The sequence below is a fragment of the Gibbsiella greigii genome (genome assembly GCF_039540155.1).
GTDB lineage: Bacteria > Pseudomonadota > Gammaproteobacteria > Enterobacterales > Enterobacteriaceae > Gibbsiella > Gibbsiella quercinecans.
Map to the genome: position 1 here is coordinate 288,358 of NZ_BAABEM010000007.1, position 56,754 is coordinate 345,111.

The 56,754-nt window shown below is 54.5% G+C and carries 59 protein-coding genes and 4 tRNA genes (2 of these 63 cut by a window edge); 26 read left to right on the top strand and 37 right to left on the bottom strand.

The features are described 5' to 3' along the window. From AC559G_RS07885 to rpoS, 3 genes are all read left to right on the top strand, one after another. A protein-coding gene (locus tag AC559G_RS07885) for a protein-L-isoaspartate O-methyltransferase (protein ID WP_498912116.1) crosses the window boundary here: on the top strand, positions 1-536 show its 3' portion. 91 nt of this gene lie to the left of the window's left edge; only the last 536 of its 627 coding nucleotides appear in the window; its start codon lies beyond the left edge, outside the window; the stop codon is at positions 534-536. Positions 537-849: 313 nt separating this feature from the next. After that, positions 850-1,845: a murein hydrolase activator NlpD gene (nlpD, locus tag AC559G_RS07890; RefSeq protein ID WP_438599180.1), complete on the top strand. Its 996-nt coding sequence runs from the start codon at positions 850-852 to the stop codon at positions 1,843-1,845. A gap of 53 nt (positions 1,846-1,898) precedes the next feature. Continuing rightward, positions 1,899-2,897 carry an RNA polymerase sigma factor RpoS gene (gene rpoS / locus AC559G_RS07895; RefSeq protein ID WP_279024859.1) on the top strand — a complete coding sequence of 333 codons (999 nt, stop codon included), beginning with the start codon at positions 1,899-1,901 and terminating at the stop codon, positions 2,895-2,897. A 73-nt stretch (positions 2,898-2,970) separates the two neighbouring features. On the opposite strand, the gene mutS is transcribed toward rpoS, so the two are convergent. The 6 genes from mutS to AC559G_RS07925 all read right to left on the bottom strand — a co-directional run bounded on the left by mutS (position 2,971) and on the right by AC559G_RS07925 (position 11,596). Beyond that, complete coding sequence (mutS, locus tag AC559G_RS07900) at positions 2,971-5,532, bottom strand: DNA mismatch repair protein MutS (RefSeq protein WP_498912117.1); 2,562 nt, start codon at positions 5,530-5,532, stop codon at positions 2,971-2,973. Positions 5,533-6,212: 680 nt separating this feature from the next. Beyond that, positions 6,213-7,637, bottom strand: coding sequence for an aldehyde dehydrogenase family protein (locus tag AC559G_RS07905; protein WP_498912118.1), 1,425 nt, complete (start codon positions 7,635-7,637; stop codon positions 6,213-6,215). 61 nt (positions 7,638-7,698) lie between these two features. Continuing rightward, positions 7,699-8,808: an ABC transporter ATP-binding protein gene (locus tag AC559G_RS07910; protein WP_498912119.1), complete on the bottom strand. Its 1,110-nt coding sequence runs from the start codon at positions 8,806-8,808 to the stop codon at positions 7,699-7,701. Then, positions 8,808-9,593, bottom strand: a complete 786-nt coding sequence (locus AC559G_RS07915) for an ABC transporter permease (RefSeq protein ID WP_279024867.1) — start codon at positions 9,591-9,593, stop codon at positions 8,808-8,810. Before AC559G_RS07915 ends, AC559G_RS07910 begins: the two co-directional genes overlap by 1 nt. Beyond that, the gene (locus AC559G_RS07920) at positions 9,590-10,456 is read right to left on the bottom strand and encodes an ABC transporter permease (protein ID WP_095845927.1); all 867 of its coding nucleotides are present in this window, start codon (positions 10,454-10,456) and stop codon (positions 9,590-9,592) included. Before AC559G_RS07920 ends, AC559G_RS07915 begins: the two co-directional genes overlap by 4 nt. Before the next feature lie 69 nt (positions 10,457-10,525). After that, the gene (locus AC559G_RS07925; protein ID WP_498912120.1) at positions 10,526-11,596 is read right to left on the bottom strand and encodes a type 2 periplasmic-binding domain-containing protein; all 1,071 of its coding nucleotides are present in this window, start codon (positions 11,594-11,596) and stop codon (positions 10,526-10,528) included. 184 nt (positions 11,597-11,780) lie between these two features. On the opposite strand from AC559G_RS07925, the gene AC559G_RS07930 reads away from it, so the two are divergent. Together AC559G_RS07930 and AC559G_RS07935 are read left to right on the top strand one after the other, a co-directional pair. After that, complete coding sequence (locus AC559G_RS07930; RefSeq protein ID WP_498912121.1) at positions 11,781-13,052, top strand: NAD(P)/FAD-dependent oxidoreductase; 1,272 nt, start codon at positions 11,781-11,783, stop codon at positions 13,050-13,052. 63 nt (positions 13,053-13,115) lie between these two features. Continuing rightward, entirely contained in the window at positions 13,116-13,748 is a 633-nt protein-coding gene (locus tag AC559G_RS07935; RefSeq protein WP_498912122.1) for a helix-turn-helix domain-containing protein, read from the top strand. A 147-nt stretch (positions 13,749-13,895) separates the two neighbouring features. Here the strand turns inward: AC559G_RS07935 and AC559G_RS07940 are convergent, their stop codons facing one another. Further along, entirely contained in the window at positions 13,896-14,819 is a 924-nt protein-coding gene (locus AC559G_RS07940) for a LysR family transcriptional regulator (RefSeq protein ID WP_498912123.1), read from the bottom strand. Positions 14,820-14,899: 80 nt separating this feature from the next. On the opposite strand from AC559G_RS07940, the gene aptA reads away from it, so the two are divergent. Beyond that, entirely contained in the window at positions 14,900-16,231 is a 1,332-nt protein-coding gene (gene aptA / locus AC559G_RS07945) for an aspartate aminotransferase family protein (protein WP_498912124.1), read from the top strand. Between the two features lie 114 nt (positions 16,232-16,345). On the opposite strand, the gene AC559G_RS07950 is transcribed toward aptA, so the two are convergent. Continuing rightward, positions 16,346-17,755 carry an MFS transporter gene (locus tag AC559G_RS07950; RefSeq protein ID WP_498912125.1) on the bottom strand — a complete coding sequence of 470 codons (1,410 nt, stop codon included), beginning with the start codon at positions 17,753-17,755 and terminating at the stop codon, positions 16,346-16,348. A gap of 234 nt (positions 17,756-17,989) precedes the next feature. Here AC559G_RS07950 and pncC point away from each other — a divergent pair, with 234 nt between their 5' ends. The 13 genes from pncC (at position 17,990) to luxS (ending at position 27,763) form a co-directional block, all read left to right on the top strand. Then, the gene (pncC, locus tag AC559G_RS07955; protein ID WP_498912126.1) at positions 17,990-18,478 is read left to right on the top strand and encodes a nicotinamide-nucleotide amidase; all 489 of its coding nucleotides are present in this window, start codon (positions 17,990-17,992) and stop codon (positions 18,476-18,478) included. 112 nt (positions 18,479-18,590) lie between these two features. Continuing rightward, positions 18,591-19,655, top strand: coding sequence for a recombinase RecA (gene recA / locus AC559G_RS07960; protein ID WP_438598556.1), 1,065 nt, complete (start codon positions 18,591-18,593; stop codon positions 19,653-19,655). A gap of 58 nt (positions 19,656-19,713) precedes the next feature. Further along, positions 19,714-20,211: a recombination regulator RecX gene (gene recX / locus AC559G_RS07965; protein ID WP_498912190.1), complete on the top strand. Its 498-nt coding sequence runs from the start codon at positions 19,714-19,716 to the stop codon at positions 20,209-20,211. A 131-nt stretch (positions 20,212-20,342) separates the two neighbouring features. Continuing rightward, entirely contained in the window at positions 20,343-22,970 is a 2,628-nt protein-coding gene (gene alaS / locus AC559G_RS07970) for an alanine--tRNA ligase (protein ID WP_498912127.1), read from the top strand. Positions 22,971-23,222: 252 nt separating this feature from the next. Further along, positions 23,223-23,408 (top strand): carbon storage regulator CsrA, encoded by a 186-nt coding sequence (gene csrA, locus AC559G_RS07975; RefSeq protein ID WP_004091602.1) that lies wholly within the window; start codon positions 23,223-23,225, stop codon positions 23,406-23,408. A gap of 307 nt (positions 23,409-23,715) precedes the next feature. After that, positions 23,716-23,808 (top strand) — tRNA-Ser (locus AC559G_RS07980). Positions 23,809-23,811: 3 nt separating this feature from the next. Continuing rightward, positions 23,812-23,888, top strand: a tRNA-Arg gene (locus AC559G_RS07985). Between the two features lie 61 nt (positions 23,889-23,949). Continuing rightward, positions 23,950-24,026, top strand: a tRNA-Arg gene (locus AC559G_RS07990). Positions 24,027-24,086: 60 nt separating this feature from the next. After that, positions 24,087-24,163, top strand: a tRNA-Arg gene (locus AC559G_RS07995). Positions 24,164-24,440: 277 nt separating this feature from the next. After that, positions 24,441-25,007 (top strand): fructose-1-phosphate/6-phosphogluconate phosphatase, encoded by a 567-nt coding sequence (gene yqaB / locus AC559G_RS08000; protein WP_498912128.1) that lies wholly within the window; start codon positions 24,441-24,443, stop codon positions 25,005-25,007. After that, the gene (locus AC559G_RS08005; protein ID WP_498912129.1) at positions 25,004-25,432 is read left to right on the top strand and encodes a YqaA family protein; all 429 of its coding nucleotides are present in this window, start codon (positions 25,004-25,006) and stop codon (positions 25,430-25,432) included. The genes yqaB and AC559G_RS08005 overlap by 4 nt, the downstream gene beginning before the upstream one ends. An 81-nt stretch (positions 25,433-25,513) precedes the next feature. Continuing rightward, the gene (gene gshA, locus AC559G_RS08010; RefSeq protein ID WP_498912130.1) at positions 25,514-27,082 is read left to right on the top strand and encodes a glutamate--cysteine ligase; all 1,569 of its coding nucleotides are present in this window, start codon (positions 25,514-25,516) and stop codon (positions 27,080-27,082) included. A gap of 165 nt (positions 27,083-27,247) precedes the next feature. Next, on the top strand, positions 27,248-27,763 hold the full coding sequence (luxS, locus tag AC559G_RS08015) for an S-ribosylhomocysteine lyase (RefSeq protein WP_438597078.1): 516 nt from the start codon (positions 27,248-27,250) through the stop codon (positions 27,761-27,763). A gap of 77 nt (positions 27,764-27,840) precedes the next feature. On the opposite strand, the gene AC559G_RS08020 is transcribed toward luxS, so the two are convergent. Continuing rightward, entirely contained in the window at positions 27,841-29,130 is a 1,290-nt protein-coding gene (locus tag AC559G_RS08020) for an HlyC/CorC family transporter (protein ID WP_438597077.1), read from the bottom strand. 81 nt (positions 29,131-29,211) lie between these two features. Then, positions 29,212-30,003 (bottom strand): cytochrome C assembly family protein, encoded by a 792-nt coding sequence (locus AC559G_RS08025; protein WP_121553118.1) that lies wholly within the window; start codon positions 30,001-30,003, stop codon positions 29,212-29,214. A gap of 168 nt (positions 30,004-30,171) precedes the next feature. On the opposite strand from AC559G_RS08025, the gene ffh reads away from it, so the two are divergent. The 5 genes from ffh to rplS all read left to right on the top strand — a co-directional run bounded on the left by ffh (position 30,172) and on the right by rplS (position 33,763). Further along, positions 30,172-31,533, top strand: a complete 1,362-nt coding sequence (gene ffh / locus AC559G_RS08030; RefSeq protein ID WP_438597076.1) for a signal recognition particle protein — start codon at positions 30,172-30,174, stop codon at positions 31,531-31,533. A gap of 197 nt (positions 31,534-31,730) precedes the next feature. Next, entirely contained in the window at positions 31,731-31,979 is a 249-nt protein-coding gene (gene rpsP / locus AC559G_RS08035) for a 30S ribosomal protein S16 (protein WP_095845910.1), read from the top strand. Positions 31,980-31,997: 18 nt separating this feature from the next. Next, a complete protein-coding gene (rimM, locus tag AC559G_RS08040) occupies positions 31,998-32,546 on the top strand; it encodes a ribosome maturation factor RimM (protein WP_438597075.1) in 549 nt (182 codons plus the stop codon). 52 nt (positions 32,547-32,598) lie between these two features. Beyond that, positions 32,599-33,366 (top strand): tRNA (guanosine(37)-N1)-methyltransferase TrmD, encoded by a 768-nt coding sequence (gene trmD / locus AC559G_RS08045; RefSeq protein WP_095845908.1) that lies wholly within the window; start codon positions 32,599-32,601, stop codon positions 33,364-33,366. A gap of 49 nt (positions 33,367-33,415) precedes the next feature. Continuing rightward, positions 33,416-33,763: a 50S ribosomal protein L19 gene (rplS, locus tag AC559G_RS08050; protein ID WP_004955150.1), complete on the top strand. Its 348-nt coding sequence runs from the start codon at positions 33,416-33,418 to the stop codon at positions 33,761-33,763. Between the two features lie 162 nt (positions 33,764-33,925). On the opposite strand, the gene AC559G_RS08055 is transcribed toward rplS, so the two are convergent. The 15 genes from AC559G_RS08055 to AC559G_RS08125 form a co-directional block, all read right to left on the bottom strand. Beyond that, positions 33,926-34,144, bottom strand: coding sequence for a DNA-binding transcriptional regulator (locus AC559G_RS08055; RefSeq protein ID WP_498912131.1), 219 nt, complete (start codon positions 34,142-34,144; stop codon positions 33,926-33,928). Positions 34,145-34,233: 89 nt separating this feature from the next. Beyond that, complete coding sequence (locus tag AC559G_RS08060; protein WP_498912132.1) at positions 34,234-35,382, bottom strand: phage late control D family protein; 1,149 nt, start codon at positions 35,380-35,382, stop codon at positions 34,234-34,236. Continuing rightward, entirely contained in the window at positions 35,379-35,864 is a 486-nt protein-coding gene (locus AC559G_RS08065; RefSeq protein WP_498912133.1) for a phage tail protein, read from the bottom strand. The genes AC559G_RS08060 and AC559G_RS08065 overlap by 4 nt, the downstream gene beginning before the upstream one ends. Before the next feature lie 6 nt (positions 35,865-35,870). Continuing rightward, a complete protein-coding gene (locus AC559G_RS08070) occupies positions 35,871-38,306 on the bottom strand; it encodes a phage tail tape measure protein (RefSeq protein ID WP_498912134.1) in 2,436 nt (811 codons plus the stop codon). Then, a complete protein-coding gene (locus tag AC559G_RS08075; RefSeq protein WP_498912135.1) occupies positions 38,299-38,421 on the bottom strand; it encodes a GpE family phage tail protein in 123 nt (40 codons plus the stop codon). Before AC559G_RS08075 ends, AC559G_RS08070 begins: the two co-directional genes overlap by 8 nt. 32 nt (positions 38,422-38,453) lie before the next feature. Continuing rightward, complete coding sequence (locus tag AC559G_RS08080) at positions 38,454-38,735, bottom strand: phage tail assembly protein (protein ID WP_498912136.1); 282 nt, start codon at positions 38,733-38,735, stop codon at positions 38,454-38,456. A gap of 54 nt (positions 38,736-38,789) precedes the next feature. Continuing rightward, positions 38,790-39,299, bottom strand: a complete 510-nt coding sequence (locus AC559G_RS08085; RefSeq protein ID WP_498912137.1) for a phage major tail tube protein — start codon at positions 39,297-39,299, stop codon at positions 38,790-38,792. Positions 39,300-39,312: 13 nt separating this feature from the next. Next, entirely contained in the window at positions 39,313-40,482 is a 1,170-nt protein-coding gene (locus AC559G_RS08090) for a phage tail sheath protein (protein WP_498912191.1), read from the bottom strand. A gap of 100 nt (positions 40,483-40,582) precedes the next feature. Next, positions 40,583-41,659: a phage tail protein gene (locus AC559G_RS08095; RefSeq protein WP_498912138.1), complete on the bottom strand. Its 1,077-nt coding sequence runs from the start codon at positions 41,657-41,659 to the stop codon at positions 40,583-40,585. A gap of 61 nt (positions 41,660-41,720) precedes the next feature. Next, positions 41,721-42,839, bottom strand: coding sequence for a hypothetical protein (locus AC559G_RS08100; RefSeq protein WP_498912139.1), 1,119 nt, complete (start codon positions 42,837-42,839; stop codon positions 41,721-41,723). A gap of 10 nt (positions 42,840-42,849) precedes the next feature. Beyond that, on the bottom strand, positions 42,850-44,799 hold the full coding sequence (locus AC559G_RS08105; RefSeq protein WP_498912140.1) for a CotH family protein: 1,950 nt from the start codon (positions 44,797-44,799) through the stop codon (positions 42,850-42,852). Then, entirely contained in the window at positions 44,783-45,472 is a 690-nt protein-coding gene (locus AC559G_RS08110) for a phage tail protein (protein ID WP_498912141.1), read from the bottom strand. The genes AC559G_RS08105 and AC559G_RS08110 overlap by 17 nt, the downstream gene beginning before the upstream one ends. Then, positions 45,465-46,373, bottom strand: a complete 909-nt coding sequence (locus tag AC559G_RS08115; RefSeq protein ID WP_498912142.1) for a baseplate assembly protein — start codon at positions 46,371-46,373, stop codon at positions 45,465-45,467. The genes AC559G_RS08110 and AC559G_RS08115 overlap by 8 nt, the downstream gene beginning before the upstream one ends. After that, a complete protein-coding gene (locus AC559G_RS08120; RefSeq protein ID WP_498912143.1) occupies positions 46,373-46,729 on the bottom strand; it encodes a GPW/gp25 family protein in 357 nt (118 codons plus the stop codon). The genes AC559G_RS08115 and AC559G_RS08120 overlap by 1 nt, the downstream gene beginning before the upstream one ends. Then, entirely contained in the window at positions 46,726-47,358 is a 633-nt protein-coding gene (locus AC559G_RS08125; protein ID WP_498912144.1) for a phage baseplate assembly protein V, read from the bottom strand. The genes AC559G_RS08120 and AC559G_RS08125 overlap by 4 nt, the downstream gene beginning before the upstream one ends. A 127-nt stretch (positions 47,359-47,485) precedes the next feature. On the opposite strand from AC559G_RS08125, the gene AC559G_RS08130 reads away from it, so the two are divergent. Further along, on the top strand, positions 47,486-48,244 hold the full coding sequence (locus AC559G_RS08130) for a hypothetical protein (protein ID WP_498912145.1): 759 nt from the start codon (positions 47,486-47,488) through the stop codon (positions 48,242-48,244). Positions 48,245-48,361: 117 nt separating this feature from the next. Here AC559G_RS08130 and AC559G_RS08135 read toward each other — a convergent pair whose 3' ends face one another. The 12 genes from AC559G_RS08135 to AC559G_RS08190 form a co-directional block, all read right to left on the bottom strand. Next, complete coding sequence (locus AC559G_RS08135; protein ID WP_498912146.1) at positions 48,362-49,699, bottom strand: DUF4062 domain-containing protein; 1,338 nt, start codon at positions 49,697-49,699, stop codon at positions 48,362-48,364. A 38-nt stretch (positions 49,700-49,737) separates the two neighbouring features. Beyond that, positions 49,738-50,190, bottom strand: coding sequence for a phage virion morphogenesis protein (locus AC559G_RS08140; protein ID WP_498912147.1), 453 nt, complete (start codon positions 50,188-50,190; stop codon positions 49,738-49,740). Further along, the gene (locus AC559G_RS08145; protein WP_498912148.1) at positions 50,177-50,650 is read right to left on the bottom strand and encodes a phage tail protein; all 474 of its coding nucleotides are present in this window, start codon (positions 50,648-50,650) and stop codon (positions 50,177-50,179) included. The genes AC559G_RS08140 and AC559G_RS08145 overlap by 14 nt, the downstream gene beginning before the upstream one ends. After that, positions 50,622-50,852, bottom strand: a complete 231-nt coding sequence (gene lysC / locus AC559G_RS08150) for an Rz1-like lysis system protein LysC (RefSeq protein WP_498912149.1) — start codon at positions 50,850-50,852, stop codon at positions 50,622-50,624. Before lysC ends, AC559G_RS08145 begins: the two co-directional genes overlap by 29 nt. Then, positions 50,740-51,174 carry a LysB family phage lysis regulatory protein gene (lysB, locus tag AC559G_RS08155; protein ID WP_498912150.1) on the bottom strand — a complete coding sequence of 145 codons (435 nt, stop codon included), beginning with the start codon at positions 51,172-51,174 and terminating at the stop codon, positions 50,740-50,742. Before lysB ends, lysC begins: the two co-directional genes overlap by 113 nt. Next, the gene (locus tag AC559G_RS08160) at positions 51,171-51,683 is read right to left on the bottom strand and encodes a lysozyme (protein WP_498912151.1); all 513 of its coding nucleotides are present in this window, start codon (positions 51,681-51,683) and stop codon (positions 51,171-51,173) included. Before AC559G_RS08160 ends, lysB begins: the two co-directional genes overlap by 4 nt. Then, positions 51,667-51,876 (bottom strand): phage holin family protein, encoded by a 210-nt coding sequence (locus AC559G_RS08165; RefSeq protein WP_498912152.1) that lies wholly within the window; start codon positions 51,874-51,876, stop codon positions 51,667-51,669. Before AC559G_RS08165 ends, AC559G_RS08160 begins: the two co-directional genes overlap by 17 nt. Positions 51,877-51,880: 4 nt before the next feature. Further along, positions 51,881-52,084, bottom strand: a complete 204-nt coding sequence (locus AC559G_RS08170; protein ID WP_498912153.1) for a tail protein X — start codon at positions 52,082-52,084, stop codon at positions 51,881-51,883. Then, positions 52,084-52,569: a head completion/stabilization protein gene (locus AC559G_RS08175; RefSeq protein WP_498912154.1), complete on the bottom strand. Its 486-nt coding sequence runs from the start codon at positions 52,567-52,569 to the stop codon at positions 52,084-52,086. The genes AC559G_RS08170 and AC559G_RS08175 overlap by 1 nt, the downstream gene beginning before the upstream one ends. A 91-nt stretch (positions 52,570-52,660) precedes the next feature. Next, complete coding sequence (locus tag AC559G_RS08180; protein WP_498912155.1) at positions 52,661-53,320, bottom strand: phage terminase small subunit; 660 nt, start codon at positions 53,318-53,320, stop codon at positions 52,661-52,663. Between the two features lie 3 nt (positions 53,321-53,323). Then, the gene (locus AC559G_RS08185) at positions 53,324-54,394 is read right to left on the bottom strand and encodes a phage major capsid protein, P2 family (protein ID WP_498912156.1); all 1,071 of its coding nucleotides are present in this window, start codon (positions 54,392-54,394) and stop codon (positions 53,324-53,326) included. A gap of 29 nt (positions 54,395-54,423) precedes the next feature. Further along, positions 54,424-55,272 carry a GPO family capsid scaffolding protein gene (locus AC559G_RS08190; protein WP_498912157.1) on the bottom strand — a complete coding sequence of 283 codons (849 nt, stop codon included), beginning with the start codon at positions 55,270-55,272 and terminating at the stop codon, positions 54,424-54,426. A gap of 138 nt (positions 55,273-55,410) precedes the next feature. Here AC559G_RS08190 and AC559G_RS08195 point away from each other — a divergent pair, with 138 nt between their 5' ends. Then, positions 55,411-56,754 carry the 5' portion of a terminase ATPase subunit family protein gene (locus AC559G_RS08195; protein WP_498912158.1) on the top strand. The gene runs 429 nt beyond the window's last position, so 1,344 of the gene's 1,773 nt are visible here — the first part of the coding sequence; its start codon is at positions 55,411-55,413; its stop codon lies beyond the right edge, outside the window.

The following is a 56,754-nucleotide window of genomic DNA, read 5'->3' on the forward strand; positions in this document are numbered from 1 at the left end:
CGCGCGAGCGTTTTGTTGATGAAGCGCTGGAGCACAAAGCCTATGAAAATACCGCGTTGCCGATTGGCTCCGGCCAAACGATTTCCCAGCCTTATATGGTGGCGCGGATGACCGAACTGCTGTGCCTGACTCCAACCTCACGGGTATTAGAGATCGGCACTGGCTCCGGTTATCAGACCGCCATTCTGGCGAACCTGGTGCAACATGTTTGCTCGGTAGAGCGTATCAAAGGGCTGCAATGGCAGGCGAAACGCCGCCTGAAGCAGCTTGATTTGCACAATGTCTCCACCCGCCACGGTGACGGCTGGCAGGGCTGGGCGTCGCGCGGGCCGTTTGATGCAATCATTGTTACCGCCGCCCCGCCGGAAATCCCCGCGGCGTTGATGGAGCAACTGGATGATGGCGGCATTTTGGTGCTGCCGGTGGGTGAACAGGCCCAGACGTTAAAGCGCATTCAGCGCTATGGTAATGAATTCAGTATTGATGCGGTTGAGGCCGTGCGTTTTGTCCCCTTGGTGAAGGGCGAACTGGCCTGATGGCCGCCTGAATAAACCACCCGGTTTTAACTCTGTTGCACTTTAGCCGCTGGCGGAAACGCTTTTCGCGTTTCAATGCGACTGATTTTCACTACAATGGCAGTATGTTAGCCGTTGTCTTATTGTGGAGCGGTGTTGATGTGGTTAGCATCGGCCTGCTGTTTTTTGATTTCCCGGCACGGGCCGTTGGTGTGTGCTTAGCTTGGGGGAGCCTTTCATCGCAGCCTTCGTGGTACGTACGATACCCAACTGCGGTGCAAGGGGATTTTGGATATATTGCTGTCATGGGGGAAGCATGAGCACGGGAAGCCCAATGATTACTTTACGCCGCGTTGCGGTGTGTACAATGATAAGTGTGTGGTTGGCAGGATGTTCCAATGGCGAGTCGACCTCGGCCCCCATTAGTAGCGTCAATGACGGCGGTATTGCTGGTGCAGCAACGGCGCCGGCGGTGGGTAATGCCAGCGCGCAGGGCGACCGAATTGTCTACAACCGCAGCTATGAGTCCATTCCGAAAGGCAGTTACAGCGGCAGCACCTATACGGTCAAACGCGGTGACACGCTGTTTTATATCGCCTGGATCACCGGGAATGACTACCGCGATCTGGCGCAGCGCAATAATATTCCCGAGCCTTACAGCCTGAACGTAGGCCAAACCATTCAACTTGGTAATGGGTCTGCACAAAATAACGGCGGCATGCTGGTGGCGACCGATGCGACGAGCGGTGGCGTGCCGAAGCCGCCTTCCTCAACGCAGATACAAACTGCAACGGTTGATTCTCAACCAACTAACGCGTATTCTGGAAACTCGGGTAAACAGAATGTAGGGAAGATGTTACCTGCATCAGGTGCTGCTGCAGTAGGTTCTGCCGCTGCCCCTGTTACCGCACCAGCTGCTGCACCTCCGGTGAGCAGTACCGTCAGTAATAGCGCGCCAGTCAGCAGTTGGCGGTGGCCGACAGACGGTAAGATCATTGATAACTTTTCTTCATCAGACGGTGGAAATAAGGGTATTGATATCGCTGGTTCCCGTGGACAACCCATTTTTGCTACCGCCGATGGGCGCGTAGTGTATGCGGGCAACGCCTTACGGGGTTACGGTAATCTTATTATCATCAAACATAATGATGATTACCTGAGCGCCTATGCTCACAATGATACGATGCTGGTCCGGGAACAACAGGAAGTGAAGGCGGGTCAAAAAATAGCAACCATGGGGAGCACCGGAACCAGTACAGTACGTTTGCATTTTGAAATTCGTTACAAGGGGAAATCCGTAAACCCGCTGCGTTATCTTCCGCAGCGATAGATTGGGCAGGATAAGCGCTATCCTGCTCGCGGTATCACGGGTAGGAGCAGCTTATGAGCCAAAGCACGCTGAAAGTTAACGAGTTACATGACGAGACGGATTTCGACGAGAACGGAACTGAGGCTGAATCATTTGATGAGAAAGCACTGGTAGAAGAAGAAACCAGTGACAATGATCTGGCAGAAGAAGAGCTGTTGTCGCAGAGTGTTACCCAACGTGTATTGGATGCGACGCAGCTCTATCTTGGCGAAATTGGTTTTTCACCTCTGCTGACGGCAGAGGAAGAAGTCTACTTTGCACGGCGGGCACTGCGTGGTGATATTCCATCTCGCCGTCGAATGATTGAAAGCAACCTGCGGCTGGTGGTGAAAATTGCCCGCCGTTACAGCAACCGCGGCCTGGCACTGCTGGATCTGATCGAAGAAGGTAACCTCGGCCTGATCCGTGCGGTGGAAAAGTTCGATCCTGAGCGCGGTTTTCGTTTTTCTACTTATGCCACTTGGTGGATCCGCCAGACGATTGAACGGGCGATCATGAACCAAACCCGTACCATCCGCCTGCCGATTCACATCGTTAAAGAACTCAACGTTTATCTGCGCACCGCGCGCGAGCTTTCCCACAAACTGGATCATGAACCGAGCGCTGAAGAGATTGCCGAGCAACTCGATAAGCCGGTGGACGACGTCAACCGTATGCTGCGCCTGAATGAGCGTATTACTTCCGTTGATACGCCGCTGGGCGGTGATTCAGAGAAAGCCTTGTTGGACATTCTGGCCGATGAGAAAGACAACGGCCCCGAAGACACCACGCAGGACGATGATATGAAGCAAAGCATCGTTAAGTGGCTGTTTGAACTGAATGCGAAGCAACGTGAAGTGCTGGCGCGCCGTTTTGGGCTGTTGGGTTATGAAGCGGCCACGTTGGAAGATGTGGGCCGTGAGATTGGCCTGACGCGTGAACGCGTTCGCCAGATCCAGGTTGAAGGTTTGCGCCGTCTGCGTGAAATTTTGCAGATGCAGGGGCTGAGCATTGAAGCACTGTTCCGCGAATAGCACATTTTTACCACGCATATAAAAAGGGTGGGCTTGCGCCCACCCTTTTTATATCGCATCTGTGCAATGCTGGTTACACCATGTTTTTTAACCGGTAAATCCATTCCAACGCCTGCCGTGGGGAGAGCGTATCGGGATCGAGCGCTTCCAGCGCTTCTACCGCTGGCGAGGTTTCTTCTGCCAATAACGTCATCTGGGTGGCCTCGACGGTGCCGGCGGCGGTGTGGCTGGAGATCGTTTCCAGCTCGCGCAGCTTTTGGCGCGCCCGTTTGATAACATCGCGTGGCACACCGGCCAGGGCGGCAACCGCCAGGCCGTAGCTTTTGCTGGCCGCGCCGTCTTGTACGCTATGCATGAACGCAATGCTATCGCCGTGCTCCAGGGCATCCAGGTGCACGTTGACCACGCCTTCCATTTTTTCCGGCAGCGTTGTTAGCTCAAAATAGTGAGTCGCAAACAGCGTCATGGCCTTGATGCGGCTCGCCAGGTTTTCTGCGCAGGCCCAGGCCAGCGACAGGCCATCGTAAGTGGATGTGCCGCGCCCAATTTCATCCATCAGCACCAGGCTGTGTTCCGTGGCATTGTGCAGGATGTTAGCGGTTTCGGTCATTTCCACCATGAAGGTGGAGCGGCCGGAGGCCAAATCATCGGCGGCTCCCACGCGGGTGAAAATACGATCCACCGGGCCGATGGTCGCCTTTGCCGCCGGTACATAGCTGCCGATGTGCGCCATTAGCACAATCAGCGCCGTTTGGCGCATATAGGTGCTTTTACCCCCCATATTGGGGCCGGTGATGATCAACATCCGGCGCTGCGGCGACAGCGAAACCGGGTTGGCGATGAATGGATCGCTTAATACCTGCTCCACCACCGGATGGCGGCCTTCGCTGATGCGGATGCCGGGTTTATCACTCATGGTCGGGCAGGCGTAGTTCAGCGTCTCTGCGCGTTCCGCCAGGTTTGCCAGCACATCCAGCTCCGCCAGCGCGCCTGCACTTTGTTGCAGCTCGGCCAGATGCGGCAATAGTAGATCGAACAGCTCATCATACAGGCCTTTTTCTATCGCCAGCGCCTTGCTCTTCGAGGTCAGAACTTTGTCTTCGTACTCTTTCAGCTCGGGGATGATGTAACGTTCTGCATTTTTCAGCGTTTGGCGGCGCACATAGTGGATCGGCACCAGGTGGCTTTGCCCGCGGCTCACCTGAATGTAGTAACCGTGTACGCCGTTAAAGCCCACTTTCAACGTATCCAGGCCCAGTTTTTCGCGCTCGCGGATTTCCAGGCGCTCCAGATAATCGCTGGCCCCGTCGGCCAGCGCTCGCCATTCGTCCAGTTCAGCGTTATAGCCGGTGGCGATCACGCCGCCGTCGCGTACCAACACCGGGGGCGCTTCAACGATCGCCCGTTCCAGCAACGCCTGCAGTTCATCGAACTGGCCAATTTGCTGCAGCAGGCATTGTACGTGCGGCGTATCGATCGGCTGCAACAGTGCGCGAATTTCCGGCAGCTGTTGAAATGCGTGGCGCATGCGCGCCAGATCGCGTGGGCGTGCGGTCCGCAGCGCCAGGCGTGCCAGAATGCGTTCCAGATCGCCCACCTGGCGCAGCGGAGGCTGCAACTCCAGGTATAAATCACGCAGGGCGCCAATGGCCTGCTGGCGGTTATTTAGCACCTTGAAATCACGGGTTGGCATATGCAGCCAGCGCTTGAGCATACGGCTGCCCATCGGCGTAACCGAGCGATCGAGAATGGCGGACAGGGTATTATCCGCCCCGCCGGACAGGCTCTGCGTCAGCTCCAGGTTACGGCGCGTGGCCGCATCCATGATTATGCCGTCCTGCTGGCGCTCCATGGTGATACTGCGTATATGGGGCAGGGAGGTGCGTTGGGTGTCCTTGGCGTATTGCAGCAGGCAGCCGGCGGCGCGCAGTGCCTGTTGCGCCTGTTCGACGCCGAAGCCGCTGAGATCGCGCGTGCCGAACTGCAGGTTCAACTGCTGGCGTGCGGTTTCCAGTTCAAATTCCCACAGTGGGCGGCGGCGCAGCCCGCGGCGTTGCTCGATCAACGCCATCTGCTCAAAGGTTTCTGGGTACAACAGTTCGGCCGGGTTGGTGCGTTGCAGCTCTGCCGCCATGGTTTCCAGATCGCCGGGTTCGGCGACGCGGAAACGGCCGGAGCTGATATCCAGCGTGGCGTAGCCAAAACCGCGCGCGTCTTGCCAAATGGCGGCCAGTAGGTTGTCCTGACGTTCTTGCAGCAATGCTTCATCGCTGACGGTGCCAGGGGTGACGATACGCACCACCTTGCGCTCTACCGGCCCTTTGCTGGTGGCCGGATCGCCAATCTGTTCGCAGATCGCGACCGACTCCCCAAGCTGCACCAGCTTGGCCAGGTAGTTTTCCACCGCGTGGTGTGGCACACCGGCCATCGGGATGGGCTCGCCTGCCGAGGCGCCGCGTTTGGTCAGCGAGATATCCAGCAGTTGGGACGCGCGTTTGGCATCGTCATAAAACAGCTCGTAGAAATCCCCCATGCGATAAAACAGCAGAATTTCAGGGTGTTGCGCCTTCAGGCGCAGGTACTGCTGCATCATTGGCGTGTGGGCGGTAAAGTCCTTGTCAATAGACTCTTTCATATTGATTTTACTCGTTTTATAAGTCTTTTGTGTACTCGGGCGGCTCGTTGTAACCCCCCTGGAAACTCAAATGAACCCAAAAATTTATATTCCATAGCTATCCCAGCGATGCACTGGAAGAGGCATGTGGACTGCGGGTATACATTTGGACCAACGCATGAACATGACACTCAATCAGCCGATTCTAATCAATAAGTTATCTGTACCCAAAACAATTCGAGCCGCAGGGAAAAACGCCAACGGCGTGGCTGAACGGGCTGGTAAGGCTTGCAACGTAAATGATGACGGCCAAACCGCATTTTGGCCGCGATGGGCAAGCCGTTGCCGCCTGGGGCGAAAGCCGTATCTTATCACTGATAATCACTGCGATTCACCCGCAGCGTTAGCGCACAGGCGAACGCTGCCCGAAGCCTTTCTCTTCCCATGGCGGGTTGCCGCTGTGAACGCTGTGTAAATGGAAGAAACACGCCACCTGAGATTATCAAATCAATCATGGCTACGGTGTCGGATTGTGCCGATATTGTGTAGGTATGCGATGCCGCCCGCATGATGGCCAGACGAAGTCACCCACGTGAAGTTGATATTGTTGCACCGGCCAGCGGAGTGGCCTATCGGATGGCAAGCGCGCCGTCGGTAAACCCTTCGGCGCAGGTAAGCTGATCGGCCAGTTGCCCGGTGTTTTAATCCCAGCCGCAAATCCCCTTGATTTCGGTGTAGTCATGAATGCCCCAATCCGCATACTCACGACCATTCCCAGACTGCTTATAGCCGCCAAAGGGGGCGAAAAGATCCCAATCCGGTCCGTTTAAATAGATAGAGCCGGCGCGAATACGTTTGGCCACATTGCGCGCCCGGCTGTTATCGCCTGACCAAATATATGCGGCGAGCCCATACAACGTATCATTGGCGATATCAATCGCCTGGTCTTCATCGCGATAAGGCATGATTGACAACACTGGCCCGAAGATTTCTTCACGCGCGATAGCCATTTCTTGGCTGACATTGCCGAAAATAGTCGGTTTGACGAAATAGCCATGAGTTATGCCATCAGGCTTGCCCAACCCACCGGTGACTAAAACAGCACCTTCATCGATACCCGATTGAATAAGCCGCTGGACCTTGGCAAACTGCTGAGCAGAAATTAACGGGCCCATTGTTGTCGCCTCGTCACGGGGATCGCCGACAATGATCTTTTCGGCAATGATTTTCGCCATGGCAAGCACTTCTTGATGGCGCTCGGCGGGAACTAACATACGGGTCGGTGCATCGCAGGATTGCCCGGTGTTGTTCATGGCGGCAATCACACCGCTACCGATCGCCTTTTCGAAATCGGCGTCTGGCAACACGATATTGGGGGATTTGCCCCCCAGTTCTTGCGTCACTCTTTTTACGGTTTCAGCAGCCGTTTGGGCGACGTTTATCCCTGCACGCGTCGAGCCGGTAAAACTCATCATATCAATATCCGGGTGCGCCGCCATTTTTTGGCCGACTTCCGGCCCCGTACCGTTAATCAGGTTGAAGACGCCTTTCGGCACGCCCGCTGCCTCAATAATTTCAGCGAATAAAATGGCGCTCAATGGCGCAATTTCTGAAGGCTTGAGAACGACCGTACAGCCGGCTATCAGAGCAGGCGCGACTTTGCACACGATTTGATTCATCGGCCAATTCCAGGGAGTAATCAGGCCGCAGACGCCAATGGGTTCGCGGATAATCAACGTTGAACCGCGTTTTGACTGCCATTCAAATGTTTCCGCCGCCTTAATGGTGGCTTCAAGATGCCCTCTGCCTGCATAGGCTTGCGCATTGCGCGCCCATGAAATCGGCGCACCCATTTCGCGGCTTATGGTTTGGGCCATGAGCTCATATTTTTCGTTATATATCTTGAGCACCCGTTGCAGCACGGCAATGCGTTCCTCAACAGGGACGCCAGCCCAGGCAGGAAAAGCCCTACGGGCGGCTTTCACCGCACGATCGACATCTTCCGCGCCGCCAATGGCAATTTGCGCAAATTGGTGTTCAGTGGATGGATCAATGACATCCATCATGGCAGGAACGGCGGGATCTACCCAGGCGCCATCTATGAAGAATTTCTGCGTGTGACGCATATCGGTTTCCTTATGATGCAGTTTTATTTCGATGAGAATACAGGCTGCGCTAAATTTTTAGTTATCCGCTCGCTTTATCATCAGCGAGCAGCGTCCCATGAGACGAACCCCAAATCACCTCAACCTGCTCATCTAATGAAAACGCGCCACTGTCATTGGGCATACGGGCCGTAACAATCGTGCCGTTAGCCAGCGAAACCTGATACTTAACTACATTGCCAAGATAAATCTTCTCGCAGATTTGGCCCGACAGGCGGTTTTTATTTTCATCAGCCCCCATTGCCTGTGGGCGTTGCACCATGATTTCTTCTGGGCGTAAGAGAATACACTGTGCCTTTGCGCCTGAAGGCAAACAATCAATAGTGACATATTCATCTTCGGCTATTTGTATCTCGGTTTTATCCCCGACGATACGATGTGGGCCACGTAACACGGAGCTTTCACCGATGAACTCACCGACGAATAACGTTTTTGGATATTTATACAGTTCTTCCCCAGTTCCTATCTGCTCAATGCGCCCTTTGTTGAATACGGCTATTCTGTCAGACAGAACCAGCGCTTCTTCCTGGTCGTGTGTAACAAAAATAAAGGTGCTGCCCAATTCGCGGTGAATACGTCTGATTTCGAGCTGTAATGATTCCCGCAGCTTTTTGTCTAATGCGCCGAGCGGTTCATCCATCAGTAACAGCGCGGGTGAAAATACCATCGCCCTGGCAAGCGCCACGCGTTGTTGTTGCCCTCCGGATAACTCTTCGGGGTAGCGATTGGAAAATGCATGCAGCTCGACCTTCTCTAATACCTCGGCGACCAACCGTTCGCGTTCGCGTTTCGCTATTTTCCGCCGTTGTAATGGGTATGCAACATTCGCAGCGACCGTCATATGTGGAAACAGCGCATAGTTCTGAAAGACCACGCCCATGTTTCTTTTGTGCGCCGGCTCTTTATCTATTTCGTATCCATTATAAAGTATCGATCCACTATCGTTATCGATAAACCCTGCGATAATGTTTAGCGTCGTTGTTTTGCCAGATCCTGAAGGCCCAAGGAAAGAGATAAATTCACCGGCCTTTATCTTGAGTGACACATTATCTAACGCAGTAAATCCACTATAAAATTTGCTAATGTTACAAATTTCGACCTCTGCGCCTTTCGTGGCAGATTTATTCAACATTATTTTTTCCTCTTTAACGAAGAGAGAAGGCCAATACCGATGAGAAGCGTCGTCACCGCAAAGGTTATCGAGCCTATCGCTGCGATAGTAGGATCGGTATCCCGTGTTATTGATGAATAAATTTTTACGGGTAGCGTCGTGACCTGTGGGCTGGATATAAATAATGAGATGACTATTTCGTTAAATGAGGTCACAAAAGAGAATAATATTCCTGACAGTATCCCGGGTAACGTGAGCGGAATGGTGACGGTTAATAGTGTGGTTATCTTGGATGCCCCAAGACTGGCTGCCGCCGTTTCCAGTCGGTTATCGAATACGGCCAAATTCGCACTCACTGAGATAACAACAAATGGTAATGCTAAAAGCGTATGGGCCAGAATAAATCCCGTATAAGTGCCGATCAGGTGATATTTGAGATAGATTGCATATATGCCAATGGCTAGCACGACGCCAGGCATGACTATCGGTGTGAGCAAGATAACCTTTAACATACCGCCAAATTTATTTTTAAGGTGTTCAATCCCCAGGGCCGCAAACGAACCAAGAAGCGTGGCCAGAATGGAGACGATCACCGCAACCTGTAGGGACGTAATCAGGCTATCCTTCCAGCTCTGGCTCTCGAAAATATTTTGGTACCACCGCCACGAAAATCCCCTGGGTGGAAATACCAGCGATTGTTGCTCGCTAAATGAGATCGGGATGATGACTAACGTCGGCGCAATCAACCACAATGAAATTAAAATGCAAACCAACCCCAGTGAAATGCGTAAAAAAAGCTTCATCATTTATCCTCGTTTACACTCTTTCGTTTGCGACGCATAAACGGCGTCACAGCGAGCAGACATCCGAAAGTGAGAATAAGTAATACCACGCTCATGGCGCCGCCATGCCCCCAATTGAGCAAGGAGGATATTTGTTGTTGAACAAGCGTTGAGAGTAGCGTGCTCGTCGGGCCACCAAGGAGTAACGGTGTAATATAGAAACCTGTCGCCAGTATGAAAACGATGGTTGCTCCCGAAAACACGCCTGGCAACGATAAGGGCAAATAGATTTTAAAAAAGCTGACCAGTGGCGAAGCGCCTAAACTGCATGAAGCCTTGATCAAATCTAAGTTTATGCCGCGCATAACGGAATACAACGGCATGATCATAAATGGCAGCAGTATTTGAACCATGCCAATCATCACCCCGGTTTGTGTTCTGATTAACCTTACCTTTTCAAAACCAAAATACTCAAGGATGCTATTAAAGACGCCTGAATTTTGTAAGATGATAATCCAGGCGAAAGTCCGTACGATATCCGATGCCCATAAAGGAACCAGGGTACAGAGAATGAGCAGAATACGGTATTTGGGTTTGAGCACCGACATAGCGTAAGCATAAGGATAAGCAATCACGGTGCATAGCAAAGTGACGATTAGAGCCACCTTAAAGGTACGTATTAAAACGGTGACGTTTATATTGGTATTAAAAAACCATAAGTAATTTTGAAAGCCCGTGGTGGGTAGCGTGAAACTCTGATAGATTATTGTGAAAATAGGTATAAGTAAAACCAATGATAAAAGTGCTAACGCTGGGGTCGTCATCAGAAACGCTCTAAATTTCCTCCGTTCTTCAGGCGTAGCACGGGAGCTAAAGACATTGCCCATAGTTATTACCTATAGAAGTTAGTGGCTACCATAACACGAAAATAAGCTCACGTTTTGGCGTGATGACGATCAATTACCCGCGATGAATTCGGCCCATTTATCCGTTAATTCCTGGTTGTGATCCACCCAATAAGGAATATTCGGCTGGTATGCATCTTTTTGCTTTTCAGGGGTATTGGTTAACCATTGGCTGATTAAACTATCCACTTTGGGTTGAGACTTAATATTGATGGGGGAATAGGATGTGGCCTCTGTCATGATTTCTTGTTGCCTTTTTCCCAGGTAATCATTAATCAGAGCATATGCGGCATCCAGGTTTTTTGTGCCGACGGGGATAGTCAGCTGATCTTTCACCACGACCCAATCTTTCCAAACGGGTGCGTAATCAGCGCCATTACGTACTGCTGCCATTCCGCGCCCGGACCAGACCATGATCATATCGGCCTCTCCCGATTCAATAAGCTGCTGGGATTGTGCTCCCGTCTGCCAAAGAATCAAGTCGCCGGAATCACGAATTGCCCGATACTTATTCAAAGCGCGATTTATATCGGCAGGGAACAGTTTATCTTTTGCCACGCCATCGTTTAATAATGCGAGTTCAATAACATAGCCTTCTGCATCACCATATCCCGGGATTGCACGTGTGCCGGGGAAAGCTTTTACATCAAAGAAGTCGTGCCAGCTGGTTGGCGGGTGGTCTTTATATTTCGCTTTGTTATACATCAGCACCACGCCGTAGTTCATCGCCGGAACACTGCATGGCCCAACCTGGTCTTTTGGTATATTCGAGGTATCAATACGGCTGAGATCTAACTTTTGAAACACCGTGCCGCAGTAAACGTACGGCATGCTGTCCCCAGTATCGACCACATCCCACTGCACGTTGCCTGACTCAACCTGCGCTTTCACCTTTGCGAGTTCGGTAGGGCCATCCGAATAGAATTTGACCCCAGATTTTTTCACAAAACTATCCAGCGCTTTCACTTGCCCGTCTTGGTAGACGCCGCCATAGGAAGCAAACGTCACGGTCTTACCCTTGAGGGAATCACTGGGGGTTTCACCCGCAACCGGCGTTTGGGCCAGGGCCGGCGCTACGTGAAACAATGTGGCGATAAAGGACGTTTTTATAATATTTTTCATGCTATTACATTTCCTCTGACGGTTGTTAAAGCGAAGCTATACAATGTCGATGACTTTAAATAAATGCACTAAAATATATTGATATGTAAAAAAATCTGTGTAAATTTTTAGCGCAGATAATTTTATCCGTCAAGCCTTGTTGTTACATTGTTGTGTCTTTGCGTAAAAAGGTGAGGAACATGTAATGAAAAATCTTTATAAGAAAACCGCCCGGCTGCAAATATCCGCTCCGGTGCTGGCCAATGAAAGGCGAGCCGATGTCGTCATTATCGGCGGGGGATACAGCGGGTTATCGGCTGCGTTACATCTGGCGCAGGGGGGCATGGCGCCCGTGGTGCTGGAGGCGGCTGAAATCGGCCATGGCGGTTCCGGGCGTAACGGCGGCCAGGTCAATCCAGGGTTAAAGCTGCTTCCCAATGAGCTGGTGGCGCATTTTGGTCAACAACAAGGTGAGAAACTTAACCAGCTGTCTTCTGATGCACCTAAGCTGGTATTTGATTTGATCAAGCGTTATCAGATTGACTGTTCCCCAAGCAATACCGGGACAATACGTGCGGCAATAGACCAAAAAGGGCTGAAGCAGGTTAATGCTCTGGTGGAACAGGCGAGCCAGCGCGGATGGCCGGTGCGTTTTGCTGACCAAAACGAAATGGCTCAACTGACAGGCACCCACATTTATATTGGCGGCGCAGTTGACGCTCGCGGCGGGCATCTTAATCCGTTGGCGTATGTGCGAGGGCTGGCCTTGGCGGCACAACAGGCCGGCGCGGCGTTACATGAAAATAGCCGTGCTATATCCATCCGGCGTGAAAATGATCGGTGGCATGTGGCGACGGCCCAGGGGAAAGTGATTGCGCCGGAAGTCATTATTTGTACCGATGGCTATTCGGATAATTTATGGCCCGGTATGCGTAAATCCTTAGTCCCGGTTTATACGTATATTGCGGCAACGGATCCATTGCCTGAAACCATCAAAAGCAAAATCATGCCGTGTAAATCTGCGCTTTATGAAGCGGCATGGGATGTTATTTATTATCGGGTTGATGATGAAGGCCGGCTGTTAATGGGGGGCCGTGGCCCACAACGCGACGACAAAGGCGCGAAGGATTATCAGCATCTGATCGATTATGCGATCAAGCTTTGGCCAGAGTTGAAGGGGATAAATTTCCCATGGGCATGGCAGGGCCAGGTTGCCATTACCAAAGACCACTTGCCCCATTTAGTTGAGCCGGAGCCGGGTGTCCGATTGGTGTTTGGTTATAATGGCCGAGGTGTTGCGATGTCTACGATGGTAGGCAAAATTGTCGCGGATCTGATTCTTTCTCCTGGCACCTCTGATAACCCCTTTACTATTGACAAAAACTTATCACAATATGCATTCCATGATTTTTGGCGCGTTGGCGCAACCGGAAGCATGATGTGGAATATCATGCTGGATGGGATTAAAGGCAGATAACCTTATTTATGCGTAGGTCTGCCGGCACGTTTTAAACATGATTGTTATGAGCGGGTATTGGTAATGTTTATAGATGAACGACTTAATTTAAAAACTATGCGCACATCTGCGAATGTTGTTCACGATGGAAAAACGTCTGATTTAGGAACCCGCCTGCGTTTACGGCGCAAAGTCAAACGCATGACGCTTGCGAGCGTGGCAGAAAGTACAGGGATTTCTACCGCCTTGTTAAGCCAAATCGAGCGCGGCAACGCGACAATCTCTATTGATAAGCTGGTGCTGCTCTGTAAAGCGTTAGAGATGCCGCTGAGCTGGTTACTCGATCCGGTTTACAACGACGCTTCTGCCGATGAAGAAAGTCGTTACATCCTGAGAAAAGAAGCGCAGCGGCATATTAGTTTTAGCGATAATGGCATTGAAAAAGACATGCTCACGCCGGATAGCATGACGCAGCTGCAAATGATGCGGATTGTATTATCGCCAGACGGCACGACAGGCGAACACCCCTATAATGAGTCTGAAGGAACGAAATGTGGGCTGGTGCTGCGCGGCATATTAGGCATTGAAATAGATGGCAATACGTTTACCGTGAATGCAGGTGACTCATTTTTCTTTAGTGCGAAATCGCTTATAAGGTTTTGGGCCGAGGGCGTTGAAACCGAATTGTTTTGGGTGACTAACCCTGCGTTCTATTAATTATCGTGGTATATTCGCCATCTTCAAATGGCATATGCAGGCTTGGTGACTCGGTGCCCACTTCCGGTGAGGCGGCTGCGGCAGATTTTCCCTTCGTCCCGTTAATGGCTGGAGCCGGTTTTCAGCGTTTTTCTCTTGCCGCTCGCATCATTGATCGTTTAGCGAAGCCAGAAAAAGCTCCAATATTGAGTTCGGCCTGCGCCCTTTGCGGGTAACCACGGAAATTTCTGATTTTGCACACATTACCTCTGGCATAATGGCGCGCATCATCCCTTTTTCCTCCCAGTAGGCGGCGTAATGATCGGGTAATAAACCAACATATCTGCCGGTCAGTATCAAAAAAGCAATGCCTTCTCGATCAGAAGCCGTTGCGCTACCGTTAAAGTGTTGAAGCATTTCTATAATATCCGCCGTCATGCGGTAAGTGGGGATGACGGCGTCATACATCCGGAGTTCGTTGTTATCAGGTGCATGGTGGTAGTGGAATAGCGGGTGCTTCGCACTGCAATAGAGGAAGGAGACTTCATCATACAGCTTGCTGTAATCAAGGCCGGAAACCGGGGCCGATTTAGGTAGCGCGCCTACGTGCAGCCTTCCATCCATAAGGCCGCGTTCGATTTCTGACGCTGTGCTCATGCTGAGGTTTATACGAATTCCCGGGCCATGCTTGCTGAGTATTTCAAGCGCATTGGTGATTCGCATGATGGGCTGCGTCACCAGGTTATTAATGATCCCAATATTGAATTCGCCACGTAGGTTTTTGTGCATCTCATTGACTTGCTGGCGAAAGCTTTCAATAGATACCATCATGGTTTCGCTAAGTTTGAGGATCTCTCTTCCTTCATCGGTTAGCGAAAACCCGGCTCTCCCGCGCTGGCACAGGCGCATTCCCAGTCGCTTTTCAAGATCGCTCATGTGCAGGCTGATTGCAGAGCGAGTAATGCCCAGCAGACTTTCGGCGGAGGAGAAACTCCCGCATTCGGCGACGGTTTTAAAGATACGTAGCAATTTGATATCGAAATCGCTTATTTGGCCCAGCGCTTTGTTTCGCATATAGGTGAGTAAATCCAAACCTAATCATTCGATAATATGGATTTATCTCAACTGACTTTTGATTGCAAACTCTTCTAACATCTGTTGGGAGAATGATCATGGCTAAAGATCTAGACACGGCTTCACTTAATCTTAAAGCGCATTGGATGCCGTTCAGCGCTAACCGCAATTTCCATCGTGATCCGCGCTTCATCGTTGCCGCGCAGGGACATTGGCTCACCGATGATAAAGGCCGCCGGATCTATGATAGCCTTTCCGGTTTGTGGACCTGTGGCGCCGGGCACACCCGCAGCGAGATTCAAACCGCCGTGGCAAACCAGCTCGGCACGCTTGATTATTCGCCGGGGTTTCAATATGGCCATGCGCTGTCATTTAAACTGGCAGAAAAAATTGCGCAGTTGATGCCGGGCGATCTTAACCACGTTTTCTTTACCGGCTCTGGTTCCGAATCTACAGATACCGCTGTCAAAATGGCCCGCGCTTACTGGCGTGTTAAAGGCCAACCGGCCAAAACCAAGCTGATTGGCCGCGCCCGTGGTTATCACGGCGTGAACATTGCCGGTACCAGCCTGGGCGGCATTGGCGGTAATCGTAAAGTGTTTGGTCAGTTGATGGATGTGGATCACTTGCCGCATACCTTGCAGGCCGGCCAAGCGTTCACTCAGGGTATGGCTGAAACCGGCGGCGTTGAACTCGCCAATGAGATGCTTAAACTTATTGAGTTGCATGATGCTTCCAATATTGCCGCCCTTATCGTTGAGCCGCTGTCTGGTTCTGCGGGTGCCATCATTCCGCCGAAGGGATATCTGCAACGCTTGCGTGAAATCTGTGACGAACACGATATCTTGCTCATTTTTGATGAAGTGATTACCGGCTTTGGCCGCATGGGGCGTTGGAGTGGGGCCGAGTTCTTTGGTGTCACCCCGGATATTCTCAACTTCGCCAAGCAAATTACCAACGGCGCGATCCCGCTTGGCGGCGTTGTTGCAAGCAGCAAGATTTATGAAACGTTTATGTCCCAGCCGTTACCAGAGCACGCAGTTGAGTTTCCACATGGCTACACCTACTCTGCGCACCCGGTAGCCTGTGCCGCGGGCCTGGCGACGCTGGAACTGATGGAAAAGGAGAACCTTATCGCCCAGTCTGCGGCGCTGGCGCCACATTTCGCCACCGCGCTGCATGCGTTGCGCGATTGCCCACACGTGATTGATATTCGCAACTGTGGCCTTGTCGGGGCTATTCAGCTTGCGGCGCGGGAGGGCGATGCAACGGTAAGGCCATTTGATGCAGGCATCGCACTGTGGAAAGCTGGATTTTATGTTCGCTTTGGCGGCGACACCCTGCAATTCGGCCCGATGTTTAATAGCCAGGCTGCCGAACTGGATCGTTTGTTTGATGCCGTCGGCGAAACGCTGCACCACATCCGTTAAAGAATGCCCGCTAACCTCGTGCTCTATCGGCCAAATGTGCAATAGGCTCGTTGCTGATGTATTCACCGCTTCTTGTAAGGCCGCCGCCCCTGGCGGCCTTAATGAACAACGCGCCTACAGCATGGTGTAGGCCTTTTTCAGCCCGGTATCTTCCTCTGGATCCGCCCCTTGCGGGGGCACGTTCTCATCTTCTGCCGTTGCTTCGTCGGCCTGGCTCTGCGGGCTGGCGTTTCCCTCTGCTGGCGGCTCGGGCGCGGTTTCCGGCGGTGGCATGGTGTCCTGAATCATCTGTTCGTCAAACGCCGGGTTCAGAGCAGGCGACAGCGGGGAACTGACCAGGCTATCCGGCATAGGAACATGGGGCAATGGCGCATCCTGAGCAAACTGCTCCTCGTATTTTTTCACGGAACGGTTGAAGGCCACAATCATTACGCCGCAAAGCGCAAAGAAGGCGTAAAGAATGTTGCCGCCCAGCGGTTGAATCAGCAGGCCAACGATTAACGGGCCGATGCTGGCGCCAACGCCAAATGCCATCAGCAGACAAGCGGCCAGCGAGACGCGGCGCTCGGGTTCGATCATATCGTTGGCCAGTGCGACGGCCAGCGGATAGAGGGTGAATTGCAGCATACTGACGACAAACCCCAACGCCAACAGTACCGGGAAATGAATCTGGGGCAGTACGGCAAGGGGTAGGGCGGCAAGCACCAGCAGGATGGCGTTCACGCGCATCAATAGCTGGCGGTTATAGCGATCGGAAAGCCAACTGAGCGGGAATTGCACCACCAGCCCGGCGAAAACCGCAATCGCCATGAACAACCCGGTTTGTTGCGTGCTCAACGCCTGCTGGCTGGTGTATACCGGCGCCAAGCCATAGAATGCGCCAATCAGCATGCCAATGACCAGTGTGGTGGCCAGCACCTTCGGGATCGCCTGGGTAAAGTAGCGCAGCTCCATCGGTGCCGGCGACATATGGCGCGCATTGGTGCGGGTCGTCAGTGCGATTGGCACCAGACACAGGGCAAAGCACAGTGCAATCACCAATAGCGTGCTCATGCCAAGGCCGCTTTGGACCATCAAAACCACCTGGCCTAACGTCATTCCCAGATACGTCGCCGCCATATAGACGCCGAAGACCATGCCGCGCTGGCTGGATTCGGCCTGATCGTTAAGCCAGCTTTCCAGCACCATGAACTGGCACATCATGCACAAGCCGATAATTAAGCGCAGTATGACCCAAACGGGAATATATTCAGTCAGCCCATGGCCGATCACCGCTGCCGTAATGATGCCGGCACAGGCGACATAGGCCCGAATATGGCCGACACGGGCAATCAGGAAATGGCCCACTTTGCCGCCGATCACTAACCCGATATAGTTGGCGGCAATGATCGCCCCGATCAGGCCGCCGCTGACATGAATCGCGTTCAAACGCAGTGAGATATAGGTGGTTAGCAGACCAGACCCCAGCAGCAGCAAGAGGGTAGTGGTGTATAGCGGAAGGAAAATGCCCAGCGTTTTTTTCACTCTATCATCCTAATTGTTTTCCTGGCCGGTGTTTGGGCGGCCCCTACCATCATGTGCCTCTATAAGAGAATCGGCCCGGAAAAACGGGATACGTTTGATACTAGCAGCTTGTTCCCTGGCATCAAACCGCATTACTCTGCGCAACGGTACGCATCTCCTGCGTAGTGCAATCGCGGGTAGGGCTTGATAAATGCTACTATCGGGCACATATATTCGTTTCTCTAAGGAGGGATCATGAGTGGAAACACGCTGCATGAACTGAGCGTCGCCGTTGGGGCCAGGCTAAAGGCACATGGCCAGTGGATCACCTGTGCGGAGTCCTGTACCGGCGGCGGCATCGCCAAGGCGATCACCGATATCGCCGGCAGCTCGGCCTATTTTGACCGCGGGTTTGTGACCTACAGCAACGCGGCGAAACATGATTTACTGGGCGTGGCGTCAGCAACGCTGGCAGCGCACGGTGCCGTGAGTGAAGAGGTGGTGCGCGAGATGGCACAGGGCGCGCTGCATGCGGCCAATGCCGACCTGGCGCTTGCCGTCAGCGGTATCGCCGGGCCTGATGGCGGCAGCGTGGAGAAACCGGTTGGCACCGTCTGGTTCGGCTTTGCCGGGCGTTCGGGCAAGGTGCTGGCCCGCAAGGTGCGTTTTGATGGCGATCGTAATGCGGTGCGCGAACAGGCTATCGCCTATTCTTTGCAAACGGCGCTTGATGAATTTTTATAAAATTAGGCTTGATACTGTATGCTCATACAGTATAATCAGCGGCATTACCTGCACAACAATTATTCTGTAGCAGTGTGGGCGACCACCGGCATTGCGCAACGAAGGAGCAAAAATGGCTATTGATGAGAACAAGCAAAAAGCGTTAGCAGCAGCCCTGGGCCAGATTGAAAAACAATTTGGCAAAGGCTCCATCATGCGCTTGGGTGAAGACCGTTCCATGGATGTGGAAACGATCTCCACCGGTTCACTGTCACTTGATATCGCGTTGGGTGCCGGTGGCTTGCCGATGGGGCGTATTGTAGAAATCTACGGGCCTGAATCTTCAGGCAAAACCACGCTAACGCTGCAGGTTATCGCCGCCGCGCAGCGTGAAGGGAAAACCTGTGCGTTTATCGACGCCGAGCACGCGCTGGATCCTATTTACGCCAAAAAACTGGGTGTGGATATCGATAACCTGCTGTGTTCTCAGCCAGATACCGGCGAGCAGGCGTTGGAAATCTGTGATGCGTTAACCCGCTCCGGCGCCGTTGACGTCATCATCGTCGACTCGGTCGCGGCGCTGACGCCGAAAGCGGAAATTGAAGGCGAAATCGGCGATTCGCACATGGGGTTGGCGGCGCGCATGATGAGCCAGGCCATGCGTAAGCTGGCTGGTAACCTGAAAAACGCCAATACCCTGCTGATCTTTATTAACCAGATCCGTATGAAAATCGGCGTGATGTTCGGTAACCCGGAAACGACGACCGGGGGTAACGCGCTGAAGTTCTACGCTTCTGTTCGCCTGGATATCCGCCGTATCGGCGCGATCAAGGAAGGCGATGAGGTTGTCGGCAGTGAAACCCGCGTCAAAGTGGTTAAAAACAAAATCGCTGCGCCATTTAAGCAGGCTGAATTCCAGATCCTGTATGGCGAAGGGATCAACAGCCGCGGCGAACTGATCGATTTGGGCGTTAAGCACAAGATGATCGAGAAAGCCGGCGCCTGGTATAGCTACAATGGGGAGAAGATCGGGCAGGGCAAGGCAAATGCCTGCAACTTCCTGAAAGAAAACCCGGCTATTGCCGCCGAGCTGGACAAAAAGCTGCGCGATCTGTTGCTGCATAACAGCAATGAACCGGCCTCCGCTACCAACGAAGGGTTTGATGATAGCGAAGCTGAAACCAGTGAAGAGTTTTAATCTTTGCTGATGTACATGCATGCCGCCAGGCATGCATGTGAAAATACAGGCTAAAATGATGAATGAACTGCTAAGCCGCGCCATGCGCTTACTGTCTCAACGCGATCATAGTGAAGCTGAACTGCGCCGCAAACTTGCGGCGCAGCCGTTTGTACCGCAAGCGCGATCGGGTTCAAAATACGGGCCGCAGAGCCCTGATGAACCCGTCTCTCCTGAAATCATCGATCAGGTCATCTCCTATTGTTATCAGCACAATTGGCTGGACGATCAGCGCTTTGCCCAAAGCTATATAGGCAGCCGTAGCCGTAAGGGGTATGGCGCGCAACGTATCAGTGCTGAACTATTGCGCAAAGGCGTCGATAAAGAGATCGTGCGTACCGCGCTGGCAGAGTGTACGATCGACTGGTGTGTCTTGGCGCAACAGATCGCCCAGCGCAAATTTGGTGAACAGTTGCCAACCGAGTGGAAAGATAAAGCCAAAGTACAGCGCTATTTGCTTTATCGTGGCTTCTTCCGTGAAGAAATCCAGTCTATTTATTGCGATTTTGCGCAATGAACGCACACGGGGTTTTACTTCCCTCTGAAGAAAATTTATCTTATCCCCACTTTTTGTTCGTGAGCCAGATGCCATCATAGGATGTCGAGTTTCTTGCTCACGTGTCGTTATTCTGCCTTTCCGGGAAAAATATGAGCAAGAGCACCGCTGAGATCCGTCAAGCGTTTCTCGATTTCTTCCAGAGTAAAGGTCACCAGATCGTAGCGAGCAGCTCCCTGGTGCCTAACAATGATCCGACGTTGCTGTTTACCAATGCCGGGATGAACCAATTCAAAGACGTTTTCCTGGGGCTGGACAAACGTGCCTATTCCCGTGCGACAACGTCGCAACGCTGCGTGCGCGCAGGCGGTAAGCATAACGATTTGGAAAACGTTGGCTATACCGCACGTCACCATACCTTCTTCGAGATGCTGGGCAACTTCAGCTTTGGCGATTATTTCAAGCACGATGCGATTATCTTCGCATGGGAACTGCTGACCAGCCCGCACTGGTTTAATCTGCCGAAAGAAAAGCTGTGGGTCACGGTATATGAAACCGATGATGAAGCGTACAACATCTGGCGTGATGACGTGGGCGTGCCGGTGGAGCGTATCATCCGCATCGGCGACAACAAAGGGGCGCCGTATGCCTCCGATAACTTCTGGCAAATGGGCGATACCGGCCCATGTGGCCCATGTTCCGAGATTTTCTACGATCACGGCGATCATATCTGGGGTGGCCCTCCGGGCAGCCCGGAAGAGGACGGCGATCGCTATATTGAGATCTGGAACCTCGTTTTCATGCAATTCAACCGTCAGGCCGATGGCACCATGCAACCGTTGCCGAAGCCTTCCGTTGATACCGGCATGGGGCTGGAGCGTATCTCCGCCGTACTGCAGCATGTGAACTCCAACTACGAAATCGATCTGTTCCGCACCCTGATCAAAGCGGTTGCGGAGGTGACGGGTGCGACAGACCTGGACAACAAATCGCTGCGCGTGATTGCCGACCATATTCGCTCCTGTGCTTTCCTGGTTTCCGACGGCGTGATCCCATCGAATGAAAACCGTGGCTATGTGCTGCGCCGCATCATTCGCCGTGCGATCCGCCATGGCAATATGCTGGGTGCGAAAGAGACCTTCTTCTATAAGCTGGTTGCGCCGCTGATCGCCGTGATGGGGCCGGCCGCTGACGAGCTCAAGCGCCAGCAGGCGACGGTTGAGCAGGTGTTGAAAACCGAAGAAGAACAGTTTGCCCGCACGCTGGAGCGTGGCCTGGCGCTGCTGGATGACGAGCTGGCCAAGCTGCAGGGGGATACCCTGGACGGCGAAACCGCGTTCCGTCTCTACGATACTTACGGCTTCCCGCTGGATCTGACGGCGGATGTTTGCCGTGAGCGTGGGCTGAAGGTTGATGAAGCCGGTTTTGAAGCCGCGATGGAAGCGCAGCGCTCCCGTGCGCGTGAGTCCAGCGGTTTTGGCGCTGACTACAACAACGTGATCCGTGTGGACGGTGCCAGCCAGTTCTGTGGTTACGACCATAACGAACAGCAGGCAAAAGTGACCGCTTTGTTCCGCAACGGCCAGCCGGTAGATGAAATTCACGCGGGTGAAGAAGCCGTCGTGGTGCTGGATAAAACGCCATTCTATGGCGAATCTGGCGGGCAGGTTGGCGATAAAGGCGTGTTGAAGGCCGCCGCCGGTGATTTTGTGGTTAATGATAGCCAAAAATACGGGCAAGCCATCGGCCACCAGGGCCAATTGGCGCAAGGGGCGTTGAAGGTTGGTGAAGCCGTTGATGCGGTGATTGATGTCGCGCGCCGTAACCGTATTCGCTTGAACCACTCGGCGACGCACTTGCTGCATGCCGCGCTGCGCCAAATCCTGGGCGAACACGTCGCGCAGAAAGGCTCGTTGGTGAATGACAAATACCTGCGTTTCGACTTTTCGCACTTTGAAGCGATGAAGCCGGAACAGATCCGTGCGGTTGAAGATCTGGTCAATCAGCAGGTGCGCCGTAACCTTCCGGTGCAGACCGAAATCATGGCGCTGGACAAGGCGAAAGAAAAAGGCGCCATGGCGCTGTTTGGCGAGAAGTATGACGAGAATGTTCGTGTGCTGACCATGGGCGATTTCTCCACCGAACTGTGCGGTGGCACCCATGCCGGGCGTACGGGGGATATCGGTCTGTTCCGCATCATGAGCGAATCCGGTACTGCAGCCGGTATTCGTCGTATTGAAGCGGTGACCGGTGAGGGCGCTATCGCTTCGCTGCATCAACAAAGCGATTTGCTCCAGAACGTTGCCCAGTTGGTGAAAGGCGACAGCAACACGCTGGCTGATAAAGTACGCGGCGTGGTGGAACGTACCCGCTTGCTGGAAAAAGAACTGCAGCAGTTGAAAGATCAGGCCGCAGCGCAGGAAAGCGCATCGCTGTCGAGCAAGGCCAAGCTGGTCAATGGCGTTAAGCTGCTGGTGAGCGAGTTGAACAACGTTGAGCCGAAAATGCTGCGGACGATGGTTGACGATCTGAAAAATCAGTTGGGATCGGCGATTATTGTGCTGGCCACGGTTGCGGATGATAAGGTCAGCCTGATTGCCGGCGTGACCAAAGATCTGACCGACCGGGTTAAAGCCGGCGAGCTGATTGGCAATGTCGCACAGCAGGTTGGCGGCAAAGGCGGTGGCCGTCCGGATATGGCGCAGGCAGGCGGGAGCGACGTTAATGCGTTGCCTGCGGCGCTGGGCAGCATAGAGGCTTGGGTTGCTTCAAAACTGTGAAATATAAATAAATAGTACAAGGAAATGCTATAAATGGTTGTTGTTTATAGCATTTTATTACTGTACTGCTACATTGTTGTTACACTTACGGGAACAAAGTTTTGCAGGTCGGCTAGACTTACCATTAGCTGCGGTGATATCAAGCTCATTAACATCCATTGTTAATGTCATGGCTTACGTTTTCACCATATATGATGGATAATGGCCGGGAACTGAGAGACCCGACTCTTTTAATATACCAAGGAGCAAAGAATGCTAATTCTGACTCGTCGAGTTGGTGAAACCCTCATGATTGGCGATGAGGTAACGGTCACAGTGCTAGGAGTAAAGGGCAACCAGGTACGTATTGGCGTGAATGCTCCCAAAGAGGTGTCTGTTCACCGCGAAGAAATCTATCAGCGTATCCAGGCCGAAAAGTCTCAGCAGACGACTTACTGATTTCTAAACAGCGTCTCGTGGCTTAGCGAGGCGCTGTCTACAACTTTTGCCTGTTGGGGCATCCCCTTGCCGTTACTCCCTGTTTTCTATTGCCGCCGTTCATCTTTTTCTCTGCGTTCATCCACCGTTGCCTGTTGATAATATTCCCATTTTGCCGTGAAAGTGCCCATGTTGCGTGTGAATTGTGCAAACGGCGGTGAGTTGGGAAAAATTGTTTGACTTATAAGGCGGGGAAAGTAATATGTGCGCCACGCAGTGCCGATGAGCTTCAACAAAAGTTTTCATCGCACACTCGAAAGAGGCGTTTGGTGAGGTGGCCGAGAGGCTGAAGGCGCTCCCCTGCTAAGGGAGTATGCGGTCAAAAGCTGCATCCGGGGTTCGAATCCCCGCCTCACCGCCATTTGCATCCATAGCTCAGCTGGATAGAGTACTCGGCTACGAACCGAGCGGTCGGAGGTTCGAATCCTCCTGGATGCACCATATTTTGCAGTATGGTGGGGTAGTAACAACGTACCATACGGTATCAAAAAAGAAATTCTGTGCATCCATAGCTCAGCTGGATAGAGTACTCGGCTACGAACCGAGCGGTCGGAGGTTCGAATCCTCCTGGATGCACCATATTTTGCAGTATGGTGGGGTAGCAACAACGCACCCTACGGTATCAAAAAGAAATTCTGTGCATCCGTAGCTCAGCTGGATAGAGTACTCGGCTACGAACCGAGCGGTCGGAGGTTCGAATCCTCCCGGATGCACCATATTTAACCTCGCGAAGAGCAGTCTGCATTCGCGTGGTAAGCAAGAAGGTGTTCTTAAGGAAGATGACGTTGCTTCAGCAACGGCCCTCAGGGTAAGGCGCTCGCGCCAAGTTCCCCATCCTGGATACAGCCTATCAGCAAAACCCGCTTCGGCGGGTTTTTTGCTTTTTCATCACCATGCTAACCGTTTAGCACTTTCCCCCTCCGCACATGCAGCGACAATTTCCCCGCTTTACGCTAAAGTAGATGACTTTCATTTAATACGCATGGGGCTGCAATGTACGATCATTTCCAGGGTCTGATCTTTGACATGGATGGGACGATTTTGGATACCGAGCTTACGCACCGCCAGGCATGGCACGACGTTTTGGCGCGGTACGGCATGGTGTTTGATGAAAAAAAAGTCATTGCGCTAAATGGCTCGCCAACCTGGCGTATTGCCCAGGCATTGATTGAAAGCCACGGCGCGGATCTTGATCCTCATGCCCTGGCGAAAGAGAAAACGCAGGTTGTGGAAGCCATGCTGTTGGACACGGTTCGCCCGTTGCCGCTAATTGACGTGGTAAAGGCTTACCATGGCCGCCGGCCAATGGCCGTAGGCACGGGCAGTGAACACCGGATGGCCGAGATGTTGCTGCGCCATTTGGGGCTATTGCCGTATTTCAATGCTATTGTTGGCGCCGACGACGTTGCACGCCATAAGCCAGAGCCGGATACCTTTTTACGCTGTGCGAGCCTGATTGGCGTGCCGCCTGAAAAATGCGTTGTGTTTGAAGATGCCGATTTTGGTATTCAGGCGGCGCAACGTGCCGGCATGGCAGTGGTGGACGTTCGGGCGCAGTGAGTAGTACGCTAGCTCTCGTCTCATTGTTCGGCAGCAGTTTCCTGAGTGCGACCCTGTTGCCGGGAAACTCAGAAATTGTATTGGTCGCCTTGCTGGCAAACGGCGTGACGCAACCCGAGTGGTTGGTTTTGGCCGCAACCCTTGGGAATACGCTTGGCGGGCTGACAAACGTCATTATCGGGCGCCTGTTGCCCGCGTTGAAGGCTCAGCCGGGGCTGGGAATGGCACAGTATTGGCTGCAACGCTTTGGGCCGGTTGCGTTATTGCTCTGTTGGCTGCCGGTCGTCGGCGATGTGTTGTGCGTGTTGGCAGGTTGGCTGCGGATGCCATGGGGCCCCGTCGCGCTGTTTCTGTGCATTGGAAAAGCGCTGCGTTATATCGTCCTGGCGGTGATAACGTTGCAGGGAATTGCCTGGTGGCATTAACGAAATGAATATAACTCAATATTCTCTCGGGTGCAGATTCAGTATGCTTACGAGTTATTCTTTTATCAGCGGGAGGTCGATTTGATCCCGGACGTATCACAAGCGCTTTCTTGGTTGGAAAGCCATCCCCATGCTTTAAAAGGGATCCAGCGTGGCATTGAGCGGGAAACTCTGCGGGTCACCGCGGACGGTACGCTAGCCACGACTGGGCATCCAGAGAAACTGGGCGCGGCATTAACGCATCAATGGATTACCACAGACTTCGCCGAGGCGCTGTTAGAGTTCATTACGCCGGTTGATGACAATATCGAACACATGCTGACGTTCCTGCGCGATATCCACCGTCACGTGGCGCGGAATCTGGGCGAAGAGCGCATGTGGCCACTGAGCATGCCGTGCTTCATCAGCGCCGAGCAGGATATTGAACTGGCCCAGTATGGCTCTTCAAATATTGGCCGGATGAAAACGCTGTATCGCGAAGGGTTGAAGAACCGTTATGGCGCCCTGATGCAGGTCATTTCCGGCGTGCATTACAACTTCTCATTGCCGCTGGCTTTCTGGCAGGCGTGGGCAGGGGTAAAGGATGAAGAAAGCGGCAAAGAACAGATCTCCGCAGGCTATTTCCGCCTTATCCGCAATTATTACCGGTTTGGCTGGGTGATCCCCTATCTGTTTGGCGCTTCGCCGGCGATCTGCTCCTCGTTCCTGCAAGGGCGTGAAACTGCGCTACCGTTCGAGCGAACCGACAGCGGAGCGCTTTACTTACCGTATGCAACGTCACTGCGGCTGAGTGATTTGGGCTATACCAACAAATCGCAAAGTAACCTGGGCATTACGTTTAACGATCTGCATACCTACGTTGCCGGGTTAAAGAAAGCGATCGTCACGCCTTCTGAAGAGTTCGCCAAATTAGGCGTGAAAAGCCAGGGCGACGATCGTTATTTGCAGCTCAATAGCAATGTACTGCAGATTGAAAATGAACTGTATGCGCCGATCCGCCCCAAACGCGTCACAAAAAGCGGTGAGACGCCGTCGGATGCTCTGCTGCGCGGCGGTATTGAATACATCGAAGTGCGCTCACTGGATATCAACCCCTTCTCGCCGATAGGCGTTGATGCGGTGCAGGCGCGTTTCCTCGATCTGTTCTTGGTATGGTGTGCGTTGGCGGATGCGCCGGAAATGAGCAGCGATGAGTTGCTATGTACGCGCACAAACTGGAACCGGGTCATACTGGAAGGGCGCAAACCGGGCCAGACCATTGGTTTTGGCTGCGGAGACACCACCAAACCATTGGATCAGGTAGGGAAGGCGTTGTTTGCCGACTTACGCCGCGTTGCTGAAGTGTTGGATAATGACGCCGGGGATCGGCAGTATCAACAGGCCTGCGATGCGCTGGTGGCTGCGTTCGACGATCCTGATTTAACCTATTCCGCGCGTATCCTGAAGGCCATGCAGGAAAAAGGCGCCGGGCGGGTTGGCCTGGAACTGGCAAGTCAGTATCGAGATATGCTGATTGAAGAACCGCTGGAAATCCTGACGGAAGCGGATTTTAATGCCGAGCAGGTGGCTTCATGGCAGCGCCAGCGCAACAAAGAAGCCAGTGATACGCTAAGCTTTGAACAGTTCCTGCAAGTTAACGGCGGGGGCTGAAAAGAAAAAGGCCACATCACTGTGGCCAAATATACATCTCTGATGACAGGGATGATGATAACAAATGCGCGTCTTTCACATATTCAGACTCGCAGGCTTGGAAAAGGTTTCCCTGGTAGCTAAAAAAATTCTTAAACAGATACGATTGTACGAGGAGGCGACGAAATGCCACTGCTGGATAGCTTTACCGTAGACCATACTCGCATGGCAGCTCCGGCTGTTCGCGTTGCGAAGACCATGAAGACGCCTCATGGCGATACCATCACCGTGTTCGATTTGCGTTTTTGTGTCCCCAACAAGGAAGTGATGCCTGAGCGTGGCATCCATACGCTGGAGCACCTGTTCGCCGGCTTTATGCGTGATCATCTAAACGGCCAGGGCGTGGAAATTATTGATATTTCACCGATGGGTTGCCGGACCGGCTTTTATATGAGCCTGATCGGCGTGCCGGATGAGCAACGTGTTGCTAAAGCCTGGAAGGCGGCGATGGCAGACGTGCTGAAAGTCACCGACCAGCGCAAAATCCCGGAGTTGAACGAATATCAGTGTGGTACTTACCACATGCACTCCCTGAAAGAAGCGCAGGAAATCGCTCAGCACATTCTGGATAACGATGTGGTGATTAACCACAATGATGAGCTGGCATTGCCGAAAGAGAAGTTGAAAGAACTGCACATTTAATCCTGTGCGTTTTGTGCCGTAAATAAAAAAAAGACGCGATTGATCGCGTCTTTTTTCTTTTCTGCCGTGGCGAGCGCTCAGTGCCCTTGCACGCTGGCCTGCAACGGGCGGAGCGGGATAACCCGCACTTGTTTGACCATGTTGTCCTGCACGTCCAGAATTTCAATATCATACAACCCGATACGCACGCGCGTGCCGGCGTCGGGGATATCCTCTAATGCTTCCAGCAGCATACCGTTAATGGTTCTTGCTTCGTGCGCCGGCAGGTTCCAGTTGAAGGCCTTGTTTAATTCACGGACGTTGGCCGTACCGTCGATCAGCACCGAGCCGTCGCCCTGCGGGTTAACCTCTTCAGCCAGCGTTGGCGACATGGAGGTGGTGAAGTCGCCGACGATCTCTTCCAAAATATCCTCGACCGTCACAAGCCCCTGAATATCACCGTATTCATCCACCACGATGCCCACTTTCTCTTTATTGCGCTGAAACTTCACCAACTGCACGTTGAGCGGGGTGCCTTCCGGCACAAAGTAAATTTCATCGGCTGCGCGCAACAAGTTTTCTTTATTGAACTCTTTCTTTTCGGTCATCAGGCGATAGGCTTCGCGTACCCGCAGCATGCCAATGGCATCGTCCAGCGAATCACGGTAAAGCACAATGCGGCCATGCGGCGAGTGGGTAAGCTGGCGCATGATGGACTTCCATTCGCCGTTGACGTCAATGCCGACAATCTCATTGCGCGGCACCATGATGTCGTTCACCGACACCTTTTCCAGATCCAGCACCGAAATCAGCATGTCCTGATTGCGGCGTGAAATCTGGGCCTGGGATTCCGTGACGATGGTGCGCAATTCGTCTTTGCTGACCGCATCGTTTACGCGCACATTGGTGCGAATACCGAAGGCGTGTAAAACCAGACTGGTGATGCTGTTAAGCAACCATACCAGTGGGAACATCACCTTTTGCAACGGTGCCAACAGCACGCTGCTGGGGAAGGCAATACGTTCCGGGTAAAGCGCGGCGAAGGTTTTGGGCAGCACTTCGGCGAACAGCAGCACGGCCAGCGTCAACACGGCGGTGGCGATGGCCACCCCGAAATCACCATACAGCCGCATACCCACGATGGTCGCCAGCGCTGAAGCCAGAATGTTGACCAGGTTGTTGCCCACCAGCACCAGGCCAATCAGGCGATCCGGCTTCTGCAGCAGTTTTTCAACCCGGCGCGCAGCACGGTTGCCGCTTTTTGACTGGTGGTGCAGGCGATAACGGTTGAGCGTCATCATGCCGGTTTCTGACGCAGAAAAGTAAGCGGAGACCACAATCATGATCACCAGGGTAATAATGAGGGTCCCTGTCGAAACGTGCTCCAACGTTGTATTCCTTATAGGCGGATGAAGATAGCCCCATACACGGTGGTGTGAGGACGAACCAAAAGCGGACGCTATGCTATTTTAGCGTACCATCACTTCCTGAATCAGTCGGCTGCCAAAATAAGCCAGCGTCAGCAAAAAGGCGCCGGCAAAGCTGAACCAGACGACGCGCCGCCCGCGCCAGCCTTCGTGGTAGTGGCCCCACAGCAGCACGATATAGATAAACCACGCCATAATGGAGAGCACCGCTTTGTGAACATTTTCCTTGCTGAACAGGTTATCCATGTACAGCAGGCCGGTGCACAGCGTCAGAGTCAGCAAAACTACGCCGATCTGGGTGATATGAAACATTTTGCGCTCAATGCTCATCAACGGCGGCATATCGGCGCTGAAGGTGAGCTTTTTGTTTTTGAGCAGGTAATCCAGACAGGCCAACTGCAGCGCATAGAGCGCAGCGATAATCAGCGTTGCGTACGAGAACAGCGCCAGCCCAATGTGCACCAGCAGCCCTGGCGTCGCTTCCAGATGTGTGATGAACTCCCCCGGCATGAAGCTGGCAAACGCCAGATTGATCATGGCAAAGGTGTACACGATTGGCGTCAGGAACCAGCCGCGATTGCGCGAAGCGACGATGGTCATCACGGTACAGATAATCAGACTGACGATAGCACCGATATTGAGCAGGCTAAGATTTTGCCCGGTGCTGACATCGAAGATCCGCTGCTGCAGGGCAATGGCATGGCAAACTAATGCCGCCACGGCTGAAATCAAGGCAAGCCGACGGTATGCGCTGTTCTTCCTCAGTAGGCTGGGGATGATCAGCCCAAGGCTGATCAGATAGGCCGTTATAGCCGCAATGGAGAATACTGGCATAGCGTTTAATTTTAACATCGGCATGGTTAAACAGATTGCCAGTATAGCCTTGCATGCGGCTTGCTCCAACCTATCTCCAACGCTAAGGCAGAGATCGCGTAGGCTTCGTGTTATAATCGCCGCAATTGTGTCGCCACTGCGGCCTGTCTTTACGTTGAGCATGAGACGATGTTTGAAAATTTAACCGATCGATTGTCGCGCACACTGCGCAATATCAGCGGCCGTGGGCGGCTGACCGAAGAAAATATCAAAGATACCCTGCGTGAAGTTCGTATGGCCCTGCTTGAGGCGGACGTCGCCTTGCCGGTGGTGCGTGATTTTATCAACCGCGTCAAAGAGCGCGCCGTCGGCCATGAAGTCAACAAAAGCCTGACCCCGGGGCAGGAGTTCGTCAAGATCGTTAAGAACGAACTGATTGCCGCGATGGGCGAGGTGAATAACGAGCTGAATCTGGCCGCGCAGCCGCCGGCTGTGGTACTGATGGCCGGCCTTCAGGGGGCGGGTAAAACCACCAGCGTCGGTAAGCTGGGTAAGTTCCTGAAGGAAAAACAGAAGAAAAAAGTGCTGGTGGTTTCTGCCGACGTGTATCGCCCCGCGGCGATTAAACAGTTGGAAACCCTGGCAGAGGGCGTCGGTGTGGATTTCTTCCCGTCGGATGCTCAAGATAAACCGCTTGATATCGTTAATCGCGCGCTGCAGCAGGCGAAGCTGAAGTTCTACGATGTTCTGATCGTCGATACCGCCGGCCGTTTGCACGTTGACGAAGCGATGATGGATGAAATCAAGCAGGTGCACGCGGCGATCAACCCGGTGGAAACGCTGTTTGTGGTTGATGCGATGACCGGCCAGGATGCGGCGAATACGGCCAAAGCCTTTAATGAAGCGCTGCCGCTGACGGGCGTGGTGCTGACCAAGGTTGACGGTGACGCGCGCGGCGGTGCGGCGCTTTCCATTCGCCACATCACCGGCAAACCGATCAAGTTCCTTGGCGTGGGTGAAAAGACCGAAGCGCTGGAGCCTTTCCATCCCGATCGCGTCGCCTCGCGCATTCTGGGCATGGGCGATGTTCTGTCGTTGATCGAAGATATTGAAAGCAAGGTTGATCGCGAGCAGGCGGAAAAGCTGGCTAACAAGCTGAAAAAGGGCGACGGTTTTGATCTGACCGACTTCCTGGAGCAGTTAAAACAGATGCGCAACATGGGCGGGATGGCCAGCATGCTCAGCAAGCTGCCGGGCGCGGGCCAACTGCCGGACAATGTGAAGTCGCAGATGGACGACAAAGTGCTGGTGCGGATGGAGGCAATCATCAACTCGATGACGCTGAAGGAGCGCGCTAAGCCGGAAATCATCAAAGGTTCACGCAAGCGCCGTATTGCCATGGGGTCCGGCATGCAGGTGCAGGACGTCAATCGCCTGCTCAAGCAGTTTGATGAAATGCAGCGCATGATGAAGAAAATGAAAAAAGGCGGTTTGGCGAAGATGATGCGTGGCATGAAAGGCATGATGCCGCCGGGCTTCCCTGGCCGCTGAGGCGTGCGCGCGTTTGTTGAATTACCGTTCGCGGTAAAAACGCCCGAAATTTGACTGGCTGCAAAACTTGTTGGCTGCAATCGACGCTTTAGATTGCTTTTTGCGCCAAAATGAGTAAAATTTTCGGGCTTTTTATATTGCAACCGGGCCCCGTTCCTCGATGGGGCCCGGCTGTTTTATTAACTAAAGAGGATGTTATGGTAACAATTCGTTTGGCACGTGGCGGCGCTAAAAAGCGTCCGTTCTATCAAGTAGTAGTGACCGACAGCCGCAATGCGCGTGATGGTCGTTTCATCGAGCGCGTAGGCTTCTTCAACCCGATCGCTTCTGGTCAGGCTGAAGCACTGCGTCTGGACCTGGACCGCATCGAACATTGGGTCGGCCTGGGTGCAACCGTTTCTGATCGCGTTTCTGCGCTGATCAAAGACGTTAAGAAAGCAGCTTAATCTGTCGCGGTGGTGGCAATGAGCAAGCAACTCAAACCGGCAGTGCCCAACCAGCCGATTGTTCTCGGCAAAATGGGTTCTAGTTACGGCATTCGTGGTTGGCTCAGAGTGTTTTCATCCACCGAGAACGCTGAAAGCATTTTTGACTATCAGCCCTGGTTTATCCAGAAGGCGGGTCAGTGGCAGCATATCGAGCTGGAAAGCTGGAAGCGCCACAATCAGGACATGATCATCAAAATTAAAGGTGTTGACGATCGTGATGCGGCGAATCTGCTGACCAATTGCGAAATTGTGGTGGATTCAGAACAACTGCCTCAACTGGATGGCGATGACTACTACTGGAAAGACCTGATGGGCTGCCAGGTAGTGACGCCCGCCGGTTATGATCTGGGTAAAGTCATCGATATGATGGAAACCGGATCAAACGATGTGCTGGTTGTAAAAGCAAACCTGAAAGATGCATTCGGTATGAAGGAGCGGCTGGTTCCGTTTCTTCATGGGCAGGTTATCAAGAAAGTCGATCTCGCTGCCAAGGTGATCGAGGCAGATTGGGATCCTGGTTTTTGATCTCCGGCTTGAACGGTCTGGGGTCGTGGAATAGACAAATGGGGATTGGCTTGTGTTTATTGGTATTGTGAGCCTGTTTCCAGAGATGTTTCGCGCCATTACCGATTACGGAGTGACGGGCCGGGCAGTAAAAAATGGCCTGCTGAGCGTGCAGTGTTGGAGTCCGCGTGACTTCACCTACGATCGGCATCGCACCGTGGACGATCGCCCCTATGGCGGTGGCCCAGGGATGTTGATGATGGTGCAACCCTTGCGGGAAGCCATCCACGCAGCCAAAGCAGCGGCAGGTGAAGGCGCAAAGGTGATTTATCTTTCACCTCAGGGGCGCAAGCTGGATCAAACCGGCGTGTGTGAACTGGCGGCCAACCAGAAAATCATTCTGGTATGCGGCCGTTATGAAGGGGTTGATGAGCGCGTGATCCAAACCGAAATTGACGAAGAATGGTCAATCGGCGATTACGTTCTCAGCGGTGGGGAACTGCCGGCAATGACGCTGATCGATTCAGTCGCTCGGTTTATACCGGGTGTGCTGGGCCACCAGGCGTCTGCAGAAGAAGATTCTTTTGTCGATGGATTGCTGGACTGCCCACATTATACCCGCCCTGAAGTGTTGGAAGGAATGGAAGTACCGCCGGTTCTGCTGTCGGGCAACCATGCCGAGATACGTCGCTGGCGCTTGAAGCAGTCGCTGGGCCGAACCTGGCTTAGAAGACCTGAACTTCTAGAAAGCCTAGCTCTGACTGACGAGCAAACGGTGTTGCTGGCTGAGTTTCAACGGGAACATCAGGCCGAGCAACAGGACCATGAAGGGAACGCCTGATACGCAGGCGAGACCGATATATCAGTTTACCTAGGGTAAGAGACATATTATGAGCAACATTATCAAGCAACTTGAACAAGAGCAGATGAAGCAAGACGTACCTGCATTCCGTCCGGGTGATTCCGTGGAAGTTAAGGTATGGGTCGTTGAAGGTAGCAAAAAACGTCTGCAGGCATTCGAGGGCGTGGTTATCGCTATCCGTAACCGCGGTCTGCACTCTGCATTCACTGTTCGTAAGATTTCCAACGGCGAAGGTGTTGAGCGTGTATTCCAGACTCACTCCCCTGTAATCGACAGCATTACTGTTAAACGTCGTGGTGCCGTTCGTAAAGCCAAACTGTACTACCTGCGTGAGCGTACTGGTAAGGCTGCTCGTATTAAAGAGCGTCTTAACTAAGATACAGCTAACGCTGCATCCAAAAGTTAATAATTATCAGGGGTTTACCGTTGTGGTAAGCCCCTTTTTTTATTCTGCGCCTACAAATTGCCTACCGAGAACGGAAATCATGCCCACAATTGCCTACAGGCATAAAAAAACCTGCTTTCGCAGGTTCCTTTTTTACATCCAAAGTTGCCCCTGATTTTGCCGGGTTGGGTGGGGTGGGGCGTGGCTGATTTGCCCAGGTGTCATGATCGCGCTTTCGTAGGTTTCCATTGTTTTGAATGTATGCCCGCAGTTGATGTTTTGGCATTGGTGATAACGCTCTTTTGTTTTATCACTCAGGTAACGGCTTGAACGCGCATGAGCACCAGTTTTGCAAAGAGGACAATGGAACATAGTAACACCTTAATTTTGTAAGATATGGCGCACCGTAGCCCTGATTTTGTACGTTGTTAATGTGATTTTCACTAATTTACAAAATAAACTCATTGATTAACTTCATAATTCACATCAGACAGTAACACCTCAAGCGATAACCGTGTCGTAAACCCGCTGTTGTCCAGGCTATGCGTCACCTTGCTAACTATCCACGACTGGGCGTCGATCACCGATTTAAACCCTCTGACCTGCACCGGTGATTCTGGCAGGATATCCGCGCGCCCCATCGCCAGCGATAACGAAAACTCTGCTACACCGCGTTGTAGCTTTTCCCACTTGGCCTGCGCGGCGCGCATAGCGGCGGCTTTGGTCGCATAGACGGTAGTGATGGCAAACACGTTATCACTGCTGCCAGCCAGGTATTCGCCCTGTGCTTCTTCGGTCGCCTTGCTTTGCTTTTTACTGGCCGCTTTCGCCTTGGGGTGTTGCAACGCCCGCAAATGCGGCTCCTTGGGTTTGCGTTGCAGTTTCACTTTCTTTGGCTTGGGCTGTTTGGTGTTCAACCAACTGGCCGTTACGCCGGTGTAGGCGTCGCGGTCAGCAATACTGAAACTGTGCCGATCGCCATCCTTGCGGGTCAGGGTAAATACCGGCAGCGGCTTGCCGTTCACCGTCTGGCCGTTGCCGGGTTTCATCAGCAGCAGGCACCCGCTTTTTATCATGGCAACGGCGCCATTCAGCGAGGCCAACCGGGTTAAAAACGCCGCATCGGTTTCCTGCGTTTGGTCGATGTGGCTAATTGGGATCGCCGCCAGCCTGGTGCCCAGTAGAGCCTTGAGGTCATTCCTGGCCGCAACCTGCTGCACAATATCGCCCAGCGTGGTGTCGTGATACGAATTATCCCGGCGCGTATTCAGCGAGCCGCGAAAATCCGCGCTCCGGGCGCGCAACGTCAGCGTATCCGGCGCGCCCCGGTGCTCGACCTCGTCTACCGTAAACTGGCCTTTCGGCGTCAGGGGGCTGCCTTTCCAGCCCAGGGACACGGTGAGCACCGCATTGCGTTCCGGCATCACCATCCGCCCGTCGCTGTCGTCCAGCTCGATGTCCAACTGGTCGGCCTCAAAGCCCCGATTGTCCGTGAGCGACAGGGAAATCAGCCGCTTGCGGATATTCTGTGTAATGTCTTTGCCCTGCAACAACACGCTGAAATCCGGGGCAATCTGTGCCCCGGCAGGCATCGAAACCCCGGTGATCATGCCAATAATCCTCCCAATTTACTCACCGCGCTGTCGGCCAGGTCACCGGCCTGGCTATACAGCTCGCTGGCCTGCTGGCGCAAATCACCGAACATCGCTACCAGGGATTCATCCACACGCTTGAGATTCAGTGTGAACTCTGTGCGACGAGGCGAACCATCGGCAAAAAACAGGCTGTGCGTCTCAGCTAACGACTCCACCACGAACATGCCGTAAATCGTGCCATTGCCGCCAATCAACGGCCAGGCGCGCCCTTCGTCGGCCATTAATTCCAGTGTCAGCAATGACCAGCGCCCGCCGGTGATCTCCGGCAGGAGCACGCCCGACAGCGTGATTTTTTCGTTATCGACTCCCAGGAACTGGGCGGATGGTCGCTGGCCGATACGGTTGTTCGTCGGCCAACGGTAATCCTTATTGCGCTGCATCGTCTGGTACGGCAGCGTTTGCAACATAAAAACAAAAAATCCCAATGTCAGCATCATACGTTGTTACTCCCATCCCATCATTGTGCTGCGGGCGCGGGCGCGGCGGTCACGCTCCTGGCGTTCCTGCGCCTCGTTAAACAGTTGGATAGCCTCTTCACGGCTCAGCCCCGGCGGGATCACCACATCAAACTGGTTGTGCGTTACGCTGTGATCGGCATAGCTGGGTGAGGCGCCAGGCACCACCGGGGTATAACGCTGCGGGGCCAGCGGCGGTACCGAGAGCCGATCGCCCTCCGTCGCCGCTGTAGTTAATGCCTTGTCGGCCAGGCCGTTTGACTCACTGTTAACAATGCCGAGCTTTTCCAGCACCCAGTCGATGCCCTTGCGCAACGTGTCCAGCGCCTTGAGCGGCAGGGTTAACGCCATCGCCAGCCCTTCGCCAAAAATGCGCCCGGCCTGGGTGGCCGTTTCCAGCGCTTCCGCCGAGGCGGTCACCGGCTTAAAAAACGCTTTAAACCAGTCAAACGCGGTGCGCACGCCGTCGGCAATTGCGGTAAACAAGGGTTGCAGCGGAGCCAGACCGGCTTTGATGCCGTCGGCAACGCCGCCCATAAAGGCGCTGATTGGCGCCCAGTATTTACGGATAAATAACGCCCCTGCCGCTATCACCGCGATCACCCCGGCGACGATGGCGATGATCCCGGCCAGCGGCAGGCTCACTGCGCCCAGGGCGGCACCAATCACTCCGCCTGCCACGCTAAACGCCGTGCCCAACAATCCCGCCCCGGCAATCAGCGTATTCACCCCGGCCATTACCGGCCAGGCAATCAGCCCCAAGGTCGCCAGACCGCCGAGTAACGCCGTGGCGCCCGCAACGACTTTCACTAACGTATCGACCAACGCCGGGTTGGCCTTCGTCCATTGTCCCACCTTGGTCAGCCACTCCGTGGCGGTCACCGTCAGTTTGCGTAGCGCGGCGTTCTGGCCGTCGAAGACCTCGATACGCACGTCTTCCCAGGCGGAAAACAGGTTTTTCAAATCACCGTCGAGGTTATCCACCTTGACCTTAGCAACCCGTTCGGTTGTGCCTTGGGAATTAATGGCTGCATTTTTTCGCTGCTGCAGTTCCCCATCCCCAGCGGCCGCAATCAATCCAACGGCACCTTTCATGGCCTCTTCGCCAAAAATCACCTTCAGGTATTCCGCCTGCTGGGCGCTGCCCAGGCGATTCTTTTTAAACGACTGGTCGAATTTTTTCAGGATACCGGCGATCGGCAACATGTTGCCTTTGTTATCCTTTGTTTTAACGCCCAGCTCCGACAGCGCATCTTGGGCTTCGCCAACCGGCGCTTGCAGGCGGGTAAACATGGCGCTGGCCGACGTCCCAGCCATGCTACCTTTGAGGCCATCTTTCGCGAGGATGCCTAACATTGCTGTGGTATCTTCGATGCTCGCCCCGGCCATGTTGGCAATGGGAGCGACATACTTCATCGCCTCGCCAAAGTCTTCCAAACTGGAGTTAGAGCTGTTAAAGCCCTGAGTCATCACGTCAGCAACCCGTTGAATTTCATCCGTCGGAATTTTGAACGCCGATTGCATGTTGGTGATGATGTCGGCCGCATTGGCAATATCCACATCGGAGGCCAACGCCAAATTAACGGTTGATGCTGTTGATTTCAGAACCGCATCGCCGTCAAAACCCGATTTGGCAAGTACCGTTTGCGTGCGGGCGACATCGGTCGGCGAAAACGCCGTGGTCGCGCCAATATCCCGCGCCTGCTGGCGAATGGCCGCCAGTTGTGCATCCTCTTTCCCCAGCCCCAGGGTGGCCTGGGTATCGGACATTTGCTTGTCAAACTGGACGCCGGGGGCCACGAAAGCCCCTTCGGCAACCAATCCGGCGGTGGCGACGCCCAGCCCGGTCGCACTGGCATTGCGTACGCTGGCGGTGGCCGTCTGGCCCGCCTGATAACGGCGGCTCACCTGGTTAACCTGCGCCTGCGTCTGGCTTAACCGCGCCAGTTCGTTCCGCTGGCGCGCCAGGGTAGCGGTGGCTTCACCGGCCTGCGCCTTCAACTGGCGTTGGGCGGCACTCAGGTTGCGGGTGGCGATACCGTCGGCGTTGAGCGCATCGCGCTGGCGCTGTACCGACTGGCGCAGGCCGTTGTATTTGGTTTGCAGCTCACCGGCCGCCTGCTTGGCAGCCGCCAATAGTCGCGCCTGGGCCGCTGTGGGTTTTGCCGTTGCCTTGAACTGTACGGCCAGCGCCGCCGCTTCTGCCTTGGCCTTTTTCAGCGCGTCGCCGGTGACGGCCAACTGGGCATTGGTTTTACGAAAACCCGTAATGCGGGCCGCCTGGGCGTCCAGGGTTTTGAGGGTTTGCCGGGTGGCGTTGATATCCCCGGCCAGCCGTTGGCTGGCCTGTTGGATACTTTTCAGCGGGCGTGTGGCCTGGTCTACGGCCTTCAGCAAAACCTGTAGCTGTAGGCTTTTACTCATCGTGTTTCACTCCACTGCGTTGCAAGGCTTTCTCGCGCCAGTTCAGCAGCTCCGTGAGCGTCATACCGGCCATTTCTGACGGTGGCCAGTGAAAGACCACCGCGATATCCGCCATCAGATCATCAACGCTCAGGCGGGCGTCAATCGCTACGCTGCCGAGCTCGGCGACAAAAAACCGACAACCTTCCCGGCCAGCGCTACCAGGTCGGGCAATTCCAGGCGGGTGCATTCTTCTTTGGTCAGGTTGGGATAGGTCATGCGGGGCAGCACCACCAACAGCGCGTCAACATCCGCATTGGCGACGGCCGCCAGGCCAACGCCGCGCAAGGTGCCGGCGTTCGGTTTGGTGATACGGATTTCACTGATGAGGGTATCGCCGCGTTTTACCGGCGTATCCAGGGTAACCAGGTTATCGTCTTTTTCGCTCATGGTACTCTCGTGTCAAAAGTCGTTAGGTAAAGTCGGCCTGTGGCCGACGCAATATTACAGACCGATGGCTTTACGGTGGGCGGCCAGCAGGTCAACGCCGTCGACCTTCTCGATCATGTTGATGGTATCGACCTCGATCAACTCTTCGCCGTCTACGGTCAGCTTGTAGTAGGTGCATTCAGTGGCGACCTTGGTTTCGGTGTCTTCTCCCTGTTTGCTCTCGCCCCAGTCGATTTCCTTGTGCTTGCCGCGCAACACCACCTCGACGGCGGTGATCTCGCCGGTATCATCCCGTTGATAGGAGCCCGCGAAACGCAGCGGTGCGGCATCCACGGCGCCCCACTGTTTCAGTACCAGCGTATCGAGGCCGCCCATCGACCATTCCAGCGACAACGCATCATCATCCAGGCCCAAATCGACCGGCGCCGCGCCGTTCATCCCGCCGCCCCGGTATTTCTCCAGCTTGCGGGTCAGCTTCGGCAGCGTCATGGCCGATACAATGCCCATGTAGCTAAAACCGTCGTTAAACAGGTTGAGGTATTTGAGTTTCTTTGGCAGTGCCATGGCTTATCGCTCCTTATTGATTGACCGCGGCGGCAAACTGCGCCAGATATTTGTCGGTAATGCGCTGGCGCAACGTCAAATCTTCCAGCGGCGGCACCGGCGTATAGTCGTAATCCAGGAACAGCTTGCCCGCCTTGAGGGTTTCGGCCGTGTTGGCGCTGCTGTCATACCAGCAATCGCCATCAAGGATGAGCCCGGCAGACTTCAGTTCGCGGAATTTGGCCTTGATACCGTCGACCATGTCGCGGATAAGCGTTGGCGTGACCGGGCGGTCAACGGCCCACAGGTGCGCTTCGGCCATGGTGTCGGCAATCACCTGCGCGGTACGGGTGTAGTTCTCAAAGGCGAACAGCGGATCGTCAGAACAGGTGCGGGAGCCCCAAAACTTGAAGCCGTCTTTGCGGATCAGCGTGGTGACGCACGCCTGGTTGAGCAGGTCGGCATCGGTGCCGGTCGCCTGCAGATCCCAGAACACACTGGCGGAAATGCCGGTCACGCCGTTGACGCCAACGTTGGACAGGGTTTTATGCCAGCCGGTGTCACTGTCGATTTTGGCGCGCAGGCCCAGCGCCCGCGCGGTGGCATAGGCGATATCGCTGCTGCTGGTTGTGGTGTTCCAGCTCACAAAGTCCGGCCAAATCAGCATCAGTTCGCGCTGGTTGAAGTTGTTGCGGTATTTGATGGCTTCCGGCACGGTTTTGCAGCCGTAGACGCTGATATAACCAAAAGCGCGTAACTGCTGGCAAATGGAGGCCAGCGCGGCGGCAACCGCCTGATTATCCAACCCTGGTACGCCGAGGATACGCGGCTTAACGCCCAATTCCGCCTGTGCGGAAAGTAGCGCCTTCATGCCGGTGTAACGGCCGGTTTCATCCGTACGGCCGATGATATTTGAGGTGGTTTCTTTTTCGTCCTTGCCTTCCGGCACGCGGACAACGACGGTCACCGGCCGGGCCTGCTCGGCAATCGCCAGCAATGCGTTTGCCAGGGTGCCCTGTTGGCCCGCGCTGGCGGTGGCGGCCAGTACATCGGTGATTAACACTGGGGTATTGAGTGGGAACGCCGTGGCGTCGGCATCGTCCGCCGTGCAGACCATGCCAACAATGGCGGTTGAGACTGTGGAAATAACGCGGGTGCCGTCGTTGACCTCAACGACGCGCACACCGTGATGATAATCCCCCATGTTGTGGCTCCAGTTGGTGATAGGAGCCGCCATACTGCCGTGTGCTTTGCACCATTGCACTTAACCCCGGTGGTGTGTGGGATCAGACAACGTGCCGCCGTTATGCCGCGCGATACCAGCCCATCAGCTTAATGAACTTGTTGGTCACGTCGAGGCGGTTACCGGCGCCCAGCGCGGCCGTTTTCCCCGATACGCGGTGGCCGTGCGGCCCAAGCTCGAGCGCATGCACGTGATCCGGCGCTTCGCTGGTTTGGGTCATCGCGTGCGGCCCCTGGTTATCCGTACCCGAAGATTGTTCCCCCCACTTGGCGCCTGGCGCACCCCATCCGCCATTGTGCACGTGTTTACCGGCGCCTTGGGTTGTCTTCGTCCCTAAATCGGTCTCAGCGGCGGTGCCGGTGACGTCAATCTGCACATTGGGCAGGTTGTCGCGATTGAGGGTGATCGCATCGCTGCCGCCGATGGCGCCCAGGTCTGAACCGTCGGCCTTCGCCAGCCGGAGGGTGCGATCCTCGCCGAGATATTCCCAGGTTGACCACGGCCATTTTTCGTTAGGGTTCACGTTCTGGTTAAAGAACCGCACATCACCCACTGGATTATCCAGCTCCCAGGCGTCGCGGATGGCGCTTTTGACGGCGGCGGCAATGGCGTTCTTGGTCGCTTTGTCGATTTCTACCGCCATCTCATCGGTGTAATCCATGGCCTGGCTTTTGGCCTTGCTGACTTCCTCGGCCGTTGCCAGCATCACCGCCGGGTCGGCAATCAACTGTACGTTTGCCGTGCTGCTGACCGCTAACCAGATAGTGATCACCTGGAAGCGGCCGGCACCTTCCGCCAACAGCGGCTTATAGGATTCGGGCAGGTTGGCGACCGCCAGGCATTCACCCTGATTATTAAACAGGCCCACTTCCCGCAGCCAGAAACCGCCGATCTGCGGCGGCATAATCATTTCGGCGCGAATAACGTTCGCGGCCTGGTCGGCGATAACCAGGCGATTGAGCGGCGCGCGAAACCGTTCGTTAATCAGCCCCGTTTGTTCTGGGGCCGGGGTTGGCAAGGTGCCGCCGCCATCCCCGACGGCCATCTGCGTGATGCCCAGGGGAATATTTGCCAGGGCTGCCGCCGCCAGGCGCTGCGTGCCCAGCGTGGTGAGAATGGCGCTAAATTGTTTGCTCATCAGGCTATCCATCAGTCAAGGGCTACACCCCGGCGTTACCGGGGTTAGGTGTTTAAGGCGATTAACTCAACGGGGCGTAATACACCGGGCGCAGGCCCATTTCCGTATTCACCGTTTCTACATTGTTGGCAAAGCCAAACTGGAAAATGTCGTTTTTGCCGCGTACCGGGTGTACGCAGTTGGTCGCCCCCGGATTGTAGTTGGCGGTGGAGCCCGCCGGGATTAACCCTGCGCCGGTGCGGGTCGGCCACACGCCGTACAGCTCCAGCAGATTTTTTACCACCTCCGGCAAGGTATTGATGGGTTGTGTACTGGTGGCTCCCCAGCTCTGGTGATAGAACTCATTAGACGCCAGCCCGGTGGCTTTACTGACCGCACGCACACTGTTGGGCGTGGTGGCGACATAATCCGATGTGGACGTGCTGCCGGTGTGTGTCGGGGCGATCAGCGCCCCGGTGCTGGCATCAATAGCATACCAGCCCGCCACATCGGCCGCATGGGCGCCAAAGGTGGCCGCAGCGGTCAGCGCCGCTTCATTACCCGCGCCGTAAAGCTGGATTTCACCGCCGACCACCCGCGCCCCGTAGGTGCGCTCCCACAGGTTGCCCGCCAGATCGCTGATGCCGTTGTACTTTTTATCGTGACGGAACGACAGCGGGCCGGAGCCGGTATAAATTCGGGGTGATTGCGATGACGTATCGCCCGCCGCCTTGCCGTCAACACGGCGGCCGTACTGCGTCGCATCCAGGGTGGATTTGCCGTACACGTCCGCCCCCTGGGGGCTGTAGGCATTTTTCACTGCCATGGCTTGGATCAGCGCCCATTCTACCGAAGTCATGCCGTGCCAGGTCGGGCCCATGGCTTTCAACAAGGAGATCAACGCGCTGCCGGTCTGCGCATAAGTATTGGCATCGACATTGGGCAAGCTTAACACCTCGCCATTCACCACACGCCCCTGATAGGTGCCGATATACAGATAAGGGATCTCCTTATCGCCGTGCTTAAACGCCGGATGCACGCCGTTAATGCCCAATGACGGATTCAAATCCTGGCTGTTCGCCTTGGCAATGATATTCACAAACGTGGCCTGGCCCTTCGGGGTGTACAGCACGGTTTGCTTGCCGCCGGAGGCCGCTTCAACCGATGTGCGCAGCGCATCTTTTACTAAAATGGTGGTCATGAGGGTGTCCTTATGGGTTATAGCTGAAGAAGGTGTCCAGGTAGTCAAGGCGCTGTGCAAGCCAACCCATGATCTGATCCAGACTGGTGATGGTGAGTGAGGGCACGGTCGGCCACTTGGCCTGCTCGGCGGCGAACAGTTCCGGGGTGTAACGCCCCAGCAGATCGCGGGCCAGCGCATAGACGCCATCTTGCGAAAACAGGCCGTTGTCGCGCAGCTCGGCGTAGCGGGCATTCATTTGTGCCGAATAGGCGTTACGCACTTTCTTCCAGAAATTACGGTTAACCTGCCCAGCCAGGCCGTTATCAAACAGGTTTAGCGTGGGTTCATAAGCAATGGATTTCCCGGCGAAATGCAGGCCAAAGGTGGTGTCCAGGTCATAGGGCATGAAAAACCATTTCGTACCGTCCCAAGTAATAAACGTGGTGTTTTTTTGCACGCAGTCCGGGGCGCAGATAAAGCAGAGGAACACGTAGAAATCCACCACGTTATTTTTATCCAGGTGCGTGCCGATATTGGCGGTGAAGTCGTCCTGGCCGGATTGGGCGAAGGCGCGCCAATCATCCAGGTAGCCATTAACCTCGTCGGTCACCTCGGTGGGGGAATCGATGATCCACGTGCCGTTATCCGTCAACGCAGGAATATTGACCGCCCCGTCCCAGATCATCATGATTTGCTTCGGGTCGTTTTTAGCGATGTTGTAATCTTTACGGGATGGGTTATAGAAAAAGTCCCCAATGCCGTAAAACTCGCCGTTGATGTACAGCACACAGGCGTAGCCCTTGGGGCCGCCGATGGCACCGGTATCAATGGCCTCGGCGCCCACCTTACCGACGTAGCTGTTATCGATATCGCGCTTGGGCCAGCCGCTGCGGGTCGCCATCACCTGGTGCCACAGGTTGTAACACAGGACGTTACGCAAGTGCGTGGCGTCGATCCAGTTGGCCTTGAACACCCATTTATCCTTGGGCGCCACGTCGCCGATTTTCAGGTTGATGCTCTGGGTATGCGCCGCATCGGCGAACAGTTCAAACTTGATGTTCTTTTTGGGATAGACGGCAGACGAAGCCCCCTGCACCTTAAACGACACGTAGGCGGTGAAAATCTCACCGTCCACGTCGACCTTTAACGTGCCGTTAATCGAGGTGTCCTTACTGGTCGGCGCGCCGTTTTCCGAGGTCACATCCAGCCGGATCAGCCCGTTAGGCTCACCGAAGGTGAACAGGCCGGGGTATTTTTCCTGCGCGGCCGCACTCCCGGCGCCCGTCGCGGCCGCCGCCGGATCAAAACCGTCCAGCGGCAGCAACTGACGCGCCAGGACGGAAAGCGCATACAGGGTATTCAACTGGTTAACCTGGAGCTCTTCGGGCGCGTCTTCCAGCAGGGAAAGCGCACGCATACCAGATTGAAAGGCCAGGGTGAGCGCCTGGAGTTGGTCAGACTGGTCGCGCTGTGCTTCCGCCACCGTCGCCAACCGGTCGGCCATCTCGTCCAGCCCCACCTGTGCCAGCAGGGAGGCAAGCGACTGCACCGCCAGGCTCAAGGCGGTGAGGCCGTCCAGGGCGGCGCCGCTGTCCTGCTCAAGCTGTTGGCGCAGCACATCAATGGCGCGCTGGCTCGCCAGGGTATTCAGGGGTTTGGCGACGCCATCGGCGTTTTGGTAGTAGGCAAAGGCCACGGTCTGGCCGTCGCCGTCAGGCAGGGCAACGCGAAACAGTTTTCCTGCGGGCGTGCCCGCCAGCCCGGCAAGCGTACCGTCGGGGTCTGCCGGCGTAATGAAGAAGGTATAGTCGCGGTAGTCCTGGAGCGACTCCACCGCGCTTTTCAAATACCGTGTGCGGTTCGCCAACTGCCTGGCCTGTTTGTTTGATGCGCCGTTAATGCCGCCTTCAACCCGGTCTTCACGCGCCAGCAGATAAATCTCGTCTTCCCACTGTGTCTGTTCAATCACTTTGCTCATCGTATTCTCCCGCGTAATCGCTGCTGCCGTCGTGGATCGTCATACCGTCATAACGGTGTCTGTCTTTCGGTGGATGTGTCTCGCTGTAATACCCCTGGTCGGCATAAAAGCCGGCGCCGTCGTAGCGCAACGCGTCGTCAGGCGTATACCCTGGCGGATAGACACTGATCGCATTCCCGTCGCACAAGGCCGCACCGAGGCAAAGCGGCCCGGCGGTTTTGGCCGACAGCGACAGGCGGGCAATATGGCGACTGACCGGCCGGGCGTCGCCAATCAGGCGCTCCAGCTCGCTGACCATGTTCTCGGTGATGCCGATATCGTTAACCTCGACCGTCATGCGAAACGTGCCGCGCGGATCGGCAACCTGCCACCACTCCTCAATGCTCAGGGTGTAGCCGAGGTTTTCAATCACCCGGCGCATGGCTGCTACCGTGCCTTTACGCCGGTGTATGTAAAAGGCATCGCGCACCGCCTGGCGTTTCTCCGCTTCCGTCCACTGTTCGTCCCAGCGGTCAACGCTGAAGGCCCAGGCCAGATAGGGCAGGAATTTCAACGGGCAGCGGTCAGGGCTCCACAGGTCACGCAGCGGTACGGCCAACGCGCTGATCCCGGCGCAGGCCTGCGCGGCCTGGCGCTCCAGCGTGGAAGATGCGGGCGGCAACAGGCTATTCATCCGAACCGCCGATCGTGAGGGTGTAATCGGTGCAGTTGGCCGCCTGGGTGCGGTCTAACACCACGTCATTGCGCGGTGCGGCCAGTTCAACGCGCTGCACGCCCTGGGTATGCAGCGCGGCATAAATCGCGGAGCGGCGGATGTCGCGCCCCAGGCGGCGCTGTTCATGGATATAGCTTTGTAGCCGCAATTCGGCATCGGCCTTGATCGGCTCAATGGCCGGGCCGGGGTAAACGTACAGTGTGGCTTCCACGCGATAAGGGATGATGTGCGCGGATTGCACGGTTACCCGGTCGGCCACCGGGCGCACAGCCTCATCGTTCAGCGCGGTGCTGACGGCGGCCAGCAGTGCGGGCGAGGCGGTGCCGTCACCGTCGCGTGACAGCACGCTTACCGTCACCTCGGCGGGGGCCGGGCTGATGGCGGAGGCATCGGCCACCTTGCCGTCGGCGCTGAGCGCATGAAACTCATAGGCGCCGGTCGGGCCCGCCACGCTCATGCCCTCAAACGCTGCGGGGATGCGCTGGCGCAGGTCGGCGTCGCTTTCCATTTCGGCGTCGACCGGCGGCACGGCGTTGGTATCGGCCGGGGTGATCACCAGGCGTTCGACATCATTGTTGGCGGCGAGCTGGTCAAGGTCGTTGCCAATGGCATACGCCACCATCACCGCCTGGGCGGCTTCGTTGATGCGCTGACGCAAGATAACCTCGCGGTAGGCGTTTTCCTGTAGCAATTTGACGATAGGCTCTGACTCTAGCGCCAGCGTGCGTGTAATGGCTTCCTGTTGGTCGGCCGGATACAGGGAAATCAGCGTGGCCTTGCGTTCAGCCAACAGGGTTTCATAGTCCAAGGCTTCCACCACTTCCGGGGCGGGTAATTGGCTAAGATCAATGGTTGCCATCAGGATTGACTCACAGGAATGGACAGCGCCAGCGTACCCGACGTATCGGTACGCGTGCCGGTGATATCAACCACCATCTTGCCGTCATAGGTGGTGTTAAAGGTGATGCCCGTCAGCGTGATGCGCGGCTCCCAGGCCAGGATCGCGCTGTAACAGGCGGCCATGATTTGCAGTCGCAACGCTTCACTTTGCGGTTGGGCTATCAGTTCGGATAACAGCGAACCGTAAGCGCGGCGCATGGGGCGTGAGCCCTGCGGCGTTAACAGAATATCGGTCACGGACTGGCGTATATGGTTAATGTCGGTCAGGGCGCGCCCGGAGTTACCATGCATGCCGAGGTATTTGGCGTTGTTCATGCCGGCTCGTCCGAACGCTCTTCACCGCGACGGATACCGCCGTGGGTGTGGCTATCCACTACGACGCCGTTAGAGGTGATTTGGCCGCCGCTGTGCTCCAGGTTACCGGTCATGGTGCCGCCCTGTTTAATCTGGATCGTCCCGGTAACCAACTGTTGGGTGCATACCACGACCGGCGCATCCAGGGTAATGCGTTGGCTGGCCGTGACCGTCACCTGCTGGCTCTCGGCGCGAATAGAGACCGACGCCTGCACATTGGCGGTCGTGATACCCGTGGCGGACAGCGCGCCGGTTGCCGGTTCATATACGATTTCCGCGCCATCCGGGAAAGCCAGGTGCACCGCATCCGCCGATGCCGACGGCGCGGGAAACTCGTCAGAGAAAATGCCCGGCAGCACAAAAGCGGTATCCAGTTCGCCGCCGAGCGCCAGGATTAATACCTGTTCCCCTACCGACGGCGCCCACCATGAACGGGCCCGCCCGGCACGGGCAGTCAGCCAGTGCAGCCAGTCGGTGTGATTGTCTCCGGTGACCACGCGGCAAACGCCGCCCTGGAGGTCAACGGCTTCAACGGTGCCAATACGGATTAAATTGCGCAGCAGGCGCAGAATGTTGGATTGATTTTGCATGGTGGGAAGGATGCCGCCCAGAGCGAACGGCGGCAATATAAGGGTGTTGGAAGATGTAAGGCACAACGGTGCAGCAAATGTTCTTATTTTTGTTTAAAATATGGGTTTAAAAAAATGGAGAATTGAAATGTTCGGCATAGATCAAGTCATTACTGATGGAATTAAATCCATACTTTTTATAGTCGCACTTCTGATAATTATTTACAGGTGCGGTGGAGGAACAATCTTATTAAGAATAATATTAAGAGCAGCGGGAATACGTTTCAAAGATAATACATTAGGCAGAGCAGATGATGAGGTTTTTTATACGCAAAAGTTTCGACTTCTAAATGGGGTTAATGTAAAAGACACTCATGATGCCAAGTTAATATCAAAAGGTATATTATCAGGGGAACTATCAAAATCTAATTTTTATTTTTCCTCTTATTTCGGTGCTATAGGGAAAAACAAATTTAATATAATGGATATGGTTTTTATAATATTTTTGGGGACTTGTATTTTGGTTTTCGCATTGTTTGTTCTAAGTGGACTTCCTAAACTTAACTATGCAAAATTTACATATAAAGGTACTTCTCTACAAATATCCATGGATAATATTTACACTCACAATTCAAAAGAATATTTATCAGGTTTTATTGATGTAGGGGCATGTGAGAGCATAATGAAAACCCACCCGGATGACGCTTATCGTTTGGCATGTAGCTATCTGGTAGTTGATAATAAAGAATTAACTATGGAATTGAAGGATGCTATTGAAATGTGGGATAGGTCACGAAACATAGCAATTAGTGTATTTATTTTTGTTGTGTTTTTTATAATATCCTTGTTTATAGGAGGGTGTAACCATTACAAGCTGAATAATTATATAAAAACAAGAAGAAGCTGATGCGATTTTCATCGTAATAAATATAAATTATTGCATAGGAATGGCATTGCGGTGGAGCCGCCATTCGTCAATGGCGGCGATGAGTTTCACTCCATATGATGACGTACATAAATAATATTACTCGACCGTTATAGGTATTTCTAAAGTTGTTTGTTCTTTATATTCTTCACATATCACACTTATTTTTATAACTCCATTTCCTTTTTCAATTGGAACTACAAAGATAGTTTCACAACGATATTTTTTTGTATGCATTATTTTATCTTTGTATATTTCAACAAGACTGTTACTAACCTTTTGCCATGAGCCTTCATTTCTTGCGGCTAATGATTTAAGTGTTAAATTTAATTTTTCATTTCGTGAATTAAGGTCAGTTAGTAATTTTGAGTGTGATGATCCCCCTCCCTGCTTAATCTCTCTTCTTAAATTACCAAGCCTTATCCTAGCTTTTGCAATCTCTATTGGATTAGCTGGGATTATATTTTTAGGCTCTTTTATGTTATCAAATTCATTTTTATCAAGAACAATGACAAAACTAGGGGATTTTATTTCAATATTTACATTAGACGCGCTCATCCGACCAATGTTTTTTATTTCTGGTGAAATCTCCACAGAGTTATAGGTTGCTCTATGATATAAGCATGAAATATTGTTATATATTCTTAAATCATTAACGCTTGGTATGTTTGAATTATATCTTTCAATAGAATCTTGGCTTATTAAATCAGATAAATTTGATGGAATATCATCTTCGTGGAATTCTTCTGGCATAATAACAGGCTCGTAATCGGGAGATAAACTCAAAGAAAACCCATCTCCTTCAGATAATTTGACAATTAAATTCGGTAGTTCTAGTGTCTGTTCATTTTCTAGTTCTGAAATTCGCTCTCTCAATTTTCTATTTTCTTTGCTAAGCCTTGCCAATTCTTCAGTTGTTTCTTTTGATACGCCACCACTACTTCTTATCCAGCCAACTCTCGGGTTCCGATGGAATATTTTATGGAGAGCTACAGAAACTTTACCTACTAGTTCTTCATAAGAACTCCAAAAATCACACATTTTACTGGCCTTGGCTTTCTCAATGAACGCATCTAATTTCTTTTGGCCATCAGCTTCACTTTCTCTTTCATTGTTTTTAAGAGCAATATCCCTGTTTCTTATAAATGCAAGAATTGGAACGCCATTTTCTTTCGCTAGATCATATTCTTTCTCAGTGTAGCTAATCCCGTCGCTAGCTAAAGCTCCGTATCTATGTCCTATAATAACAATGTAATAATCACTAAAATTAATTGCTTGCTCTATGGTTTGCCATTGCTCCCCGTCATCAGCACTAAACATCTCCATTCCAACAGGGAAGTGGTAAAGGCTCAGTATCATGTCGATAACCTTCTTTCTGGCTGCCTCCAGATCAGTAAAGGTTGAACTAACAAATATTTGGTATTTTTTTTCTTCCATGGGGCATCTCATTTCAGCTTTGAAGAGTTATACATTTATTATCTTTGTCGACCTATAAATGCAAGAATTTCTGACTCTATCAATGAGACTTCATCACTTCCAATGCCTAACAACTGACGCTCGTCGTATTTAACCGACTTACCGTGTACCGATGGCCGATCACGCAGGCCGTAATGATGCACCTTCGCCATCCGTTGTACTCGCCCAACAAATTCCACCACGGCGGCATCACTGTTGCCTGTGGCTTTCATATAGCGCGCCGTGCGAAGCTGGGTAAACATGGCCTGGTTGCGCAGGCGCTTTTTACTGCGTAATGCGGTTTTACGCGGCGCATAGGGGGTGCCGTCCGGGGACTGCTGGCGTTTGATATGCTGTTGCTGACTGGCACGCAGGCGTTTTGCCACCGTGACGGCCAATGTCTTGCGCGACGACGGCGACAGGCTGGCAAGCAGCCCGGCCAGACGGTCGTCAAAGGGCTTAAGCGTATTCATGCCGTTCACCTCCAGCGGTATTACTGATAAAAATCTGGCTCGGCCGCATGACATTCTCCGGCAACGGCGGTTCGGGCAGGTGTTCAACATGCAACGCGCCGTCGCGCTCCTTCACCACCACCCGCTCCGTCAACTGTACCGATACGCTCAGGTCGTAGGCGCCATTGTTGTTAAAGTCCGCGTCAAACGTCAGCCCGGTACGGCGCTTTTCTTCCGTGGCAAAAATATCCGGCTGGTTCTCCCGCAGCCAGGCCTGAAGCGGCACCATGATCAAATCCATATCGCCGGTGTAGTCCAGAAATAACAGATTCAGCGTGTAGCGGTATTCGTGTGACAGCGAGGTGGCTAACGTGGCGGCCACGCTCCCGCGTTCGATCTGGACGCGCAGGCTCTCCGGGTTGCGTTGCAGCCAGGGCAGACAACGGGTTAATTCAGCGCGCAGTTGCTGCGGTTTTATCATGGGGGCGTTCCTGACAGGTTTTAATCATATCAACCTGGACCGCACAGGCGGCCAGGGCGTGCTCAAGCTGGCGAATATCAGCGCTGAGATCACCGAGCGTTAGCGGCCGGCTGGCCGGTATCCGGCAGGGGATCACCCTCGGACAGCCAACGTAAATAATCTGCGGTGCCGGTAAAGGCGGGGCGTTGGTGCAGCCGGACAAGGTCAGCAGGCAAAGGAGTGCTGAACCCATCGCGTAATGTCTGGTTTTCATTGAGTAACCTCTGAATGTCTTGCTCACGGCGCAACGCCAGGCGCTGCGCGGTGTCAAGGGTATGCCGCAGGGCTTGCTCGTCCTGCGCCTGCTGCCGGGTGGCTGCATGCCAGGCATCGAGCGCCGCCCGGCTGCGGCGCAGTTCTGCCGACAGCGTGCCGTTTTCTTGCCGGGCTGTGTCCAGCAAGGCGCCGAGGGATATCGTCTGCCATTTCAGCCAACCGGCGGCGGCGATTGCCAGCAGCAGAAAACAGGCCGTCGTTCGGTTCATTCCGCCACCCCTTGCAGGCAATACGCCATTTCTGCCGCGCGCCGACGCTCCAGCCCCGACGACCGGATGCCTTTCACGAACACCCAGTGCGGCAACTGCCTGCACGCCTGCGCCCATTGCTGGCGGTTAATCATCTGCGCCAGCGTGGAGTCGCACGCCGCCGTTACGCCGACGTTGAAGGCAAACGACACCACCGCGTCGTAGACCGGCTGTGGCATGCTGATCGGCATGCAGCGCCCGATCACCCGCTCTATGCGGTAGACATCGGCCACCAGATTGACGGCGACCTGGCGTTCACTGAGGGTTTGGCCGGGCGTAACACCGGCCGTATGGCCGATACCGCTAGTCCAGACTCCCGCCTGGCATTGGTACGGCGTCAGTTGGCATCCTTCAAAATCGGCCAGCAGGCGTAACCCAGCTTCGGAAATATGCAGGGCGCTGTATTGCGGCAACAGGGCGGCCAGTGCCAGTACGGCAACCACGGCGCAGCGTTTAGCGATTGAGTTCATCAAATACCCTCCGGCTGATGCCGAGCTTGTTCAGCAACTGATAGCTTTTGCGCCGGTAGTACCAGTTGACCAGAAAAGTGCCGACGCCCACGGCGGCGCCGACCATAAACGCAATATCCTGCGGGCTGTAGCGCCCCACCCAGGCGAGGAACCCCGCCACGATATAGGCAATAAATGAAGTGATCTTTTCCACGCGATTAATCCCATAGGTTGACGGTTTCACGTTGCGCCGCAGTGGTGATCTCCGGCAACTCAACCGGGTAGCCGTGGGGCAGGAATACCCCGGCATCGGCCAACCCCACGTTGTGCGCATAGACCTGTTCCACCACGCCCTGGGTGCGGCCGTAGTAGCGCCAGCACAGCGCATCCACGGTATCCCCCTGCATGGCATAGACTTTCATCACAGCAGCCCGATGATGCAGTGGGCCCGCTCGGCCACGTTGCTGATGGCGTTACGGGCGTTGCGCCACAGTTCATCAATCGCCGCTTCGATCACCGCCGCCTTACCGGCCCCGGTGGCCGTGGTATCCAGGCTGCGGTATTGCTCCGACAGCAAGGCGGTGGTCATGGCGTTAACCGCATTGCGGTATTCACTGACGCGCAGGCTCTCACCGTCGAGCTGCTCGCCGGGAACGTCCGCCAGGCGTTGATAACCGGCGGCCATTTGGCGGCGCCGGTAGTCGAACAACTCCGCGTTAACCTCGGCGATGGCGCTCTTGATCGCCATGCGCAGGCGTGGGGCCGTAATGGTGCCTTCGATGCGCATCACGTCGCGCACGTCGGCGGGATCGATATCCGGCCAGAAAAAGACATTTTTAATGACAGGCTCGGCCGCCGGGCGCACGGCGGGCGCGTCCGGTCGGGGCGTTTGAATGACAATGCTCATAGATCCTCAGGAATAGGGGGCGGTGGACGCTGGCGTTGATGCGGTAAAACCTGTCGCGGCCAGCGTGCCGCCCGGCGCGGGGCGCGTTCTGTCAGCGGTTGGCCGCGTTGCGGATCTCGCGCTCCAACCGCTCAATGTCTTTTTTCACCCCACAGCCGCTGTGCAACTGTAGGGCGCGTTTCAGGTGGTTAAGCGCCCGTTCAGCCCTGCCCGCCTCGCGCAGAACGTACCCGATGATTTTGTGCAGCTTGGCGCGCACCTGGTCGGGCATGTCCTCTGCGTCGGTGAGCTCCAGGGTCTGCAACAGCAGGTCAATACTGACCGGCTCACCCGCCGTATGGGCGCGGGCGGCAGACTCGGCGACGTCTTCTGCAATGAGGTACGGTGTCGGTCGGTTGAACCCCTCCGGCATGGCAAGCCGGTAGCGCAACGCATAGCGGGCAATCTCCAGGGCGCCGGGAATATCCCCGGCATCCAGCCGCCACACCATGATGGTCATCAGAATGGCGTCCTGCGCGCCGTTGCCCTCGGCCAATACACCGGCAACCCAGGGGGCATACGCCGGTAGCAACTGGCGTTTGAGTTCGGCCTTGCGCTCCTGGGAGCGCACCTGCTTGAGCTTTCGTTTATCGTCATAGAGCTTAAGCAACATCAGTTCATAGCCGTTGGCATGTTGCGCCGGATCGCTTTCGCGTCGGGCGGCATCAATGGCCGATTGGCGCACAACGTGACGGCGGGCAGGGCTGGTCATGGCTTACGCTCCGCTGCTCTCGGTGGTTTTCTCCGGGGTGAAGTCACCCAACTGGATATTTTCCACCAGGCAACCGCAGGCGTAATCTTCCACTACGTAATCCTCGTTAATGGATTCGTAGTTTTCGACGCGGTCGCGCTTGGCGTTCTCCACCAGGTGGCGGCGATGCGTGCCTTCCTGCCAATAGATAGATAGGTTATCCAGGCGCGTGATCATCAGCGCATTGGCCGGGAAGTACGGCACGCGTACGGCGGGCAGGTTGCCGATGCGTTTCTGGCTGACAATCACATCGGCTGCCAGCGCTTCGCTGTTCGGCTGTGACTGATTGACGATCGGGAAGTATTTGTCTGCCAGCAGCTTGCGGCCGCAGATCACCACCAGGTCGGGGTCTTCCTGATACCAGGGGGCGATCATTTCATTGGTGGCATCCATCACCAGGGCATCAAGGTTGGCGTAATCGCCCGCCTTGCCCACGCGGATTTTTTCAGAAATCACCTTGCCGGTATCATCAACGACACTGCGCATTACGCGGGTTGGCGCATCGTCGCGGTACTTCTGCAGCCAACCGACCGCCACATCTTCCAACAGCGGATTCTTGAGGCGGTTGGAGGTTTTTGCCCGTTTCACACCGTTGAACCCGGCCATAATGCGGTCAAGCGCCTGACGTTTTACGATGGCATCGCGCAGGCGGGTCTGGAAGTCCTGATAACGCGCCCACAGATCGAGGGTGTTATAGCGAATGTGGAAATCGTAGTTGACCTGATCGCAGAAATAGCCCGTGCTATCCAGCGTGGCAAAGTCGGCGGTTTCGCGTTCATCACCGCCACTGGTATCGGTGGTGCTGGCAATGCTGCCGCTGACGCCCAGGCCGATCTTTTCCCCTTTCATCTCGGTAACCGGCACGATGTTGATACGGGTCAGGAACTCGGACGACTCCTGTACGCGGTTCATGATGGTTTGCGAGACGGACGGTTCAACGCTGAATTTCTTATCCAGATCGCCGGTGCCGACGCCGTTCAGTTCGGCGACGCGGCTGAGGAACTTATTAAATTTAAAGCGGGTTTCTTTACGCATGGGTTTTCTCGGTTCTTTATCAGTCGGGGTTAGCAGTCGGTTTGGTGGTCGTGGTGACCGTTGCCGCCGGTCGCTACCGGTCGGCGGGCAAACTGCGGGCTTTCCGTGCTGGCAAGCTGTTGTTTGAGGTCGGCCAGCTCACTGCCCTTATCGTCAATCTGCGTTTTAAGGTCGGCTACCTGTTGCGTCAGGGTGCTTTCCAGGCGGTTAAAGCGTTCTTCGGCGCCCTGTACTTGTTCGGCCACGGCGGTGACCGCGGCCTGCATATCCGCCTGGCGCGCATCGTCGTTGACCTGCTTACGGCTGAACATGCCCTTGATACGGGCGGCAAACGTCAGTTCCGGATCGGCGAGGTCTTCAAATTCAATCAGGGCTTCTGTCGCGACGCTGAAGACATTGGCGGGGTCTGCCTTGCGGGCGGCCAGCGGATTGGTTTTGGCGTTGCGGCTGAATTCCAGCATTTCGGTGCCCAGGCTGGCCGGGTCATCCGTCACGGCCAGCCCTTGCAGGTAGGCGGTGCCGGTCTTGGCAAAGTTGCGGGCGATCTCCATCGAGGTGTAGACCTTCTGGCCGTCGCCCACCATGGCGACAAGGTCGGCGGTCGGGGTGATTTTGGCGTACAGCGCCCATTTGCCGTGCAAGCGCGGCTCGTCCGGCTCGTCAATCTGTTCGGCTTTGAGTTCAATTACATCGCCATAGCGACGAAATTCACCGGTCGGCAAAATGCCGCGGATGTGCTCCATATTGATGCGGGCGCCGTACACCTTCGGGTTATAGCTGCCGCCCATTTGCTGGATATCGTTAGCGTCAATTTCGCGCCCGTCGCAGGTGTCACCCTCAACGCCGATGCGAAACCACTTTGAAACTTTCTTTGCCATGTCAACGGCTCTCCGGTTGTTGGATTCGGGGCTAGTGTGTGGGGAATAACGGTGCGGCTCAACGCGGCGCGGTTGGAAGATCCGAGACACAACAGGCACTTAAGGCAGGTTGTCGCCGGGTTACGTAGCCTTTGCGGCATGAATATGACACCGACAACCACCCTCATCAGCGATCCGCGCCGACAGGCAGCCTTGCTTTACTGGCAGGGCTTTTCCGTGCGCCAGATTGCGGAAACGCTGAGCCTCAAGGCGCCCACCGTGCAGAGCTGGAAAAAACGCGATGCGTGGGAAGATATCGCGCCGATTTCGCGCGTTGAGCAGAGCATGGAAGCGCGGCTGATCCAGCTCATCATGAAAACCAAAAAGGAGGGGATCGACTTCAAGGAGATTGACCTATTGGGCCGTCAGATTGAGCGGCTGGCACGGGTCAACCGCTATGCCCAAAGCGGCAACGAGGCGGATTTAAACCCCAAGGTCGCCAACCGCAACAAGGGCGAGCGCAAACCGGCGGAGCGCAACGTTTTCAGCGACGCGGCCATTGAAAAGCTGCAAAGCATTTTCATGGAAACCACCTTCGACTATCAGATGGCGTGGTATCGCGCCGGGTTAACCCATCGTATCCGCAATATCCTGAAATCGCGCCAGATCGGAGCCACTTTCTTTTTTGCCCGCGAGGCGTTGCTGGACGCGCTGACCACCGGGCGCAACCAGATTTTTCTGTCGGCCAGTAAGGCGCAGGCGCATGTGTTCCGTAACTACATCATTGATTTTGCCCGGCTGGTCGAGGTTGACCTGAAAGGCGATCCGATGGTGCTACCGAACGGCGCCCGTCTGATGTTTCTCGGCACCAACGTGCGCACCGCGCAGAGCTACACCGGCAATCTGTACTTGGATGAATATTTCTGGATCCCCAAATTCCAGGAGCTGCGCAAAGTCGCCAGCGGCATGTCATTGCATAAGAAATGGCGTACCACCTATTTTTCCACGCCGTCCAGCCTGGCGCACAGCGCGTATCCGTTCTGGTCGGGGGAGTTGTTCAACAAGGGGCGCCGCAGTAAGGCCGACCATATCCAGATTGACCTGAGCCACAGCCATTTATCCCAGGGCGTGCTGTGCGGCGATGGGCAATGGCGGCAGATCGTGACGGTCGAGGATGCGCTGACCGGCGGCTGCAACCTGTTTGATCTTGACCAGCTTTCACTCGAATACAGCCCGTCAGAGTACCAAAACCTGCTGATGTGCGAATTTGTTGATGATACCGCGTCGGTCTTCCCGTTCGCCGAGCTGCAAGGCTGCATGGTCGACACGATGGAGGAATGGACGGACTACCAACGCTTTGCGGCCCGGCCGTTCGGTTACCGCCCGGTATGGATTGGTTACGATCCGTCAGAAGCCAACGGCGGCGACAGCGCCGGGTGCGCCGTGGTGGCGCCGCCCATGGTGGCCGGGGGCAAATTCCGCGTGCTGGAGCGCCATCAATGG

Excerpts from the sequence above, each read along its gene's own strand:
- luxS (WP_438597078.1), top strand. The coding sequence starts at position 27,248 with ATGCCACTGCTGGATAGCTTTACCGTAGACCATACTCGCATGGCAGCT.
- AC559G_RS08170 (WP_498912153.1), bottom strand. The coding sequence starts at position 52,084 with ATGAAAGTCTATGCCATGCAGGGGGATACCGTGGATGCGCTGTGCTGG.
- AC559G_RS07905 (WP_498912118.1), bottom strand. The coding sequence starts at position 7,637 with ATGCGTCACACGCAGAAATTCTTCATAGATGGCGCCTGGGTAGATCCC.
- AC559G_RS08065 (WP_498912133.1), bottom strand. The coding sequence starts at position 35,864 with ATGATGCTGACATTGGGATTTTTTGTTTTTATGTTGCAAACGCTGCCG.
- AC559G_RS07910 (WP_498912119.1), bottom strand. The coding sequence starts at position 8,808 with ATGTTGAATAAATCTGCCACGAAAGGCGCAGAGGTCGAAATTTGTAAC.
- nlpD (WP_438599180.1), top strand. The coding sequence starts at position 850 with ATGATTACTTTACGCCGCGTTGCGGTGTGTACAATGATAAGTGTGTGG.
- AC559G_RS08080 (WP_498912136.1), bottom strand. The coding sequence starts at position 38,735 with ATGAGCGAAAAAGACGATAACCTGGTTACCCTGGATACGCCGGTAAAA.
- AC559G_RS08145 (WP_498912148.1), bottom strand. The coding sequence starts at position 50,650 with ATGATAAAACCGCAGCAACTGCGCGCTGAATTAACCCGTTGTCTGCCC.
- rpsP (WP_095845910.1), top strand. The coding sequence starts at position 31,731 with ATGGTAACAATTCGTTTGGCACGTGGCGGCGCTAAAAAGCGTCCGTTC.
- AC559G_RS08160 (WP_498912151.1), bottom strand. The coding sequence starts at position 51,683 with ATGAACTCAATCGCTAAACGCTGCGCCGTGGTTGCCGTACTGGCACTG.
- AC559G_RS08070 (WP_498912134.1), bottom strand. The coding sequence starts at position 38,306 with ATGAGTAAAAGCCTACAGCTACAGGTTTTGCTGAAGGCCGTAGACCAG.
- csrA (WP_004091602.1), top strand. The coding sequence starts at position 23,223 with ATGCTAATTCTGACTCGTCGAGTTGGTGAAACCCTCATGATTGGCGAT.
- yqaB (WP_498912128.1), top strand. The coding sequence starts at position 24,441 with ATGTACGATCATTTCCAGGGTCTGATCTTTGACATGGATGGGACGATT.
- AC559G_RS08125 (WP_498912144.1), bottom strand. The coding sequence starts at position 47,358 with ATGCAAAATCAATCCAACATTCTGCGCCTGCTGCGCAATTTAATCCGT.
- alaS (WP_498912127.1), top strand. The coding sequence starts at position 20,343 with ATGAGCAAGAGCACCGCTGAGATCCGTCAAGCGTTTCTCGATTTCTTC.
- AC559G_RS08085 (WP_498912137.1), bottom strand. The coding sequence starts at position 39,299 with ATGGCACTGCCAAAGAAACTCAAATACCTCAACCTGTTTAACGACGGT.
- AC559G_RS08120 (WP_498912143.1), bottom strand. The coding sequence starts at position 46,729 with ATGAACAACGCCAAATACCTCGGCATGCATGGTAACTCCGGGCGCGCC.
- AC559G_RS08190 (WP_498912157.1), bottom strand. The coding sequence starts at position 55,272 with ATGGCAAAGAAAGTTTCAAAGTGGTTTCGCATCGGCGTTGAGGGTGAC.
- AC559G_RS08055 (WP_498912131.1), bottom strand. The coding sequence starts at position 34,144 with ATGTTCCATTGTCCTCTTTGCAAAACTGGTGCTCATGCGCGTTCAAGC.
- recX (WP_498912190.1), top strand. The coding sequence starts at position 19,714 with ATGAATGAACTGCTAAGCCGCGCCATGCGCTTACTGTCTCAACGCGAT.
- AC559G_RS08110 (WP_498912141.1), bottom strand. The coding sequence starts at position 45,472 with ATGAATAGCCTGTTGCCGCCCGCATCTTCCACGCTGGAGCGCCAGGCC.
- AC559G_RS08095 (WP_498912138.1), bottom strand. The coding sequence starts at position 41,659 with ATGAGCAAACAATTTAGCGCCATTCTCACCACGCTGGGCACGCAGCGC.
- recA (WP_438598556.1), top strand. The coding sequence starts at position 18,591 with ATGGCTATTGATGAGAACAAGCAAAAAGCGTTAGCAGCAGCCCTGGGC.
- AC559G_RS08175 (WP_498912154.1), bottom strand. The coding sequence starts at position 52,569 with ATGAGCATTGTCATTCAAACGCCCCGACCGGACGCGCCCGCCGTGCGC.
- AC559G_RS08075 (WP_498912135.1), bottom strand. The coding sequence starts at position 38,421 with ATGGCGGATATCGCGGTGGTCTTTCACTGGCCACCGTCAGAAATGGCC.
- AC559G_RS08090 (WP_498912191.1), bottom strand. The coding sequence starts at position 40,482 with ATGGGGGATTATCATCACGGTGTGCGCGTCGTTGAGGTCAACGACGGC.
- aptA (WP_498912124.1), top strand. The coding sequence starts at position 14,900 with ATGGCTAAAGATCTAGACACGGCTTCACTTAATCTTAAAGCGCATTGG.
- ffh (WP_438597076.1), top strand. The coding sequence starts at position 30,172 with ATGTTTGAAAATTTAACCGATCGATTGTCGCGCACACTGCGCAATATC.
- AC559G_RS08180 (WP_498912155.1), bottom strand. The coding sequence starts at position 53,320 with ATGACCAGCCCTGCCCGCCGTCACGTTGTGCGCCAATCGGCCATTGAT.
- rplS (WP_004955150.1), top strand. The coding sequence starts at position 33,416 with ATGAGCAACATTATCAAGCAACTTGAACAAGAGCAGATGAAGCAAGAC.
- AC559G_RS07930 (WP_498912121.1), top strand. The coding sequence starts at position 11,781 with ATGAAAAATCTTTATAAGAAAACCGCCCGGCTGCAAATATCCGCTCCG.
- AC559G_RS07915 (WP_279024867.1), bottom strand. The coding sequence starts at position 9,593 with ATGATGAAGCTTTTTTTACGCATTTCACTGGGGTTGGTTTGCATTTTA.
- AC559G_RS08060 (WP_498912132.1), bottom strand. The coding sequence starts at position 35,382 with ATGATCACCGGGGTTTCGATGCCTGCCGGGGCACAGATTGCCCCGGAT.
- pncC (WP_498912126.1), top strand. The coding sequence starts at position 17,990 with ATGAGTGGAAACACGCTGCATGAACTGAGCGTCGCCGTTGGGGCCAGG.
- AC559G_RS07925 (WP_498912120.1), bottom strand. The coding sequence starts at position 11,596 with ATGAAAAATATTATAAAAACGTCCTTTATCGCCACATTGTTTCACGTA.
- mutS (WP_498912117.1), bottom strand. The coding sequence starts at position 5,532 with ATGAAAGAGTCTATTGACAAGGACTTTACCGCCCACACGCCAATGATG.
- AC559G_RS07935 (WP_498912122.1), top strand. The coding sequence starts at position 13,116 with ATGTTTATAGATGAACGACTTAATTTAAAAACTATGCGCACATCTGCG.
- AC559G_RS08105 (WP_498912140.1), bottom strand. The coding sequence starts at position 44,799 with ATGAGCAAAGTGATTGAACAGACACAGTGGGAAGACGAGATTTATCTG.
- AC559G_RS08115 (WP_498912142.1), bottom strand. The coding sequence starts at position 46,373 with ATGGCAACCATTGATCTTAGCCAATTACCCGCCCCGGAAGTGGTGGAA.
- AC559G_RS07920 (WP_095845927.1), bottom strand. The coding sequence starts at position 10,456 with ATGGGCAATGTCTTTAGCTCCCGTGCTACGCCTGAAGAACGGAGGAAA.
- lysB (WP_498912150.1), bottom strand. The coding sequence starts at position 51,174 with ATGAACCGAACGACGGCCTGTTTTCTGCTGCTGGCAATCGCCGCCGCC.
- AC559G_RS08100 (WP_498912139.1), bottom strand. The coding sequence starts at position 42,839 with ATGACCACCATTTTAGTAAAAGATGCGCTGCGCACATCGGTTGAAGCG.
- AC559G_RS08135 (WP_498912146.1), bottom strand. The coding sequence starts at position 49,699 with ATGGAAGAAAAAAAATACCAAATATTTGTTAGTTCAACCTTTACTGAT.
- AC559G_RS08025 (WP_121553118.1), bottom strand. The coding sequence starts at position 30,003 with ATGCCAGTATTCTCCATTGCGGCTATAACGGCCTATCTGATCAGCCTT.
- AC559G_RS08185 (WP_498912156.1), bottom strand. The coding sequence starts at position 54,394 with ATGCGTAAAGAAACCCGCTTTAAATTTAATAAGTTCCTCAGCCGCGTC.
- rimM (WP_438597075.1), top strand. The coding sequence starts at position 31,998 with ATGAGCAAGCAACTCAAACCGGCAGTGCCCAACCAGCCGATTGTTCTC.
- AC559G_RS08140 (WP_498912147.1), bottom strand. The coding sequence starts at position 50,190 with ATGAATACGCTTAAGCCCTTTGACGACCGTCTGGCCGGGCTGCTTGCC.
- rpoS (WP_279024859.1), top strand. The coding sequence starts at position 1,899 with ATGAGCCAAAGCACGCTGAAAGTTAACGAGTTACATGACGAGACGGAT.
- AC559G_RS08130 (WP_498912145.1), top strand. The coding sequence starts at position 47,486 with ATGTTCGGCATAGATCAAGTCATTACTGATGGAATTAAATCCATACTT.